Origin of the sequence: Burkholderia sp. JKS000303 (genome assembly GCF_002563755.1) — a bacterium.
Taxonomy (GTDB): Bacteria; Pseudomonadota; Gammaproteobacteria; order Burkholderiales; family Burkholderiaceae; genus Burkholderia; species Burkholderia anthina_B.
Genome location: NZ_PDBZ01000004.1, coordinates 229857 through 287527 on the forward strand (window position 1 = coordinate 229857; position 57671 = coordinate 287527).

A 57671-nucleotide genomic window follows, 5' to 3' on the forward strand; every position below is an offset into this window, starting at 1 on the left:
AATGCGAAGGGAACCTATGTTGAAACAGTATGGGGAAGCGCCGAGCGGACGCCTTTACAACCTGCGCGGCTGCCGCGTGTCGGAGCCGATCGTCAACCCGTGGGGCGGCGGATGCCGGATCGTCGAATGGATTGATGACGAAGGGCGCCTCGCGCGCCGCGTGGTCTCCGAGGACGTGACGGAAGCGGAAGTCGCCGCGGCGATTCGCCGGCCGACCGAAGGGCGGCGTTACCTGATGGGCGACGACGAGCAGATGCCGCGCGATACGTTACCGCGGCGTTGAGCGGGCGGCGCGATGAAACGCCGACCAGGCGGCCGGGCCAGGGTGCCCGGCTTTGTCGTTTACGGGCCCGGAGCAGGCGGGTTCGTGGTTCGCTGACACGCGGCGTGCGCCGCGCTGCCGATGACGGAACCGGCGGACGGCTGCCGGTCCGTGCTCAGCCTCAGCCGATCTGCTCGAGTTCTTCGTGCAACGCGAGCCAGTCCGCCTCGACGGTTTCGAGCCGCGTGTTGACCTCGCCGAGCTTGCGGATCGCTTCGGTCAGTTCGGTCTTGCGCGCGGCCTCGTAGCTCGCCGGATCGGCGGCGAACGCGTCGAGGCGCGCCTTCTCCGCGTGCAGCGTTTCCATTTCCTTCTCGAGCTTCGTGATGCGGTTCTGCAGCGGCTTCTTCAGCTGCGACAACCGCTGGCGCTCTTCGGCCGCCTGACGTTTCTGGTCCTTGCGGTTCACGCCCGAATCCGCGCCCGCCGCCGCCGCGCTGTCGGCCTTGGCGGCCGCGCGCTGTTCGGCCGCATGCTGCAGCAGCCAGTCGCGGTAGTCGTCGAGGTCGCCGTCGAACGGTTGCAGCCGGTGTTTCGCGACGAGCATGAACTGGTCGGTCGTCGCACGCAGCAGGTGGCGGTCGTGCGATACGAGGATCAGCGTGCCTTCGAATTGCGCGAGCGCCATCGTCAGCGCGTGACGCGTTTCGAGGTCGAGGTGGTTCGTCGGTTCGTCGAGCAGCAGCAGGTTCGGCTTCTGCCAGATGATCAGCGCCAGCGCGAGTCGTGCCTTCTCGCCGCCGGAGAACGGGCCGACGGGGCTCGTCGCCATGTCGCCCGAGAAATTGAAGCCGCCGAGGAAGTCGCGCAGTTCCTGCTCGCGCGTGTCGGGCGCAAGCCGCGCCAGGTGTGCGAGCGGCGAATCGTCCTCGCGCAGCGTTTCGAGCTGGTGCTGCGCGAAATAGCCGATCGTCAGCCCCTTGCCGTCGCGCACGTGGCCCGACAGCGGCGCGAGCGTGCCGGCCAGCGTCTTGATCAGCGTCGACTTGCCCTGGCCGTTCGCGCCGAGCAGCCCGATACGCTGGCCGTTCTGGATCGACAGCGCCACGCGCTCGACGATCGGGATGTCCGCGCCGTCGTCGGCGTGGTAGCCGCAGCGGACATCTTCCATCACCATCATCGGGTTCGGCGCGGCATCGGGCGTGCGGAATTCGAACGTGAACGGCGACGCGATGTGCGCGGGCGCGATCAGCTCCATTTTTTCGAGCGCCTTCATCCGGCTTTGCGCCTGCTTGGCCTTGGTCGCCTTGGCCTTGAAGCGGTCGACGAAGCTTTGCAGGTGCTCGATCGTCTTTTGCTGCTTTTCGTAGGCGTTTTGCTGCAGCGCCAGCTGTTGTGCGCGCAGCACTTCGAACTGCGAGTAGTTGCCGCCGTAGCGCTTCACCTGGCGATTCTCCAGGTGCAGCGTGACGTTGCAGATCGAATCGAGGAATTCGCGGTCGTGCGAGATCACGACGAGCGTGCCGGCGTAACGGTGCAGCCAGTCTTCGAGCCAGACGATTGCGTCGAGGTCGAGGTGGTTGGTCGGTTCGTCGAGCAGCAGCAGGTCGGAGCGGCACATCAGCGCCTGCGCGAGGTTCAGGCGCATGCGCCAGCCGCCGGAGAAGCTGGCGACCGATTCGCGCGTCTGCGCGAGCGTGAAGCCGAGGCCGAGCAGCAGGGCTTCCGCGCGCGCGGGCGCGGTGTAGCCGTCGGCATCGGCGAAAGCGGCATGCGCGTCGGCTTCGGCCGCGCCGTCATGCGCGGCCGAAGCGGCGGCGATGCGCGCTTCGATCTCGCGCAGCGCGGTGTCGCCGTCGAGCGTGTAGTCGAGCGCCGAGCGGTCGACGGCGGGCGTTTCCTGCGACACATGGGCGATCCGCCACGACGGCGGCATCGAGAAATCGCCGGCGTCGGAATGCAGCTCGCCGCGCAGGACCGAGAACAGCGTCGATTTGCCGGCGCCGTTCGCGCCGATCAGGCCGGCTTTCTCGCCGGGATTGAGGACGAACGAGGCCGACTCGAACAGCGGCTTGGTGCCGCGCGCAAGGCTGAACTGATTGAAACGGATCACGGCGTGAATGACTGGCCAAAACCGCTATTCTAGACTGCGCGCGACTCGCCCCGGGCATTGGCCGTTCGGCGGATGCCGCAAAGGCGCGATTTCGCCTAGACTCCACGTCGATCCGGTTTCGTAAAAGGAGTGCCCGATGTCCACCCTGTATTCGTTCAGCGCAGAGACGCTCGCCGGCCAGCCGGCCTCGCTCGATGCGTACCGCGGCAAGGTGCTGCTGATCGTCAACACCGCGAGCGAGTGCGGTTTCACGCCGCAGTACGCGGGGCTGCAGAAGCTCTACGACCAGTACGCGACCCGCGGCTTCTTCGTGCTCGGCTTTCCGTGCAACCAGTTCGGCAAGCAGGAACCGGGCGACGCCACGCAGATCGGCACGTTCTGCGAGCGCAACTACGGCGTCACGTTTCCGATGTTCGCGAAGATCGACGTGAAGGGCGATCACGCGCATCCGCTGTACCGCTACCTGACCGGCGAAGCGCCGGGCATCCTGGGCCTGAAGGCGATCAAGTGGAATTTCACGAAATTCCTGGTCGACCGCGACGGGCGCATCGTCAAACGCTATGCGCCGTCGACGAAGCCCGAGGAAATCGCCGCGGATATCGACAAGCTGCTGTAACCGCATGAGGCGACCGGTGGCTCGAACGGGCCGCGTGTCGCCGCGGGAGCGCGCAGGGCACGGAAAGCGCGGGAGTGCGCCGCCGTGCCGTCGTGCTTGCCGGTGGTACGGCGCGTGCGTTCGCTACAGGATCGGCGCGAACAGGCGCGCGACGTGCATCGCGATGCGCCGCCACGCCGGCGCGGTCCGATACTCGCTCGCATCGACCTCGTAGGCCTGCGCGAAGTCGGCGTCGAGCATTGTCTCGACCTCGTCGGCGAAGGTGCGATCGACAGTCAGCACCATGATCTCGAAATTGAGCCGGAACGAGCGGTTGTCGAGGTTCGCACTGCCGATTGCGGCCGCGATGCGGTCGATCAGCACCACTTTCTGGTGCAGGAAGCCAGGCCGGTAGCGGAACACCTTCACGCCGGCATCGACGAGATCGCGCGCGTAGAGCTTCGACGCCTCGAACACGACGTAGTGGTCGCGCCGGCTCGGGATCAGGATGCGGACGTCGACGCCGCGCATCACCGCGAGCTTCAGCGCGGCGATCACCGCTTCGTCGGGCACGAGGTAGGGCGTCGTGATCCAGACCCGTTCGCGCGCCGCATTGATCGCCTCGACGAAGAACAGCGACCCGGTTTCCTGCTTGTCGGCCGGCCCCATCGGCACCGCGAGGCAATGCATCGCGTCGCCGGGCAGCGCTGCCGGCGGTGCGGCGAGCGGCGGCAGCGTTTGCGTCGCCCAGTGCCAGTCTTCGGCGAACACGTACTGAATGCTGGCGACCACCGGGCCGCGTATCTCGATGTGAGTGTCGCGCCATGGCGACAGGCGCCGGTTCGCGCCGAGATATTCGACGCCGACGTTGTGCCCGCCGACGAACGCGCGATTGCCGTCGACGACGACGATCTTGCGATGGTTGCGGAAGTTGAGCTGGAAGCGGTTGACGAACTTGCGGTGGGTCGCGAACGGGTGGACCTCGACACCGCCGCGGCGCAGCGTGTCGACGTAGCTGTGCGGCAGGTCGAAGCTGCCGATGCTGTCGTACAGCAGGTAGCAGCGCACGCCGGCCGCGGCGCGGGCGAGCAGCGCGTCGCGCAGCATCTGGCCGAGCGCGTCGTCGCGCACGATGAAGAACTGGACGACCACGTAGTCGCGCGCCTCGTCGATCGCCGACAGGATCGCGGAGAACGTTGTGTCGCCATTGATGAGCGTGCGCACCGCATTGCCGCCGACGAACGGCATGCCGCCGAGCCGCGTGAGCGCGAGCACGGCGGCCCGGCCGATCGCATTGGCGGTCGGCCCGTCGGCCGCGTCGGCTTCGAGCCACGGCGCGCGCGGGCTGTGCGTGCGCAGCGCTTCCATCTCGAGGCGTCGTGCGTCGACGTAGCCGGAGAACTTGCTGCGGCCGAGGAACAGGTAGGGAATGAGCGTCAGGTACGGCATCGCGGCGAGCGACACGGCCCACGCGACCGCGCCTTGCGACGTGCGGGTGTTCATGATCGCGTGACACGCCGCGATGATCCCGAGCGCATGGATGGCCAGGATCAGGGTGCCGAGGTGTAGCCAGTCGAGGGTCATAGGCGCGTGACGGACTCCTGAAGTCGTGCGGCGCGGCGGCCGCCTACGCGCATCTTACCGAACCGTGCGATGCAGCGGTATGTCGTACCGCACGGTTCGGCCCCGGGGGCCGTCAGGCCTTGCGCGGCAGGTCCGACGCCTGGATCAGGAACACGCTGTCGTCGCCGGCGCTGGTGGGCAGCCACGTGAGGTCGAGACCGCCGAACGCGGCCTCGACGTTCTCGCGCTCGTTGCCGATCTCGACGACGAGCACGCCGTCGTCGTGCAGCCACTTGTGCGCTTCGGCGATGATCCGTCGCACGATGTCCATCCCGTCGTCGCCACCGGCAAGCGCCATCTCCGGCTCGTGCTGGTACTCGGGCGGCAGCGCCGCCATCGACGTTGCGTTCACGTACGGCGGGTTCGTCAGGATCACGTCGTAGCGCGTGTCGGGGTCGGCACGGAACGCGGGCAGCGGCGCGTACAGGTCGCCGTGATGCAGCGCGATGCGATCGTCGAGACCGTAGTCGCGCACGTTGATTTCGGCGACTTCGAGGGCCTTGTCGGACAGGTCGACCGCGTCGATCTCGGCGTTCGGGAACGCGCTGGCCGCGAGGATCGCGAGGCAGCCCGAGCCGGTGCACAGCTCGAGCACCGCGCCGACCTGCTCGGGATCGACGACGTACGGCTGCAGCCCGTCGTCGAGCAGCTCGCCGATGAACGAGCGCGGCACGATCACGCGCTCGTCGACGTAAAAGCGATGGCCGTGCATCCACGCTTCATGCGTGAGATAGGCGGCCGGCACGCGCTCCGTCGCGCGCCGCTCGATCACCGCGAGCACCGCGGCGATTTCGTCGGGCAGCAGGCGTGCATCGAGGAACGGTTCGAGCGTGTCGAGCGGCAGGTCGAGCGTACGCAGCACGAGGTAGGCGGCTTCGTCGTACGCGTTGTCCGAGCCGTGGCCGAACGAGAGCTTCGCTTTCGAGAATCGCGTGACTGCATAGCGCAGCAGGTCGCGAACGGTTGCAAAAGGTGTCGTCATGCGAGGCTCCATCAGGCGATCAGTTGTTCGAGCACACGGCGGTACACGTTCTTCAGCGGGTCGACGAAGCGCACGTCGATGTGTTCGTCGATCTTGTGGATGCTGCCGTTCGGCGGGCCGAACTCGATCACCTGCGGGCAGATGCGCGCGATGAAGCGTCCGTCGGACGTGCCGCCCGTCGTCGACAGTTCGGTCGTGAGGCCGGTCTCGGCGCGGATCGCGTTCTCCAGCGCGTTCGACAGGTCGCCGCGCGGCGTGAGGAACGGCAGGCCGCTCACCGACCACGTCAGCGTGTATTCGAGGCCGTGCTTGTCGAGGATCGCATGCACGCGTGCCTGCAGGCCCTCGACGGTGCTCGCCGTCGAAAAGCGGAAGTTGAACATCAGGTCCGCGTGGCCGGGGATCACGTTGGTCGCGCCGGTGCCTGCGTGCAGGTTCGACACCTGCCAGGTGGTCGGCGGGAAGTATTCGTTGCCTTCGTCCCACTGTTCGGCGGCAAGCTCGGCGAGCGCCGGCGCGAGCAGGTGGATCGGGTTTTTCGCGAGATGCGGGTACGCGATGTGGCCTTGCACGCCCTTGACGATCAGTTCGCCGGACATCGAGCCGCGGCGGCCGTTCTTGACGACGTCGCCGAGTTCGGTGGTCGACGTCGGCTCGCCGACGATGCAGTAGTCGAGGCGTTCGCCGCGCGTTTCCAGCAGCTCGATGACCTTCACGGTGCCGTCGGTGGCCGGGCCTTCCTCGTCGCTCGTGATCAGGAAGGCGATCGCGCCGCGGTGGCCGGGGTGGGCCGCGACGAATTCCTCCGACGCGACGACGAATGCGGCCAGCGACGTCTTCATGTCGGCCGCGCCGCGGCCGTACAGCTTGCCGTCGCGATGGGCCGGAATGAACGGCGGCGAGGTCCACTGTTCGAGCGGGCCGGTCGGCACGACGTCGGTGTGGCCCGCGAACGCGAGCAGCTTGCCGTCGCGACCGTCGGCGCCGCGCTTGACGGCCCACAGGTTGGTCACGCCGTGCGACGCGATGGTCTCGCATTCGAAGCCGAGCGCCGCGAGGCGCTCGGTCATGATCTGCTGGCAATGCTGGTCGTCGGGCGTGACGGACGCGCGGGCGATCAGCTGTTCGGTAAGGGCTAGGGTGGCGGACATGGTTCGGACCACTTTGGATAAAAAATGCCGGCGCAGTGGCCGGCAGCGACGAGACGTCGGGCTGCGCCCGCGGGCGCAGCGCGCGGCCCTAGGCGGCAAACAGCGCCGCGTACTGATCGGCGACGAAGCCGAGCGATTTCACGCGGCCGTTGACGACGAGCACCGGGCGCTTGATGACCGACGGCTTGTGGATCATCAGCGCCACCGCGCCGGACTTCGTTTCCGCGGCGGCCTTCATGGCGTCGTCCAGGCCGCGCCACGTAGTACCGCGCTTGTTCACCAGCGCGTCGAGCGACACGTCCTTCAGCCAGTCCTCGACGAGCGGTGCGCTGACGCCGAGCTTCTTGAAGTCGTGGAACTCGAATTCGACGCCGTGATCGTCGAGCCACACGCGGGCTTTCTTCACGGTGTCGCAGTTCGGAATGCCGTAGACGACCACGGTACGCGGCTTGGCCATCAGTCGCCTCGCAGCAGCTCGTTCAGGCCGACCTTCGCGCGGGTCTTCGCGTCGACCTTCTTCACGATCACCGCGCAGTACAGGCTGTGCGAGCCGTCCTTCGACGGCAGGTTGCCGGCGACCACGACCGAGCCGGCCGGGATGCGGCCGTAGCTGACTTCGCCCGTTTCGCGATCGTAGATCTTCGTGCTCTGGCCGAGGTACACGCCCATCGAGATCACCGAGTTCTCTTCGACGATCACGCCTTCGACGACTTCCGAGCGCGCGCCGATGAAGCAGTTGTCTTCGATGATGACGGGGTTCGCCTGCAGCGGCTCGAGCACGCCGCCGATGCCGACGCCGCCCGACAGGTGCACGTTCTTGCCGATCTGCGCGCACGAACCGACCGTGGCCCACGTATCGACCATCGTGCCTTCGTCGACGTAGGCGCCGATGTTCGTGTACGACGGCATCAGCACGACGTTCTTCGCGATGAACGAGCCGCGGCGAGCGATGGCCGGCGGGACGACGCGGAAGCCGCCTGCAGCGAAGTCTTCAGCCGTGTAGTTCGCAAACTTCGACGGCACCTTGTCGTAGAACTGCGAGTAGCCGCCGGCGGGCATCGGCGCGTTGTCCTCCAGGCGGAACGACAGCAGCACGGCCTTCTTCAGCCACTGGTGCACGGTCCAGTTGCCGTCGATTTTCTCGGCGACGCGCAGTGCGCCCTTGTCGAGCTGCTCGATCGCGTGAGCGACGGCTTCGCGGACGTCGGCGGGCGCGGCCTTCGGCGACAGCTCGGCGCGGTTTTCCCAGGCGGTATCGATGATTTGCTGAAGTTGTTGCGACATGTTCGTTTTCGCAGGAGATGAATGGAATTGATCGGTATGGACGTCTTACTGCGCGAGAGCCCGGCAGAAATCGACGATGCGTTGCGCGCCCTCGACGCATTCGGGGGTGCCCGCGACGAGCGCGATCCGGATGAAATCGCGGCCCGGATTCGTGCCGTGCGCGTCGCGCGCCAGGTACGAGCCGGGCAGAACCGTCACATTATAGTCGGCGTACAGGCGGCGGGCGAACTCGGTGTCCGACAGGCCGGTGCGCGCGACGTTGGCCCACAGGTAGAACGCGGCGTCGGGCAGCTTCACGTCGATCACGTCGGCCAGCATCGGCGTGACGGTGTTGAATTTCTGCGCGTACAGCGCGCGGTTCTCGCGCACGTGCGCCTCGTCGTTCCACGCGGCGATGCTCGCATGCTGCCAGACCGGCGACAGCGCGGCGCCGTGGTACGTGCGGTACAGCAGGAATTTCTTCAGCAGCGCGGCGTCGCCGGCGACGAAGCCCGAGCGCATGCCCGGCACGTTCGAGCGCTTCGACAGGCTCGACAGCATCACCAGGCGTTCGAAGCCGCGGCCAAGGCGGTGCGCGGCCTCGAGGCCGCCGAGCGGCGGCGCCGCTTCGTCGAAATAGATTTCCGAATAGCACTCGTCGGACGCGATCACGAAGCCGTGACGGTCGGACAGCGCGAACAGCTCGCGCCAGTCGTCGAGCGTCAGCACGGCGCCCGTCGGGTTGCCCGGCGAGCACACGTACAGCAGCTGCGTGCGCGCCCAGACTTCGTCGGGGACGGCCGCGTAGTCGCACGCGAAGTTGCGCGCCGGGTCGCTGTTCACGAAATAGGGTTCGGCACCGGCCAGCAGCGCCGCGCCTTCGTAAATTTGATAGAAAGGATTCGGACAGAGTACGATCGCCTTCTCGCCGTCCTCGGTCGGGCGTGCGTCGATGACCGTCTGCGCGAGCGAGAACAGCGCCTCGCGCGACCCGGACACCGGCAGCACCTGCGTGGCCGGATCGATCGCCGGCAGCCCGTAGCGGCGTTCGAGCCAGTGCGCGATCGACGTGCGCAGCGCGTCCGAGCCGGCGGTGGCCGGGTACGACGCGAGGCCGTCGAGGGCCGCGACCACGGCGTCGCGGATCAGCGCCGGGGTCGGGTGCTTGGGCTCGCCGATGCCGAAGCTGATCGGTTTCAGGCTGGCGGACGGCGTACCGGCACCGGATGTCACGTCCTTGAACAGGGCGCGCAGCTTTTCGAAGGGATAGGGCTGGAGCGAGTCGAGTCGAGGGTTCACGGGCGAAGCGGCCATCGCGGCCTGGTTGGAGCGAAAGGGGGCGGCTCAGGGGCCGCGCGGCTGCGAACGGGCGCCGACGGCGCGCGGTTCGCAACGGACGATTATAGCGTGACGCAATGCGGTCACGGCCCGCCGGAACGGCGGCCGGGCCGGTCGATTAAAGGGTATCGAACCAAATGAACAACCCGGTACGCGGCAGCCTGCCGACACTGGCCATCCTGATCGGCGCCTCGGTATGGGGCCTGATCTGGTATCCGTTGCGGATCCTCGCGTCGCTCGGTCTCACCGGCACGCTGGCGAGCGCGCTGACGAGCGCCGTCGCGTTCCTGTTCGTGGTCGTGGTGCGCCACAGCACGATTTCGACGCTGCGCTGGCACTGGGTGCTGCCGGGCATCGCGATCACGGCCGGCGTGACGAACCTCGGCTTCGTGTGGGGCACGATCCACGGCGAAGTGCTGCGCGTGATGCTGCTGTTCTACCTGACCCCGGCGTGGACCGCGATCTATGCGCACTTCCTGTTGCGCGAGCGGCTGACCTGGGCCGGCGCGGGGCTGGCGGCGCTGTCGATCGGCGGCGCGATGCTGATGCTGTGGTCGCCGAAGCTCGGCGTGCCGCTGCCGGCCAACCCGGCCGAGTGGGCGGGGCTCGCGGCCGGACTGAGTTTCGCGATGAGCAACGTGCTCGTGATCAAGGCGAGCCGCGAGCTGCCGGAGATGCGCGCGGAAATGCGCACCGCGACGCTGTTCGGCGGCGCGGCGGTGTTTGGCGCGATCGCGTCGCTGTTCGAAGGGCTGCCGGCCGCGCCGGCGGGCGACCAGTTCGGCATCGCGGCGCTGATCATCGTGGCGATCGGCGTGACGATCGCAGTGAACAACCTGCTCGTGCAATACGGGCTCGCGCGCGTTCCGGCGAACCGTGCGTCGATCATCATGCTGTTCGAGATCGTGATCACCGCGCTGTCGGCGTGGGTGTTCGCGAACGAACTGCCGACCGCGCGCGAGTGGGCGGGCGGCGCGTGCATCGTGCTCGCGACGCTGCTGTCGAGCCGGGTCCATCGTGCCACGCCCGCGCCGGGCAAACCCGGCGACGGGCGGGACGGCGCACGCGCGATGGTATGATGGAAGCCGTTTGCGGGGCCAACGCAGGATGCGCGCGGCCCCGCTTTTGAATTCCGGGGCGCGTCGCGCACACGGGCCGTTCGGCCCCGCGCATCGCGGCCCCGTCCGTTTCACACCTTCTTCACATCCGATACCGCCGTGCGTCTGAGCTCGATCAAACTCGCTGGCTTCAAATCCTTTGTCGATCCCACGCATTTCCAGGTTCCGGGCCAGCTTGTTGGCGTGGTAGGCCCGAACGGGTGCGGCAAGTCCAACATCATCGATGCCGTGCGCTGGGTGCTCGGCGAGTCGCGCGCGTCCGAGCTGCGCGGCGAGTCGATGCAGGACGTGATCTTCAACGGCTCGACCGCCCGCAAGCCCGGCAGCCGGGCAAGCGTCGAACTGATCTTCGACAACTCCGACGGCCGTGCGGCCGGACAGTGGGGCCAGTACGGCGAGATCGCCGTGAAGCGCGTGCTGACGCGCGACGGCACGTCGAGCTACTACATCAACAACCTGCCGGCGCGCCGCCGCGACATCCAGGACATCTTCCTCGGCACCGGTCTCGGCCCGCGCGCGTACGCGATCATCGGGCAGGGGATGATCGCGCGGATCATCGAGGCGAAGCCGGAAGAGCTGCGCGTGTTCCTCGAGGAGGCCGCGGGCGTGTCGAAGTACAAGGAGCGCCGCCGCGAGACCGAGAACCGCCTGCACGATACGCGCGAGAACCTGACGCGTGTCGAGGACATCGTCCGCGAGCTCGGCGCGAACCTCGAGAAGCTCGAGGGGCAGGCCGTCGTCGCGACCAGGTACAAGGAACTCGTCGCCGACGGCGAAGAGAAGCAGCGCCTGTTGTGGCTGCTGCGCAAGAACGAAGCCGCGGGCGAGCAGCAGAAGCAGCAGCGTGCGATCGAGCAGGCGCAGATCGACCTCGAGGCGCAGACCGCCAAGCTGCGCGAGGTCGAGTCGCAGCTCGAGACGCTGCGGGTCGCGCATTACTCGGCGAGCGATGCGATGCAGGGTGCGCAGGGCGCGCTCTACGAGGCGAACGCCGAAGTGAGCCGCCTCGAGGCCGAGATCAAGTTCATCGTCGAATCACGCAACCGCGTGCAGGCGCAGATCGCTGCACTGAACGCGCAGCGCGAGCAATGGCGCGCGCAGGCCGAGAAGGCGCAGGACGAACTCGAGGAAGCCGAAGAGGCGCGCGCGATGGCCGACGAGAAGGCCGCGCTCGCTGAAGACAATGCAGCGGCGAAGCACGACGCGCTGCCGGCCCTCGAAGCGAAGTGGCGCGACGCGCAGACGCAGCTCAACGAAGAGCGCGCACGGATCGCGCAGACCGAACAGTCGCTGAAGCTCGAAGCCGCGCACCAGCGCAACGCCGACCAGCAGCTCCAGCAGCTTCAGCAGCGCCACGAGCGTCTGAAGTCCGAGGCGGGCGGGCTCGACGCGCCGGACGAGGCGCAGCTCGAAGAGTTGCGCATGCAGCTCGCCGAACAGGAAGAGATCCTCGCCGAAGCGCAGGCGCGTCTTGCCGATGCACAGGAAACGGTGCCGCGCCTCGACGGCGAACGCCGCGCCGCGCAAGAGCGCGTGCAGGCCGAAAGCACGCAGATCCACCAGCTTGAGGCACGGCTCGCCGCGCTGAAGCAGCTGCAGGAGAACGTGCAGACCGAAGGCAAGATCCAGCCGTGGCTCGACAAGCACGAGCTCGGCGCGCTGCCGCGCCTGTGGAAGAAGCTGCACGTCGAACCGGGCTGGGAAGCGGCGCTCGAGGCCGTATTGCGCGAGCGTCTCGCCGCGCTCGAAGTGTCGAATCTCGACTGGGTGAAGGCGTTCGCGACCGACGCGCCGCCCGCGAAGCTCGCGTTCTATGCGCCGCCCGCGGCCGGTGAACCGCCTGCCGCCGCAGCCGGGCTGCGCCCGGTGCTGTCGCTGCTGCGCATCGACGATGCGGGCATCCGCGCGGTGCTGAACGACTGGCTCGGCAATGTGTACGTCGCCGACGACGTCGCCCAGGCGCTCGCGACGCGTGCGCAACTGCCGGCGGGCGGCGCCTTCGTCGTCAAGGCCGGCCACATCGTCACGCGGGTCGGCGTACAGCTGTACGCAGCCGATTCGGAGCAGGCCGGGATGCTGGCCCGCCAGCAGGAAATCGAAAACCTGACGCGCCAGGTGCGCGCACAGGCATTGCTCGCCGACGAGGCCCGCACCGCTGCCGTGCGGGCGGAAGCCGCGCACACGCAGGCCACGCAGGCGCTGGGCGACGTGCGTGCGCAGGCCGAACGCGCGACGCAGCGCGTGCACGCGCTGCAGATGGACGTGCTGAAGCTCGCGCAGGCACACGAACGCTACACGCAGCGCAGCACGCAGATCCGCGAGGAACTCGAGGAAATCGGCGCGCAGATCGACGAGCAGCGCGCACTGCGCGCGGAGTCGGAAGCGAACTTCGAACGCTTCGACGGCGAGCTCGCCGAGTTGCAGGCGCGTTTCGAAGACAACCAGCTCGCGTTCGAAGCACTCGACGAATCGCTGACGCAGGCGCGCCAGGAAGCCCGCGACCTCGAGCGCGGCGCGAACGACGCGCGCTTCGCCGCGCGCAACGCCGTCACGCGGATCGACGAACTCAAGCGCAGCATCCAGGTCGCGCACGAGCAGAGCGAACGCGTCGCCGCCTCGCTGGAAGACGCGCGCGCCGAACTCGAAACGATCAACGAGCAGACCGCGCATACGGGCCTGCAGGACGCGCTCGAAATTCGTGCGGTCAAGGAAGAAGCGCTGCAGGCCGCCCGGATCGAACTCGACGACCTGACCGCGAAGCTGCGCGCATCGGACGAGCAGCGTCTCGTCGCCGAACGTTCGCTGCAGCCGCTGCGCGATCGCATCACCGAGCTGCAGTTGAAGGAGCAGGCCGCGCGCCTGTCCGTCGAGCAGTTCGCCGAGCAGCTCACGGCGGCCGAGGTCGACGAGGAAGCGCTGCGCGACAAGCTGACGCCGGATCTCAAGCCGTCGTATTTGCAGGGCGAAGTCACGCGCCTGAACAACGCGATCAACGCGCTCGGTCCGGTGAACATGGCCGCGCTCGACGAGCTGAAGGCCGCCAGCGAGCGCAAGGTGTTCCTCGACGCGCAGTCGGCTGACCTGACCGACGCGATCACGACGCTCGAGGACGCGATCCACAAGATCGACCAGGAAACCCGCACGTTGCTGCAGGGCACCTTCGACGAGGTCAACCGTCACTTCAGCGACCTGTTCCCGCGCCTGTTCGGCGGCGGCCAGGCGAAGCTGATCATGACGGGCGACGAAATCCTCGATGCCGGCGTGCAGGTGATGGCGCAGCCGCCGGGCAAGAAGAACGCGACCATTCACCTGCTGTCGGGCGGCGAGAAGGCGCTGACCGCTACCGCACTGGTGTTCGCGATGTTCCAGCTGAATCCGGCGCCGTTCTGTCTGCTCGACGAGGTCGACGCGCCGCTCGACGACGCGAACACCGAGCGTTTCGCGAATCTCGTGCGCGCAATGTCCGACAAGACGCAGTTCCTTTTCATTTCGCACAACAAGATTGCGATGGAGATGGCGCAGCAGTTGATCGGCGTGACGATGCAGGAGCAGGGCGTGTCGCGGATCGTGGCGGTGGACATGGAAACTGCCGCGGGTTTTGCGCAGAATTGACGTTTGACGAACCCGGATCGCGTTCGCGCGGCGCATGGGCGCCCGTTCGCGGTTCCGACGAAAAAGAATTGCTGATGGAGCGTGCATGGACGAGTTGACACTCGGTTTGATCGGCGCGGGCGCCGTCGTGGTGGGCGGCGTCGTGGTCTACAACGCGTGGCAGGGCGCGAAGGTGCGGCGCAAGATGCCGCGCCCGATGCCGGAAGAAGCGGCCGAGGCGATGAATCGCCCCGAGCGCGACGATGAGCGGCCGTTCATCGAGCCGGTGCGTCAGCCCACACGGCGTGAACCCGCGGCACCGGCGCCGGCGGCCGCCACGAGTGCGCCGACCGAAGCCGCGCGCGTCGAGCCGACGTTCGGCGGTGTCGCGCCGGCGGACACGCCGGCCGATCTGCAGGCCGAGGCCACCGGCCTCGACCCGTCGCTGGAGTCGACCGAATCGACTGCCTCGACCGAACAGGCCGTCCACGAAGATTCGGTCGCCGCCACGTCCGACGCAGCGGCGCCCGCGGCATCGGATGAGCCGGCCGAACCCGTGCTGCCGGCCGCGACGACGATCTCGTCGGCGCCTCCCGCGATCGTCGACCGCCGGATCGACTGCATCGTGCCGATCCGCCTCGGCGGATCGCTGCCGGGCGACAAGATCCTGCCGGCCGCCCAGCGGCTGCGCCGTGCGGGCAGCAAGCCCGTGCATATCGAAGGCAAGCCGGAAGGCGGCCAGTGGGAGTTGCTGCAGAACGGCGTGCGGTATGAAGAGCTGCGCGCGGCCGCCCAGCTCGCGAACCGCAGTGGCGCGCTCAACGAGCTTGAATTCTCCGAATTCGTGACGGGCGTCCAGCAGTTCGCCGATGCAATCGACGGCGCGCCGGAATTCCCGGACATGATGGAGACGGTCGCGATGGCGCGCGAGCTCGACGGCTTTGCCGCGCAGTGCGACGCGCAGCTGTCGATCAACGTGATGTCGGACGGCGCGCCGTGGTCGGCGAACTACGTGCAGGCTGTTGCATCGCAAGACGGGCTGCTGCTGTCGCGCGACGGCACGCGTTTCGTGAAACTCGACGCGAAGCAGAATCCCGTGTTCATGCTGCAGTTCGGCGACACGAACTTCCTGCGCGACGACCTCACGTACAAGGGCGGCAACATGATCACGCTGGTGCTCGACGTGCCGGTCGCCGAAGAGGACATCCTGCCGTTCCGGCTGATGTGCGATTACGCGAAGTCGCTGTCCGAGCGCATCGGTGCGCGCGTCGTCGACGATTCGCGCCGGCCGCTGCCGGAATCGACGCTGGTCGCGATCGACCAGCAGTTGATGAAGCTGTACGCGAAGCTCGAGGAAGCCGGCATCCCGGCCGGTTCGCCGGTCACGCGTCGCCTCTTCAGCCAGTAACGCGTTTGCGGGCGGCGGCATCCGGTGCCGCCGCCCGTCGCTGCAGCGCCGCACACACGCCGCCGGTGTGCGCTGCGAGGGGCCGTTGGCACGCATTGCGTGTCGCCGTCGCGGCATCAAACTGAGATAATCGGACATCCGATTTTTCAGAACGAATCTGCCGCCAGCATGGCCCGAACCCAAGCCGAACCGCCAGCCAGCCAGCCCGACGCGCGTGCCGCGTGGCTGCGCGACCAACTCGAGCGGGCGAACCACGCCTACTACGTGCTCGACCAGCCGGATCTGCCCGACGCCGAATACGACCGGCTGTTTGGCGAGCTGCAGCAACTCGAAACCGATCACCCCGAACTCGTGACGCCCGATTCGCCGACGCAACGCGTCGGCGGCGAAGTGGCAAACGGCTTTACGCCGGTCGTCCATGACGCACCGATGCTGTCGCTGAACAACGGCTTCGCCGACGAGGACATCGCCGCGTTCGACAAGCGCGTCGCCGATGCGCTCGACAAGACGACCGACCTTGCCGGTTCGGTGACCGACCCCGTCGAATACGCATGCGAGCTGAAGTTCGACGGGCTCGCGATCTCGTTGCGCTACGAGCGCGGCGTCTTCGTGCAGGCGTCCACGCGCGGCGACGGCACGACGGGCGAGGACGTGACGGAGAACGTCCGCACGATCCGCTCGATCCCGCTGAAGCTGAAGGGCGCGCACGTGCCGGCCGTGCTCGACGTGCGCGGCGAGGTGCTGATGTTCAAACGCGATTTCGCACGCCTGAACGAACGCCAGCGCGCGGCCGAGCAGCGTGAATTCGCGAACCCGCGCAATGCGGCCGCAGGCAGCCTGCGCCAGCTCGACCCGAAGATCACCGCGCAGCGTCCGCTGTCGTTCTTCGCGTACGGGATCGGCGTGCTCGACGGCATGCCGATGCCCGACACGCACAGCGCGCTGCTCGACTGGTACGAGTCGCTCGGCCTGCCGGTGAACCGCGAGCGCGAAGTCGTGCACGGCGCCGACGGCTTGCTCGGCTTCTTCCGCAAGGTCGGCGAGAAGCGCGAGTCGCTGCCGTACGACATCGACGGCGTCGTCTACAAGGTGAACCGGCGCGACGAACAGGATCGTCTCGGCTTCGTGTCGCGCGCGCCGCGCTTCGCGCTCGCGCACAAATTCCCCGCACAGGAAGCGCTGACGAAGCTCGTCGCGATCGATGTACAGGTTGGCCGCACCGGCGCGATCACGCCTGTCGCGCGGCTCGAACCCGTGTTCGTCGGCGGCGCGACGGTGACCAACGCGACGCTGCACAACGAGGATGAAGTACGCCGTAAGGACATCCGGATCGGCGATACCGTGATCGTGCGACGTGCGGGCGACGTGATTCCGGAAGTGGTCGGCGCGCTGCTCGATCGCCGGCCGGCCGACGCGGCCGAATTCGTGATGCCGACCGAATGCCCGGTGTGTGGCTCGAAGATCGAGCGGCTGCCGGACGAGGCGATCGCGCGCTGTACCGGCGGCCTGTTCTGCCCGGCGCAGCGCAAGCAGGCGCTGTGGCATTTCGCGCAGCGCCGCGCGCTCGACATCGACGGGCTCGGCGAGAAGATCATCGACCAGCTCGTCGAGCTGAATCTCGTGCGCACGCCGGCCGACCTGTTCAATCTGGGTTTCGCGACGCTCGCGGAGCTCGACCGGTTCGCCGACAAGTCCGCGCAGAACCTGCTCGACTCGCTCGAGAAGGCGAAGTACACGACGCTCGCGCGCTTCATTTACGGGCTCGGCATCCGGCATGTCGGCGAGTCGACCGCGAAGGATCTCGCGAAGCATTTCGGTTCGCTGACCCCGATCATGGACGCGTCGATCGAGGAACTGCTCGAAGTCAACGACGTCGGACCGATCGTCGCCGAGTCGCTGCACCAGTTCTTCGCGGAAGAGCACAACCGGACCGTGATCGAGCAACTGCGCGCGCCCGGCAAGGTCACATGGCCGGAGGGCCCGCCCGCGCCGAAGGCGCCGCAGGGTGTGCTGGCCGGCAAGACGGTCGTGCTGACGGGCACGCTGCCTACGCTCACGCGCGACGCCGCGAAAGAGATGCTCGAAGCGGCGGGCGCGAAAGTCGCGGGCTCGGTATCGAAGAAGACGGATTACGTGGTCGCGGGTGCCGAGGCGGGCAGCAAGCTCGTGAAGGCCGAGGAACTCGGCATCCCCGTACTGGACGAAGACGGACTGCACCAACTCCTGGAGGGCAACACGCCATGATTCGCGAGATCCTGAAGATGGGCGACCCGCGCCTGCTCGAAATCGCCAAACCGGTCGAGCGGTTCGATACACCCGAGCTGCACGAGATCGTCGCGGACATGTTCGAGACGATGCATCATGCGAACGGTGCGGGGCTTGCCGCACCGCAGGTCGGCATCGGGCTGCAGATCATCATCTTCGGCTTCGGCAGCAACAACCGTTACCCGGACGCACCGCCCGTGCCCGAGACCGTGCTGATCAACCCGAAGGTCGAATACATGCCGCCGGACATGGAAGAGGGCTGGGAAGGCTGCCTGTCGGTGCCGGGCATGCGCGGCGTGGTCAGCCGTTACGCGAAGGTGCGCTACAGCGGTTACGACCAGTTCGGCGCGAAGATCGATCGCGTCGCCGACGGTTTCCATGCGCGCGTGGTCCAGCACGAATACGATCACCTGATCGGCAAGCTGTACCCGATGCGGATCACCGACTTCACGCGCTTCGGCTTCACCGAGGTGCTGTTCCCGGGGCTCGATCCGGCCGACGACTGACCGGCACGCGGCCGCCCGTGCCGCGTTACGTTGCGTCGCTGCACCGGAAACGAAAAAGCCCGCTTGCGCGGGCTTTTTCTTTGCGTGGCACGCGCAGCGTGCTCGCCGTCGGAACGTCAGAACGATTCGTCGGCCGACAGATAGCGCCATTGCCCTTGCGGCAGCGCGCCCAGCATCACGCGGCCCATGCGCACGCGCTTCAGGCCGATCACTTCGAGGCCGACCAGTTCGCACATGCGGCGGATCTGGCGCTTCTTGCCTTCGCGCAGCACGAAGCGCAGCTGCTCGCCGTTCTGCCAGCTCACCAACGCCGGCTTCAGCGCGACGCCGTCGAGCTCGAGGCCGTGGCGCAGCTTCGCGAGCGACTCCGCCGGGAAGTGCCGGTCGATGTCGATGAGCTGCTCGCCGAAGCGCACGCGCACCAGGTATTCCTTGTCGATGTCCGACTGTTCGCCGATCAGCTGCTTGGCGATCACGCCGTTCTGCGTCAGCACGAGCATGCCGGTGGAGTCGATGTCGAGCCGGCCGGCCGGTGCGAGCGCGTGCAGGTGTTGCGGCGAGAAGCGTACCTGCGAGCGGTCGCCGCTCCACTGGTTCGCGCGCGTGATCAGCACGGATGCGGGCTCGTAGCCGTCTTCCGCCTGACCGGACACATAGCCGACCGGCTTGTGCAGCAGGATCGTCACTTGCGCGGCCTGCGCGGCGCTGGCGCGCTCGTCGATCTCGATCTTCTGGTCGGGGCTGACCTTGGTGCCGAGCGTGTCGATGCGTTCGCCGTCGACGAGCACCCAGCCTTTCTCGATCCATTCGTCGGCTTCGCGGCGCGAGCACAGGCCGAGCTCGGACATACGCTTCGACAGGCGCATCATGCCCGTTTCGTCGCCGTGATCGATGTCGGCCGCTTGGCGCTTGACGGGTTGCGCGGTTTTCAGCGGCGCGTCGCTCGAGCGGCGTTCGGTGCTGCTGCGCTCGCCGAAGCTGCGCTTCGGGCCTTCACCGGCCGCCTTGTCGCGATAGGGCGCGCGTGCACCGCCTTCGGCGCCTGCGCGGCGTGGCCGTGCATCGTCGCCACTGCGACGTGCGGGGCGGTCGGACGACGCGCTGCGATCGCCGAAGCTGCGCTTTTCGCCATAGCCGGTTGCCTTGTCGCGGTAGGGTGCGCGTGCGCCGCCTTCGGTGCCTGCACGGCGCGGCCGTGCATCGTCGTCGCTGCGACGTGCGGGGCGGTCGGACGACGCGCTGCGCTCGCCGAAGCTGCGCTTTTCGCCATAGCCGGTTGCCTTGTCGCGGTAGGGTGCGCGTGCGCCGCCTTCCGAATCCGAGCGGCGCGGTCGCGCATCGTCGCTGCGACGTGCGGGGCGGTCGGACGACGCGCTGCGGTCGCCGAAGCTGCGCTTCTCACCGTAGCCGGCTGCCTTGTCGCGGTAGGGCGCGCGTGCGCCACTTTCGGCATCCGAGCGGCGCGGTCGCGCGTCGTCGCTGCGACGTGCGGGGCGCTCGGACGACGAGCCGCGATCGCCGAAGCTGCGCTTCTCACCGTAGCCGGCTGCCTTGTCGCGGTAGGGTGCGCGTGCGCCGCCTTCGGCATCCGAGCGGCGCGGCCGCGCATCGTCGCTGCGACGTGCGGGGCGGTCGGACGACGAGCCGCGATCGCCGAAGCTGCGCTTCGCGCCTTCACCGGTTGCCTTGTCGCGGTAGGGCGCGCGTGCGCCACCTTCGGCATCCGAGCGGCGCGGCCGCGCATCGTCGCTGCGACGTGCCGGACGATCGGACGACGAACCGCGTTCACCGAAACTGCGCTTCGGGCCTTCACCGGCTGCCTTGTCGCGATAGGGCGCGCGTGCACCGCCTTCGGCGCTGCGATACGGGCGGGCATCGCCGCGTTCGCCGCGGCCGCCCGGCTTCGCATCGCTGCGATAGCCGCGTTCCGCACCGCCGTCACGCGGTGCCCGTTTCGCCGGAGCGCGCTCCGCATCCGGGCGTTCCGCGCCGCGCGGCTTGAATGCGCGTTCGGCGGCGCCCGCCGGCGCGGACGCCTTCTTCGGGCGCGGCGGCTTGTCGGCCGCGGACGGTGCGGCGGGGCGTACCGCCTTGCGGGCGACGAGGCTGCCGGAGCGGACAGGGGCGCGGGTCGGCGACGCCGGCTTCGGGTTCTTGACGGTTAATTTGGTGCGCATAAACGCTGGGATTCATTCAGACTGCGATCGCGCGCAGCAATTCGGTTTCGAGCTGGATCTGCAGGCGGTTGTCGGACAGGCCGGCACCTGCGAGCAGGAAGATGTCCTCGACGCGTTCGCCGAGCGTATTGATCCGCGCCGCGTGGACGCCGATCTGATGCTCGGCCAGGACGCGCGCGATCGAATAAAGGAGGCCCGGCCGGTCGTTGGCGGACACGGACAGGATGTAGTACTGGCCGCGCTCGTCGGCCCGGAGGTCGACGCGCGGCGTGATCGGAAACGTCCGGGACAGCCGCGACAGGCGGCCCTTGGACGGCTCCGGCAGCGACGCGGTTTCAGCGAGCCGCGTCGCGAGTTGCTGTTCGACGAGATTCGCGATGTCGCGGTAACGCACGTCGCGTTCGGTCTGCGTGACGATGAAGTTGTCGAGTGCATAACCGTGCCGCGTCGTGCTCACGCGCGCATCGAGCACTGACAGCCCGTTGCGGTCGAAGTACGCGCAGATGCCCGCGAACAGGTCGGGGCGGTCCTTCACGTACACGAGCACTTGCAGCGCGTCGCCGATCGGCGACGGCCGCGCGCGGACGATCGCGGTTTCGGCATTCACGTGCCGGTACAGCACGCGCGTCTGCCACGCGATGTCGGCCGCGTCATGGCGCAGGAAGAAGCCGATGTCGAGCTGATCCCACAGCGCGCGGTGCGCGTCGTTGGGCACGGTCTCGAGGCGCAGCAGCGCGAGTGCTTCCTCCTGGCGCGACTTCAGTTCCGAATGCGCGTCGGGGTTCGCGCCGCCGAGCACCGCGAGCGTGATCCGGTAGAGATCCTCGAGCAGCTTGCCCTTCCACGTGTTCCACACCTTCGGGCTCGTGCCGCGGATATCGGCGACGGTCAGCAGGTAGAGCGCGGTGAGGTACCGTTCGTTGCCGACGGTTTCGGCGAAGCGCTTGATCACGTCCGGATCGCTCGTGTCCTGCTTCTGCGCGACCTGGCTCATCGTCAGGTGATGCTGGACGAGCCACACGATCAGCGCCGCATCGTCGCCGGTGATTCCGTGCTCGCGGCAGAAGCGCCGCGCGTCGGCCATCCCGAGCGTCGAGTGGTCGCCGCCGCGGCCCTTCGCGATGTCGTGGAACAGCGCAGCCACATACAGCACCCACGGGCGCTCGAAATTGCCGATCAGCTGGCTGCAGAACGGGTATTCGTGCGCGTGCTCCGCCACCGCGAAGCGGCGGATGTTACGCAGCACCATGAGGATGTGCTGGTCGACCGTGTACACGTGATACAGGTCGTGCTGCATCTGGCCGACGATGCGGCGGAAATTCAGCAGGTAGCGGCCCAGCACGCTCGTCTGGTTCATCAACCGGAACGCATGCGTGATGCCTTCGGGCTGCTGCAGGATCTGCATGAACGTGCGGCGGTTCTGCGGTTGGCGTCGCCACACGTTGTTCATGATTTCGCGCGAGTTGTACAGCGCGCGCAGCGTGCGGGCGGACAGGCCTTTCACGCCGCGGGTCGTTTCATACAGCAGGAACGCTTCGAGGATTGCGTCGGGATGGCGCTCGAACACGCTGTCGTCGACGATCTCGAGCATGCCCTGCTTTTCGACGAAACGGTCGGGCGACAGCACGCGCGTGATGCCGCTCGTCGCGGGGAACAGCTGCGCCTCGATGTTCTGGATCAGGATCGTCGCGAGTTGCGTGACGGCCTTTGCGGCCCAGTAGTAGCGGCGCATCAGCTGCTCGCTCGTGCGCTTGGCCGGCGTCGGCCGGTAGCCGAAGCTCTCGGCCGCCTGCGTCTGCAGGTCGAACACGAGCATGTCCTGGCGGCGGCCGGCGATCACGTGCAGCCGCGCGCGCAGCGTCTTCAGGAATCCTTCGTTGCGGCGCAGTTCGCGGGCTTCGCGCTCGGTGATGAGGCCGCGCGTGTCGAGTTCGCGCCAGCTGCTGCCGAAGCCGGCCGCGCGCGCGATCCACAGGATCGTCTGCAGGTCGCGCAGCCCGCCGGGGCTTTCCTTCACGTTCGGCTCGAGGCTGTACGGCGTGTCCTGGAACTTCGCGTGGCGCTGGCGCATCTCGAGCACCTTCGCGGTGAAGAACGCGCGCGCGTCGAGCGCCTCGTGATAGCGCACGGTGAAGCGTTCGAACAGCGCGGTGCTGCCGACGATGCGGCGCGCCTCCAGCAGCGAAGTCTGCACGGTGACGTCCTGCGACGCCTCCTCGATGCACTGGGCAACGGTCCGCACGCTGCTGCCGATCTCGAGGCCGAGATCCCACGCCATGCCGATGAAGCGCTCGATCCGCGCGTCGAGCGCGGGGTCGTGCGCATCGGGCAGCAGCACGAGGATGTCGACGTCGGAATGCGGCGCGAGCTCGGCGCGCCCGTAGCCACCGACGGCGACGAGCGCGAGCGTCGCGGGCAGCCCGCAGTCGTCCCACACGCACCGGAGCGCGTCGTCGGTGAGTTTCGACAGCGCGTGCATCAGCGACGCGACGTTGGTCGCGCTGCGAAAGCGCTCGAGCATGTCGGTCTTGGCGGCCTTGAATTCGGCGCGCCGCGACAGCGCATCGGGCGAGGGGGCGGCGTGAGCGCTCATGGGCGGCCGTTCGGGTCAGGTGCGGGCAGGGCGGGCTGGCGCGACGGCGCTCAGACTGCGGCGGCCGGTTGCGCGAACACCGGCCGCGCGGGCGTGCCGGCCGACACGGTCAGCACGTCGTAACCCGTCTCGGTGACGAGTACCGTGTGTTCCCACTGCGCGGACAGGCTGCGATCGCGCGTCTTGACCGTCCACTGGTCGGGCATCGTGCGGATGTCGCGCTTGCCGGCGTTGATCATCGGCTCGATCGTGAAGATCATCCCGGCCTTCAGCTCGATACCGGTGCCCGGACGGCCGTAGTGGACGACCTGCGGATCTTCGTGGAACACCGTGCCGATGCCGTGGCCGCAGTATTCGCGCACGACGCTGTAGCCTTGCGCTTCCGCGTGCTTCTGGATCGCATAGCCGATGTCGCCGAGGTGTGCGCCCGGCTTGACCTGGTCGATGCCGAGCCACATGCACTCGTAGGTGGTCTGCACGAGGCGCTTCGCGAGGATCGAGCCTTCGCCGACGATGAACATCCGGCTGGTGTCGCCGAAGTAGCCGTTCTTGATCACGGTGATGTCGATGTTCAGCGCATCGCCGTTCTTGACGACCTTCTCGCCCGGGATGCCGTGGCAGATCACGTCGTTGACCGAAATGCAGGTTGCCTTCGGGTACGGCGGATAGCCGGGCGGCTGATAGTTCAGCGGCGCGGGGATCGTGCCCTGCTCGTTGAGCATGAATTCGTGACAGAGCCGGTCGAGCTCGGCGGTCGTGACGCCCGCGACGACGTGCGGGGTGATGAAGTCGAGCACTTCGCTCGCGAGACGGCAGGCGACGCGCATCTCGGCGATGTCGTGTTCGTTTTTGAGCGTAATAGCCATCGAGGTATGCCTGGAATGCGGTGAATTGACGGATTATCGCACCTTATGGCGGCCCTCGCAGCCCCTGCCGGCGGTGCGGATGCGGGTTTTCGCGGATTGTCCGGCCCGCTGCCGCGCGGCAAGCAAAAGTGGCGGGCGACTTGAGAGCCGACAAATCGGCGTGCTATACTCTTTGGCTAAGTCGACATCCAAATGCCGAACCTGCCTCGGGCGGGGCGGCCGTGGCGATGAAAGGCTTGCGGCACGGGCATTTTCGCACGTGTCGAATCGCAAGCCGGCGCAACCAGGGTGCCGGCCGCGCGGAACGAAGGTCCTTCGGGGCGCGTTCGCGCGGCGGTACGGCAGCCGGCTTAAGACCCAACCCTCGTGGAGAATTTACATGGCAGTTACGATGCGCCAAATGCTGGAAGCGGGTGTCCACTTCGGTCACCAGACGCGCTTCTGGAACCCGAAGATGGCTCCGTTCATTTTCGGTCACCGCAACAAGATTCACATCATCAACCTCGAAAAGACGCTGCCGATGTTCACGGACGCACAGAAGTACGTGCGTCAGCTGGCAGCTAACCGCGGCACGATCCTGTTCGTCGGTACGAAGCGCCAGTCGCGCGACACGATCGCTCAGGAAGCGCAACGCGCGGGCATGCCGTACGTCAACGCACGCTGGCTCGGCGGCATGATGACCAACTTCAAGACGCTGAAGGTATCGATCAAGCGCCTGAAGGACATGGAAGCGGCTGTCGAATCGGGCGAAACCGAGAAGATGAGCAAGAAGGAAGCGCTGCTGTTCGAACGTGAAATCGCCAAGCTGCAGAAGTCGATCGGCGGCGTGAAGGACATGGGCGGCATTCCGGACGCGATCTTCGTCGTCGACGTCGGCTACCACAAGATTGCCGTCACGGAAGCGAACAAGCTGGGCGTGCCGGTCATCGCCGTGGTCGATACGAACCACTCGCCGGAAGGTGTGGATTACGTGATCCCGGGTAACGACGACTCGAGCAAGGCAGTCGCGCTGTACGCTGAAGGCGTGGCCGACGCGATCCTCGAAGGCCGTGCGAACGCGGTCAACGAAGTGGTCCAGGCCGCACGCGGCGACGACGAATACGTCGAGGAAAACGCGTAACTGGCCCCGAGCCGGCGCAAAAAGGGGGCTCTCAACAGGCCCCCTTTTTTTAAGCTTGTGCGCCGGACCTGATCGCGCCGAATCGGCGCGGGTCCGGAAACGATTTTCGGCCGTTCGCGTCCAAGCGGACGGCGTTGTGAATACAGACTCAAGGAGCGAATGATGGCGGCAATTACCGCAAGCATGGTGGCAGAACTGCGCGCAAAGACCGACGCACCGATGATGGAGTGCAAGAAGGCGCTGACGGAAGCTGATGGCGATCTGGCCAAGGCTGAAGAGCTGCTGCGCGTCAAGCTCGGCAACAAGGCGAGCAAGGCGGCATCGCGCGTGACGGCTGAAGGCGTCGTCGCATCGTTCGTCGGCGGCAACGCGGGCTCGCTGGTCGAGCTCAATTGCGAAACCGACTTCGTCGCGAAGAACGACGACTTCCTCGCATTCTCGAAGACGGTTGCAGAACTCGTCGCGACGCAAAACCCGGCCGACGTGGCTGCGCTGTCGGCGCTGCCGCTGGAAGGTTCGACGGTCGACGCAGTGCGTCTGGCGCTGGTCGGCAAGATTGGCGAAAACGTCTCGATCCGCCGTTTCGTGCGTTTCGAAACCGCGAACAAGATCGCAACGTACCTGCACGGCGCGCGTATCGGCGTGATCGTTGAGTACACGGGTGCGGAGGAGCAGGTCGGCAAGGACGTCGCGATGCACATCGCCGCGATGAAGCCGGTCGCACTGTCGGCAGCTGACGTGCCGGCCGAACTGATCGACACGGAACGTCGCGTCGCCGAGCAGAAGGCTGCCGAATCGGGCAAGCCGGCTGAAATCGTCGCGAAGATGGTCGAAGGCAGCGTCCAGAAGTACCTGAAGGAAGTGTCGCTGCTGAACCAGACGTTCGTTAAGAACGACAAGCAGACGATCGAGCAGATGCTGAAGGCGGCGAACTCGGCAGTGCAGAAGTTCGCGCTGTTCGTCGTCGGCGAAGGCATCGAGAAGCGCCAGGACGACTTCGCCGCCGAAGTGGCCGCGCAAGTCGCAGCAGCAAAGCAGCAGTAAGCAGTCAGGTAGTATCCGCGGCGGGCGTCCGCTCCGCCGCGGCCGGCGGCGCCGCCGGCCGGCCGGGAACCCCGGTCCGACCGTCGGCGCTTGCCCGAATCAGTATTTCGCCCCTACAGTTCGTGGTTGTCATCCTCTCGTCGCTCGGAAGCCCCTATGTCCAATGCCTATAAACGCGTCCTCCTCAAACTCTCCGGCGAAGCGCTGATGGGCGACGATGCCTTCGGCATCAATCGCGCGACGATCGAGCGGATGGTGGCGGATATCGCCGAAGTCGTGGGTCTCGGCACGCAGCTCGCTGTCGTGATCGGCGGCGGTAACATTTTCCGCGGTGTCGCGGGCGGTGCGGCGGGCATGGACCGCGCAACGGCCGACTACATGGGGATGCTGGCGACGATGATGAACGCGCTGGCGCTGCAGGACGCGATGCGCCACGCCGGTATCGTCGCGCGCGTGCAGTCCGCGCTGCGCATGGATCAGGTCGTCGAGCCGTATATCCGGCCCCGCGCGATCCGCCAGCTCGAGGAAGGCAAGGTCGTGATCTTCGCGGCCGGCACGGGCAACCCGTTCTTCACGACGGACACGGCCGCCGCACTGCGCGGTTCGGAAGTGGGCGCCGAGGTCGTATTGAAGGCGACCAAGGTCGATGGCGTATATTCTGCCGATCCGAAGAAGGATCCGTCGGCCACGCGCTACACGACGATCAGCTTCGACGAGGCGATCAGCCGCAATCTGCAGGTGATGGACGCGACGGCCTTCGCGCTGTGCCGCGATCAGAAGCTGCCGATTCGTGTGTTTTCGATCAACAAGCCGGGCGCGCTCAAGCGCATCGTGCTGGGCGAGGACGAAGGTACGCTCGTCCACGTGTAAACTCCCGCGGATGCGGGCAAGCGGCGTGGGCCGTCGGCCGTGGCGCGAAGCGCGCCGGGCGGGGCCCGCGTTCTTTGAAGGTTTGAAGGTTCGGAGGTTGAAATGAGTGTCGCTGATGTCAAGAAGGGCGTAGAGCAGAAGATGCAGCGCTCGATCGAAGCGTTCAAGAACGATCTGGCGAAGATCCGCACGGGCCGTGCACATGCCGGTCTGCTCGATCACGTGCAGGTCGACTACTACGGGTCGATGGTGCCGATCTCGCAGGTCGCGAACCTGACGCTCGTCGATGCGCGCACGATCGGCGTGCAGCCGTGGGAAAAGAACATGGTCGCGAAGGTCGAGAAGGCCATCCGCGAAGCCGATCTCGGCCTGAACCCGGCCACGTCCGGCGACCAGATCCGCGTGCCGATGCCCGCGCTGACGGAAGAGCGCCGCCGCGAGCTGACCAAGGTGGTCAAGAGCGAAGGCGAAACGGCCAAGGTCGCGATCCGCAACCTGCGCCGCGACGCGAACGAAGCGCTCAAGAAGCTCGTGAAGGACAAGGAAATCTCGGAAGACGACGAGCGCCGTGCGAGCGACGACGTGCAGAAGCTGACGGACAAGCACGTCACCGAAATCGACAAGCTCGTGCAGAGCAAGGAAGCCGAGATCATGACGGTCTGACGACCGTCCTCGCGCGCCGCCTTCTTCCCGCATTACTGTCTCAACGGCCATGACTTATACCAGCTCTACCGTTCGCGTGCCTGACGTCGGCGCCGTGCCGCGTCACATCGCGATCATCATGGACGGCAACGGCCGTTGGGCGACCGAACGCCGCTTGCCGCGCGTCGCGGGGCACACCCGCGGCGTGGATGCCGTGCGGGCGGTGGTCGAAGGCTGCGCGCGCGCCGGCGTCGAATACCTGACGCTGTTCGCGTTCAGCTCGGAAAACTGGCGGCGTCCGAACGAAGAAGTATCGTTCCTGATGCGGCTGTTCATCACCGCGCTGGAGCGCGAAGTCGGCAAGCTGCACGCAAACGGGATCCGTCTGCGTGTCGTGGGCGACCTCGACCGCTTCGAGCCGCGCATCCGCGACCTGATCCGTCGCGCCGAAACCAAGACGGCGCGCAACACCCGCCTGACCCTGACGATCGCCGCGAACTACGGCGGCCGCTGGGACATCCTGCAGGCGACGAAGAAGCTCATCGAGCAATCGGTGCGCGAGGGGCGCGAGGTCGACGTGACCGAAGACGCGTTCGCGCCGCACCTGGCGATGGCCTACGCGCCGGAGCCCGATCTCTTCATCCGTACCGGCGGCGAGCAGCGCGTCAGCAATTTCCTGCTGTGGCAGCTCGCGTACGCCGAATTCTATTTCACCGACAAATACTGGCCCGACTTCGACGGCGCGGCGCTGGCCGACGCGATCGCGTCGTATACCGAGCGCGAGCGCCGTTTCGGGCGCACCAGCGCGCAACTCGAACCGCAATCGCAGGACGCCGACTCCCTTTCATGCTGAAAACCCGTGTGATCACGGCGATCGTGATGCTGGCAGTGCTGCTGCCGGTGACGCTGTTCGCGCCGCTCACGGCGTTCGGCGCGCTGATCGGCGTCGTGCTCGTGTTCGCCGCGTGGGAATGGGCGCGCCTGCTGAAGCTGGGCGGCGCCGGTTCCGTCGTCTATGCCGTCGTCGCGGCGCTGGCGCTCGCGGCGACCGTGCCGCTCGGCCACGACGCGGCTTCATCCCGTCCCCTTTTCATGGCGGCCGGCGTGTTCTGGCTGCTGGTCGGTCCGTTCGCGCTGCGGCGCAAGCCGACGCTCGCGGCCGGCATCTGGCGGCCGTTCCTGCTCGCAGCCGGACTGCTGGTCTTCGCGGCCTGCTGGCATGCGCTCGTCGCGGCGCGTGCGCAGGGCGTGCCGTTCGTGTTGTCGCTGCTTCTGGTCGTCTGGCTGGCCGATATCGGCGCATACTTCGCGGGCAAGGCCTTCGGAAAGCGTAAACTGGCGATCACGATCAGTCCCGGCAAGAGCTGGGAAGGCGCGATCGGCGGCTGGCTTGCCGTGATGGTCGTGGCCGGTGTCGCGATGGCCGCGCACTGGTTCGAGCCGACCCTGTTTTCTGCATTTGCTGCACGCTACGGGATGTCCGGCGCGTGGGCCGCGCTGACGCTGCTGGTCGTCTACAGCGTGATCGGCGACCTGTTCGAGTCGCTGCTCAAGCGTCAGGCGGGCGTGAAGGATTCGAGCGGACTGCTGCCCGGTCACGGCGGCGTGCTCGACCGCGTCGATGCGCTGCTGCCGGTGCTGCCGCTCGCGATGCTGCTGCTTGGTTAAACCACTATTTCTGTTATGCAAAAACGTCTGACACTGCTCGGTTCCACGGGCTCGATCGGAGACAGCACGCTCGACGTGGTCGCCCGCCATCCCGAGCGTTTCTCGGTCTACGCGCTGACCGCGCACCGCAATGGCGACAAGCTCGTCGAGCAGTGCCTGCGCTTTGCACCGGAAGTCGCGGTGGTCGGCGATGCGGCAACGGCCGCGCACGTCGAAGCGAAACTGCGCGCGGCCGGCAGCAAGACCACGGTGCTGTACGGGCCGCAGGCGCTCGTCGACGTGTCGGAGAGCGACGGGTGCGACACGGTCGTCGCGGCGATCGTCGGCGCGGCCGGCCTCGCGCCGAGCCTCGCGGCCGCGCGCGCCGGCAAGCGCATCCTGCTCGCGAACAAGGAATCGCTCGTGATGTCGGGCGGGATCTTCATGGACGCAGTGCGCGACCATGGCGCGATCTTGCTGCCGGTCGACAGCGAACACAACGCGATCTTCCAGTGCATGCCGCGCGACGTGAACGAGCACGGCGGGATCTCGAAGATCATCCTGACCGCGTCGGGCGGCCCGTTCCGCACGCGCGAGCCGGCCACGCTCGTCGACGTGACGCCGGACGAAGCCTGCAAGCATCCGAACTGGGTGATGGGCCGCAAGATCTCGGTCGATTCCGCGACGATGATGAACAAGGGCCTCGAGGTGATCGAGGCGCACTGGATCTTCGGCTTGGCCGGCGACCGGATCGAGGTGCTGATCCATCCGCAAAGCGTGATCCATTCGCTGGTGTCGTACCGCGACGGTTCGGTGCTCGCGCAACTCGGCAACCCCGACATGCGTACGCCGATCGCGCACGCGCTCGCGTTCCCGGAACGTGTCGACGCGGGCGTCGAGCAGCTCGACCTCGCGCAGATCGCGCAACTGTCGTTCGAAAAGCCCGACTACACGCGTTTCCCGTGCCTCGCGCTCGCGCTGAAGGCGCTTGAAGAGGGCGGCATCGCGAGCGCCGCACTGAACGCGGCGAACGAAATCGCGGTCGAAGCGTTTCTCGAGCGCCGGATCGGCTTCATGGCGATTGCGGCGACGGTCGACGCCGTGCTCAACGCACTGCCGAACCGGAACCCGAACGGGCTCGACGACGTCCTGGCGGCGGATGCCGAGGCACGCCGCCTCGCCGCTGACATCATTGCCAAAGCGCCTGCGCCCCGCGTGGAGCGTACTGTCTGAATGAGGTGCTCATGAACGTGCTGGTCGAACTGATCGCGTTTGCGGTGGCGATCGGGGTGCTGGTCGTCGTGCATGAGTACGGACATTATCGCGTCGCGCGCTGGTGCGGCGTGAAGGTGCTGCGTTTCTCGATTGGTTTCGGCCAGCCCGTCGCCCGTTGGGTCAGCCGCAAGACCGGCACCGAATGGACGCTCTCCGCATTGCCGCTCGGCGGTTACGTGAAGATGCTGGACGAACGCGAGCCGGGACCGGACATCAAGCCCGAAGAGCTCGACCAGGCGTTCAACCGGCAATCGGTGTTCAAGCGCATCGCGATTGTCGCCGCTGGCCCGATCGCGAACTTCCTGTTGGCAATTGTCCTGTTTTCCGTCGTATTCGCAACCGGCGTGACCGAACCGGTCGCGGTGCTCGCACCGCCGGCCACCGGCACGGTCGCGGCGCGCGCGGGCTTCGACGGCGGCGAGACGATCGTATCGATCCGCGACGAGCACGGCAGCGAGTCCGAGCCCGTGCGGTCGTGGTCGGACCTGCGCTGGAAGCTGCTGTCCGCTGCATTCGATCATCGCGAGATCGTGCTCGGCGCACGCGACGACGGCTCGACGTTCGACTTCCGAGTCGATCTGCGCAACGTCCCCGAAAGCGAGCTCGACGACGATTTCATGACGCACCTGGGCTTCGAGACCGGCGGCGGCACGTTGTCGGTGGCGTCGGTGCAGCCCGGCAGCGCGGCCGAGCAGGCGGGCCTGAAGGCCGGCGACAAGCTGCTCGCGCTCGACGGTGCGCCCATCGGCGGCGCATCGCGCTTCATCGACACGGTGAAGCACCATGCGGGCAAGGCGGTCGAGCTGCAGATCGAGCGTGGCGGCGCCACGCAGACCATGTCGGTCGTGCCGCAGACGCAGCGCGACGACGACACGGGGCAGGAGGTTGGCCGCATCGGCGCAGCGCTGTCGATGCACACGCCGTCGGTCGACGTGCGCTACGGGCCGATCGAGAGCCTGCAGCTCGGCGCGCACCGCACGTGGGACATCTCCGTCTATTCGCTGAAGATGTTCGGGCGGATGATTACGGGCAACGCATCGCTGAAGAACCTGTCCGGCCCGGTGACGATTGCCGACTACGCGGGCAAGAGCGCGCGGCTCGGTCCGTCGGCCTTCCTGTCGTTTCTCGCCCTTGTCAGCATTAGCCTTGGGGTACTGAACTTGCTGCCGATTCCCGTTTTGGACGGGGGGCATCTGTTATATTATCTGGTTGAAGCCGCGACCGGGAAAGCCATCTCGGAGCGTTGGCAGCTGATTCTGCAAAGAGCCGGGTTGATCTGCATCGTCGCGTTGTCGGCGATCGCGCTGTTCAACGACCTGGCTCGGTTAATCCATTTCTGAAGCGTCAGGCGGCCGCCGCTGGGCAGCCGCCTGATTTGATGCAGCTAAATATTGGGGATGCACGTTGTTCAAACCTCATCGCTTTGTACCTAAGACAGTTGCAGCGGCCGCGCTCGCCGCTCACGGCCTCGCGGCGCATGCAGCGGCACCGTTCGTGGTGCAAGACATCAAGATCGAGGGGTTGCAGCGCGTCGAAGCGGGCTCGGTGTTCGCCTACCTGCCGATCAAGCAGGGCGATACCTTCACCGACGACAAGGCATCCGAAGCAATTCGCGCGCTGTACGCGACGGGCTTTTTCAACGACGTGCGCATCGCGACGCAAGGCAACGTCGTGATCGTGCAGGTGCAGGAGCGTCCGGCCATCGCGTCGATCGACTTCACCGGCACGAAGGAATTCGACAAGGACAACCTGACGAAGGCGCTGCGCGCGGTCGGCCTGGCCGACGGTCGTTATTACGACAAGGCGCTGGTCGACAAGGCGGAACAGGAGCTCAAGCGTCAGTACCTGACGCGCGGCTTCTACGCGGCCGAGGTCAAGACGACGATCACGCCGGTCGACGCGAACCGCGTGTCGATCCTGTTCGCGGTCGCCGAAGGTCCGAGCGCGAAGATCCGCCAGATCAACTTCATCGGCAACAAGGCGTTCAGCACCGGCACGCTGCGCGACGAAATGCAGCTGTCGACGCCGAACTGGTTCTCCTGGTACACGAAGAACGACCTGTACTCGAAGGAAAAGCTGACGGGCGACCTCGAGGCCGTGCGCTCGTACTACCTGAACCGCGGCTATCTCGAGTTCAACATCGAGTCGACCCAGGTGTCGATCTCGCCCGACAAGAAGGACATGTACCTGACGGTCACGCTGCACGAAGGCGAGCCGTACACGGTGTCGGGCATCAAGCTGTCGGGCAACTTGCTCGATCGCCAGGCCGAACTGACCAAGCTGATCAAGATCAAGCCGGGCGATCGCTTCTCGGCCGAAAAGCTGCAGCAAACCACCAAGTCGATCGTCGACAAGCTGGGCGAATACGGTTACGCATTCGCGACCGTCAACGCACAGCCGGAGATCGACCAGGCGAACCACAAGGTGAACCTGAACCTCGTCGTCGATCCGAGCCGCCGCGTGTACGTGCGCCGCATCAACGTCGTCGGCAACACGCGTACACGTGACGAAGTCGTGCGCCGCGAAATGCGCCAGCTCGAAAGCTCGTGGTTCGATTCGAACCGCCTCGCGCTGTCGAAGGACCGCGTGAACCGTCTCGGCTACTTCACCAACGTCGACGTGACGACGGTGCCGGTCGAAGGCACGAACGACCAGGTCGACGTGAACGTGAAGGTCGACGAAAAGCCGACCGGCGCGATCACGCTGGGCGCGGGCTTCTCGTCGACGGACAAGGTCGTGCTGTCGGCCGGCGTGTCGCAGGACAACGTGTTCGGTTCGGGCACGAGCCTGTCGGTGAACGTCAACACCGCACGCAGCTACCGCACGCTGACCGTCACGCAGGTCGATCCGTACTTCACGGTCGACGGCATCAAGCGGATCACGGACGTCTACTACCGCACGTACCAGCCGCTCTACTATTCGACGAGCTCGAGCTTCCGGATCATCAGCGCGGGTGGCGACCTGAAGTTCGGTATTCCGTTCTCGGAAGTCGATACCGTGTACTTCGGCGTCGGTCTCGAGCAGAACCGTCTCGACGTCGACTCGGCGACGCCGCAGAGCTACAAGGATTACGTGAACGAGTTCGGCCGCGTGTCGAACACCGCGCCGCTGACGGTGGCCTGGTCGCGCGACGCGCGTGACAGCGCGCTGATTCCGAGCCGCGGCTACTTCACGCAGGCGAACGTCGAGTACGGTGCGCCGATCGGCAAGATCCAGTACTACAAGGCCGACCTGCAGGCGCAGTACTACTATTCGTTCTCGCGCGGCTTCATCCTGGGCATGAACCTGCAAGGCGGTTACGGTAACGGTATCGGCAACTCGTACCCGATCTTCAAGAACTACTACGCGGGCGGTATCGGCTCCGTGCGCGGCTACGAGCCGAGCTCGCTGGGCCCGCGCGACACGACGACCAACGACCCGATCGGCGGTTCGAAGATGGTCGTGGGTAACGTCGAACTGACGTTCCCGCTGCCGGGTACCGGCTACGACCGCACGCTGCGCGTGTTCACGTTCTTCGACGGCGGTAACGTGTGGGGCAACGCGCCGGGCGGCACGAGTACCGGTGCGAACGGCCTGCGTTACGGCTACGGTGTCGGTCTGGCGTGGATTTCGCCGATCGGCCCGCTCAAGCTGAGCCTTGGTTTCCCGCTGCAGAAGCACGAAGGCGACCAGTACCAGAAATTCCAGTTCCAGATCGGGACGGCGTTCTGATCGAACGCATGACAACAGCAACGAGAGGGTAATTTTGCTAACCGGTAAGTTTTCGAAACGAGTGATGTGTGCGCTGACCGTTGCGCTGGCCTTGGGCGCGGCGACGGCACACGCTCAGGACGTCGCCCGCATCGCGGCGGTCAATTCGGATCGGATCCTGCGCGAGTCCGCGCCCGCCAAGGCGGCGCAGACGAAGCTCGAAGCCGAGTTCGCGAAGCGTGACAAGGATCTGCAGGACATGGCGGCCCGCCTGAAGTCGATGTCCGATTCGCTGGACAAGAACGGCGCGTCGCTGTCGGCGGCCGATCGCGCGCAGAAGCAACGCGATCTCGCGCAGCTCGATACCGACTTCCAGCGCAAGCAGCGCGAGTTTCGCGAAGACCTGAACCAGCGCCGCAACGAGGAACTCGCTGCCGTGCTGGAGCGTGCGAACCGGGTCATCAAGCAGATCGCCGAGCAGCAGAATTACGACCTGATCGTGCAGGAAGCCGTGTACGTCAGCCCGCGCATCGACATCACCGACAAGGTGCTCAAGGCGCTCGCGTCCGGCTCGACGAACTGAACGGAGCAGACGACGAATGGCATTGACGCTTGAGGAACTCGTAAAGCGGTTCGGCGGCGAGATCGCCGGCGACGCCCAGTGCAAGGTGAGCAGCCTCGCGCCGCTCGACCAGGCAGGCCCTCAGCAACTCGCGTTTCTCGCGAATCCGAAGTACCTGTCGCAGGTCGAAATGACCCGCGCCGGCGCGGTGCTGATCGCGCCGAAGGATCTCGAAAAGCTGCGCGCGGCCGCTGACGGCCCCCGGCAGGCCGGCCCCCGCAATTTCATCGTGACGCCGAATCCGTACGCGTACTTCGCACGCGTCGCGCAGATGTTCATCGATCTCGCCACGCCGCAGCGCGCGGCCGGCGTGCATCCGAGCGCAACGATCGATCCGGCCGCGAAGGTCGCCGCGAGCGCGGTGGTCGGCCCGCACGTGACGGTCGAAGCCGGTGCGGTGATCGAGGACGGCGTGCAACTCGACGCGAACGTATTCGTCGGCCGCGGCACGACGATCGGCGCGAATTCGCACCTGTATCCGAACGCGTCGGTGTACCACGGCTGCAAGATCGGCCCGCGCGCGATCATCCACTCGGGCGCCGTGATCGGCTCCGACGGCTTCGGCTTCGCGCCGGATTTCGTCGGCGACGGCGACGCGCGCACCGGCAGCTGGGTCAAGATCCCGCAGGTCGGCGGCGTGTCGATCGGCCCGGATGTCGAGATCGGCGCGAACACGACGATCGATCGCGGCGCGATGGCGGACACCGTCATCGAGGAATGCGTGAAGATCGACAACCTGGTCCAGATCGGCCACAACTGCCGGATCGGCGCGTATACGGTGATCGCCGGCAACGCGGGCATCGCGGGCAGTACGACGATCGGCCGCCACTGCATGATCGGTGGCGCGGCGGGCATCGCCGGCCACGTGACGCTCGGCGACTATGTCATCATCACCGCGAAGTCGGGCGTGTCGAAGTCGCTGCCGAAGGCCGGCATCTACACGAGCGCGTTCCCGGCCGTCGACCACGGCGACTGGAACCGGAGCGCCGCGCTCGTGCGCAATCTCGACAAGCTGCGCGACCGCATCAAGGCACTTGAAACCGCGCTCGCCGCCCAGGGCGGCACGGACGCCTGACCCCATCATGCGAGACCACGAACCGGGCACGGCCAGCGCATCCGGCCCGGTTTGCCAGAATGGGCCGCGTGGCGGCCCGCTTCAGCCTTTGCATCACCACCGCGCAGCACCTGCGTGAGACGAACCATCATGAGCACTGAAAAAATCAATCTCGACATCCACAAGATCCTCACGCTGCTGCCGCACCGCTATCCGATTCTGCTCGTCGATCGCGTGCTCGAACTCGAACCGCACAAAGGGATCAAAGCGCTGAAGAACGTGTCGATCAACGAGCCGTTCTTCCAGGGGCATTTCCCGAAGCGGCCCGTGATGCCGGGCGTGCTGATCCTCGAGGCGCTTGCTCAGGCCGCCGCGCTGCTGACGTTCTCGGAAGAGCAGCCGAAGGATCCGGAAAATACGCTGTACTACTTCGTCGGGATCGACGGCGCGCGTTTCAAGCGCGTGGTCGAACCGGGCGACCAACTGATTCTGAACGTGACGTTCGAGCGCTACATCCGCGGCATCTGGAAGTTCAAGGCGGTGGCGGAAGTGGACGGCAAGGTGGCGGCGGAAGCCGAACTGATGTGCACGGTCAAGACGGCCGACGCGGCGCCTTGAGCGACGCGGCACGCATGGGCAACGCAACGCGACACATCATATCGAGAGGCAACGGCGCATGACCAGGATTCATCCCACCGCGATCGTCGAACCGGGCGCGCAGATCGACGAGTCCGTCGAGATCGGGCCGTACGCGATCGTCGGGCCGCACGTCAGGATCGGCGCGCGTACGACGATCGGCTCGCACAGCGTGATCGAAGGTCACACGACGCTCGGCGAGGACAACCGCATCGGCCACTACGCGTCGGTCGGCGGCCGTCCGCAGGACATGAAGTACAAGGACGAGCCGACCCGGCTCGAGATCGGTAACCGCAACACGATCCGCGAATTCACGACGATCCACACGGGCACCGTGCAGGATGTCGGTGTGACGACGCTCGGCGACGACAACTGGATCATGGCCTATGTGCACATCGGTCATGATTGCAGCGTCGGTAACAACGTGATCCTGTCGAGCAACGCGCAGATGGCCGGTCACGTCGAGATCGGCGACTTCGCGATCATCGGCGGGATGTCGGGCGTTCACCAGTTCGTGCGTATCGGCGCGCACTCGATGCTGGGCGGCGCATCGGCGCTCGTGCAGGACGTGCCGCCGTTCGTGATCGCAGCCGGCAACAAGGCCGAGCCGCACGGCATCAACGTCGAAGGTTTGCGCCGGCGTGGTTTCTCGCCCGACGCGATCTCGGCGCTGCGCAGCGCCTACCGCGTGCTGTACAAGAGCGGCCTGTCGCTCGAGGAAGCGAAGGTGCAGTTGCGCGAACTGGCGACGGCAGGCGGCGAAGGCGACGCGGCCGTCACCGCGCTCGTCGAGTTCGTCGACGCGTCGCAGCGCGGCATCATCCGCTAAGCGATGTCGCTCCCGACCAATCAGATCCGGCTCGCGATGGTGGCCGGCGAGCCGTCGGGCGACCTGCTCGCGGCCTCGCTGCTCGGCGGACTTCACGAGCGTCTGCCCGCGTCGACCCAGTATTACGGGATCGGCGGGCAGCGGATGCTCGCGCATGGCTTCGACTCGCACTGGCAGATGGACAAGCTGACGGTGCGCGGTTACGTCGAGGCACTGGGCCAGATCCCCGAGATCCTGCGGATTCGCGGCGAACTGAAGCGCCAGTTGCTCGCGGAGCGGCCGGACGCGTTCATCGGCGTGGATGCCCCCGACTTCAACTTCAACGTCGAACAGGCGGTGCGCGACGCGGGCATTCCGTCGATCCATTTCGTGTGCCCGTCGATCTGGGCATGGCGCGGCGGCCGGATCAAGAAGATCGCGAAGTCCGTCGATCACATGCTGTGCCTGTTCCCGTTCGAACCGGCGCTGCTCGACAAGGCGGGCGTCGCGTCGACGTACGTCGGCCATCCGCTTGCCGACGAGATCCCGCTCGAGCCCGACACGCACGGCGCGCGCATCGCGCTCGGGCTGCCGCCCGACGGCCCCGTGATTGCGGTGCTGCCGGGCAGCCGGCGCTCGGAGATCGGGCTGATCGGCCCGACGTTCTTCGCGGCGATGGCGCTGATGCAGCAGCGCGAGCCCGGTGTGCGGTTCGTGATGCCGGCGGCGACGCCCGCGCTGCGCGAGCTGCTGCAACCGCTCGTCGACGCACATCCGCAACTTGCACTGACGATCACCGACGGCCGCTCGCAGGTCGCGATGACGGCTGCCGACGCGATCCTCGTGAAGAGCGGCACCGTCACGCTGGAAGCCGCGTTGCTGAAGAAGCCGATGGTGATCTCGTACAAGGTGCCCTGGCTGACCGGGCAGATCATGCGCCGGCAGGGCTATCTGCCGTATGTCGGCTTGCCGAACATCCTGGCGGGGCGCTTCGTCGTGCCCGAGTTGCTGCAGCATTTCGCGACGCCCGAGGCGCTCGCCGATGCGACGCTCACGCAGCTGCGCGACGACGCGAACCGCCGCACGCTGACCGAAGTCTTTACCGAAATGCATGTGTCGCTGCGGCAGAACACGGCCGCGAAGGCCGCCGAAGCGGTCGTACGCGTGCTCGAGCAACGCAAGGGGCGCGCATGACGACGGTCCGTGTATCACGCCGCCGCGCGTCGATCGACGCGCAGGGCGGGTTCGACTTCAGTCGCCCCGACGAGATCGTCTGCGGCGTCGACGAAGCCGGCCGCGGCCCGCTCGCGGGGCCGGTGGTCGCCGCCGCGGTGATTCTCGATCCCGCGCAGCCGATCGACGGGCTCGACGATTCGAAGGCGCTGTCCGCCAAGAAGCGCGACGCACTGTACGAACTGATCGTCTCGCGTTCTCGCGCGTATTGCGTCGCGTCGGCGAGTGTCGACGAAATCGACACGCTCAACATCCTGCACGCGACGATGCTCGCGATGAAGCGGGCCGTCGAGGGCCTGTCGGTGCTGCCGACGCTCGCGCAGATCGACGGCAATCGCTGTCCGACGCTGATGGTGCGTGCCGAGGCGATCGTCAGCGGCGACGCGCTCGTGCCGAGCATCTCGGCCGCGTCGATCCTTGCCAAGGTCACGCGCGACCGGATGCTCGTCGACCTGCATGACCGCTTCCCGGTGTACGGCTTCAACGTGCACGCCGGGTACGGCACCGCGAAACACCTTGCTGCGCTGCGCGAACACGGCCCGTGCGAAGCGCATCGGCGCTCGTTCGCACCCGTGCGCGCGGCGCTCGATCTGAGGGCCTGCCCCCGCTAATAACGGGCCAGCCCCTGGAAAGGGATTTTTTAGTTTAGGGAACGTGCCTTGCCGGCCGCATTGCGGCGTCGCGCGTCGCTTGTTTGGCTCGGCCAAACGGCGCTCCTTGCTTCTTGCACTGCGACCGGCAAGGCACGTTCGCAAGCCCGTTATTAGCGGGAACAGGCCCTCTGATGAAAAGCATTACTTCCCGCGACAACCCGCTGTACAAGCGTCTGAAGGCGCTCGCGGGTTCGACGTCCCAGCAGCGCCGCGGCGGCCAGGCGCTGCTCGAAGGGTTCCATCTCGCGAGCGCGTATCTCGACACGGGCGCCACGCCCGAGCTGTGCGTCGCGACCGAAGGCGCGCTCGAGCACGTCGAGGCGCAGGCGATCATCGCGCGCATCGACGCGCAGCGCGTGGTCACGCTGCCCGATACACTGTTCGGGCAACTGTCGAACGTGGTCAGCGGTGTCGGTTTCCTGCTGCTCGTCGACCGGCCCGCGCAGCCGTTGCCCGAGCGCGTGACGCACACGTCGGTCGTGCTCGACGGCGTGCAGGACGCCGGCAACGTCGGGTCGATCCTGCGCAGTGCGGCGGCGGCCGGCGTGCGGCACGTGTTCTGCGCGCCGGGCACCGCGTATGCCTGGTCGTCGAAGGTGCTGCGCTCGGGGATGGGCGCGCATTTCCTGCTGTCGATCCACGAGGACGTCGAGCCGGACGCGCTCGCCGGGCGGCTCGACGTGCCGGTCGCGCTGACCGATTCGCACGGCGCGCAGGCGATCTACGACTGCGACCTCGCGGGGCCGGTGGCATGGGTGTTCGGCAACGAGGGCGCGGGCGTGTCGGCGTTCTGGCGCGACGCGGCCACGCATCGCGTGACGATTCCGCAGCCGGGCGGAATGGAGTCGCTGAACGTTGCGGCGGCAGCGGCGGTGTGCCTGTTCGAGCAGGTGCGGCAGCAGCGGCACGGATGACGACGTGACGCGCGGCGTGCCCGTGCACATGCCGCAACAAGCAAAAAGGCCGCGTCGGACGCGGCCTTTTTGCTTGTTGCGGCGGCCTGGCGGCCGCCGGCGGGCAGGCGATCAGTACGACTGTCGGTCGAGACGGATTTCCTGCAGGATCGTCGTCGCGATCTCCTCGATCGACTTGTGCGTCGACGACAGCCACTTGATCCCTTCGCGGCGCATCATCGCCTCGGCCTCGTTGATCTCGTAGCGGCAGTTCTCGGGCGCCGCGTACTTGCTGCCCGGGCGGCGCTCGTTGCGGATCTCCGACAGGCGCTGCGGATCGATCGACAGCCCGAACAGCTTCTCGCTGTACGGCGACAGCGCCGACGGCAGCTTGCCGCGCTCGAAGTCTTCCGGAATCAGCGGGTAGTTGGCCGCCTTCACGCCGTACTGCATCGCGAGATACAGGCTCGTCGGCGTCTTGCCGCTGCGCGACACGCCGACCAGGATCACGTCGGCTTCCGACAGGTTGCGGTTCGACTGGCCGTCGTCGTGCGCGAGCGAAAAGTTGATCGCCTCGATCCGCGTCTTGTATTCCTCGGTATCGGCGTTCTGGTGGCCGCGGCCCATCGCATGGCTCGACTTGAGCTCCAGCTCCTGTTCGAGCGGCTCGACGAAGCGCTGGAACATGTCCAGCACGAGCGCGTTCGAGCGCTTGACGATGTCGTTCGACTCACTGTCGACGAGCGTCGTGAACACGATCGCGCGACGGCCGTCGTGCACGGCGGCGTCGTTGATCTTTTCGACGGTCGCATAGGCTTTCTCGAGCGAGTCGACGAACGGCACGCGCACGAGGCGGAATTTCTGATCGAACTGGGAGAGGATCGAGTGCGCGAAGGTTTCGGCAGTGATCCCGGTGCCGTCGGAGACGATGAAAACGGTAGGCAGCATGAATCTGGGCGTCGAGCGTGAAGGGCAGTTGCGCGGAGGGCCTGGAGGTTCGCCTCCAGACGCAGTGACAAGGTCGCGCCACATCCGGCAGCCGGCACGGTAGAATAGCGGCAACCTGTTGGATAAGCAATTGCGGGGGCAGGGTGCCAACGGCACCCCGGGCTTGCCGCGTGTGATCCATAACTCCCGGCAAGTTCGGCGATTGGTATGAATATATCGCCTTTCTGCCGGGATTTTTGCAAATCGGGTCGGAAGCGATTCCGTTCCGCGATTGTTTCTCCAACAGGTTGCGCAAGACGCGCCGCGCCTTTTTGCAAGCGCCCGCGTCCGAGCCCACTTGCGCAATCGAGCATTTTTTTCACACTTAGGGGCTTGTATGACTAACGCAGCAAACGTCGCAAAGGACCAGGCGTATGTAATCCCGTTCGAGCAGTTGCGGATGACCGATGTGGAGATCGTGGGCGGCAAGAATGCATCGCTCGGCGAGATGATCAGCCAGCTTTCCGAGGCAGGCGTTCGCGTACCCACCGGTTTCGCCACGACCGCGCTCGCGTTCCGTGATTTCCTCACGCACAACGATCTGACCGATCGTATTGCCAAGCGTCTCGAGTCGCTCGACATCGACGACGTGAAGGCGCTCGCCGAAGCCGGTGCCGAAATCCGCAAGTGGATCGTCGACGCACCGATGCAGGCGCGTCTCGAGCAGGAAATCCGCGCACAGTTCGAAATCCTGAAGAGCGGCTCGCCGAGCGAACTGTCGTTCGCCGTGCGCTCGTCCGCAACCGCGGAAGACCTGCCCGACGCCTCGTTCGCCGGTCAGCAGGAGTCCTATCTGAACGTCGTCGGCATCGACGACGTGCTCGACCGCATGAAGCACGTGTTCGCGTCGTTGTACAACGACCGCGCGATCTCGTATCGCGTGCACAAGGGCTTCACGCACGCGGAAGTCGCGTTGTCGGCCGGTGTGCAGCGCATGGTCCGCTCGGACGTCGGCGCCGCCGGCGTGATGTTCACGATCGATACCGAATCGGGCTTCAAGGACGCCGTGTTCATCACGTCGAGCTACGGCCTGGGCGAAACCGTCGTGCAGGGTGCGGTGAACCCGGACGAGTTCTACGTGTTCAAGACGACGCTCGCACAGGACAAGTACCCGATCATCCGCCGCTCGATCGGCTCGAAGCTGATCAAGATGGAATTCACGCAGCCGGGCGAGCCGGGCCGCGTGAAGACGGTCGACGTGCCGCACGAGCAGCGCAACCGCTACTCGATCACCGACGAAGACGTGATCGAGCTCGCGAAGTACGCGGTCATCATCGAGAAGCACTACCAGCGTCCGATGGACATCGAGTGGGGCCGCGACGGTCGCGACGGCAAGATCTTCATCCTGCAGGCACGTCCGGAAACGGTGAAGAGCCAGGCAAGCGGCAAGGCCGAGCAGCGCTTCAAGCTGAAGGGCCAGTCGCAGGTGCTGGCGACGGGTCGCGCGATCGGTCAGAAGATCGGCGCGGGCCCCGTGCGCGTGATCCAGGATCCGTCGGAAATGGAACGCGTGCAGCCGGGCGACGTGCTGGTGGCCGACATGACCGACCCGAACTGGGAGCCGGTGATGAAGCGTGCGTCGGCGATCGTCACGAACCGTGGCGGCCGGACCTGCCACGCGGCGATCATCGCGCGTGAGCTCGGCGTGCCGGCAGTCGTCGGCTGCGGTGACGCGACCGACATCCTGAAGGATGGCGCGCTCGTCACCGTGTCGTGCGCGGAAGGCGACGAAGGCAAGATCTACGACGGGCTGCTCGAGACGGAAGTCACGGAAGTGCAGCGCGGCGAACTGCCGGAAATCCCGGTCAAGATCATGATGAACGTCGGCAACCCGCAGCTCGCGTTCGACTTCTCGCAACTGCCGAACGGTGGTGTTGGCCTCGCGCGTCTCGAGTTCATCATCAACAACAACATCGGCGTGCACCCGAAGGCGATCCTCGAATACCCGAACATCGACCAGGATCTGAAGAAGGCGGTCGAGAGCGTTGCGCGCGGTCACGCGTCGCCGCGTCAGTTCTATGTCGACAAGCTGACGGAAGGCGTTGCGACGATCGCTGCGGCGTTCTATCCGAAGCCCGTGATCGTGCGTCTGTCCGACTTCAAGTCGAACGAGTACAAGAAGCTGATCGGCGGTTCGCGTTACGAGCCGGACGAAGAAAACCCGATGCTGGGCTTCCGCGGCGCGTCGCGCTACATCGCCGAAGACTTCGCGCAGGCATTCGAGATGGAATGCCGTGCACTGAAGCGCGTGCGTGACGAGATGGGCCTGACCAACGTCGAGATCATGGTGCCGTTCGTGCGGACCGTGAAGCAGGCGGAGCGTGTCGTCGGCCTGCTCGAGAAGTTCGGCCTGAAGCGCGGCGAGAACGGCCTGCGCCTCGTGATGATGTGCGAAGTCCCGACCAACGCGATCCTGGCCGAAGAGTTCCTGGAACACTTCGACGGTTTCTCGATCGGTTCGAACGACCTCACGCAGCTCACGCTCGGCCTCGACCGCGACTCGGGCATGGAGCTGCTGGCTGCCGACTTCGACGAACGCGACCCGGCCGTCAAGTTCCTGCTCAAGCGTGCGATCGACACCTGCCGCAAGATGGGCAAGTATGTCGGGATCTGCGGTCAGGGCCCGTCCGATCACCCGGACTTCGCGGAATGGCTGACGGACGAAGGCATCGTGTCGATCTCGCTGAACCCCGACACGATCATCGATACGTGGCAGGCGCTGGCCAAGCGGAAGTAACGGTCGGTCATGCCGATTCGACGAAAGGGCGGTGCGTCCGCGCTTTCGTTGAAGGCAAAATGCAAGGTTCATGCTATAAACACCCCGGTAAGCACCGGGGTGTTTTTGTTTGCCGGTACGCGTCGAGGGTGTTTTTCTGGAGACCGCAATGATGTCGGGGCATCTGTTCTGGTGGGTCGGGGGCGGCGTGCTGGTCGTGGCCGAATTGCTGACCGGCACGTTCTATCTGTTGATGATCGCGCTCGGCTTTCTCGCGGGCGCGTTGCTGCAGCTCGCGGGCTTCGCGCCGCACGCGCAGTTCGGCGCAGCCGCGGCGGTCGCGATCATCGCGATGGTCGTGCTGCGCCGCTCGGGGCTCGGGCGCAAGCAGAAGCGCGACACGTCGACGAATCCGGACGTCAATCTCGATATCGGCGCGACCGTCACGGTCGACGCGTGGCATGACGGCCGCGCGCGCGTGCAGTATCGCGGCGCCGACTGGGATGTCGAACTCGCGAGCGGCGAGCGTGACGATGCGCACGTGTATCAGGTGAGTGCCGTGCGCGGCAATTGTCTCGTCGTCGTAGCGAAACCCGCGGGCTGATCGTCCATTGATACAACAAGGAGGGAATGCTTCATGGATTCGCTGATCATCTGGGTTGTCCTGCTCGTCATCGCCATCGTGATCGTGTCGAAGACGGTGAAGATCGTGCCGCAGCAGCATGCGTGGGTGCTCGAACGTTTCGGGCGCTATCACGCGACGCTGTCGCCCGGTCTCAATATCGTGCTGCCGTTCGTCGACCGGATCGCATACCGGCACATGCTGAAGGAAATTCCGCTCGACGTGCCGAGCCAGGTCTGCATCACGCGCGACAACACGCAGCTGCAGGTCGACGGCGTGCTGTATTTCCAGGTCACCGATCCGATGAAGGCATCGTACGGGTCGAGCAACTTCGTGCTGGCGATCACGCAGCTCGCGCAGACAACGTTGCGCTCGGTGGTCGGCAAGCTCGAGCTCGACAAGACCTTCGAGGAGCGCGACTTCATCAACCACAATATCGTGTCGGCGCTCGACCAGGCCGCGGCGAACTGGGGCGTGAAGGTGCTGCGTTACGAGATCAAGGACCTGACGCCGCCGAAAGAGATCCTGCACGCGATGCAGGCGCAGATCACCGCCGAGCGCGAAAAGCGCGCGCTGATCGCCGCGTCGGAAGGCCGCAAGCAGGAACAGATCAACCTCGCATCAGGTGCGCGCGAGGCGGCGATCCAGAAGTCGGAAGGCGAGCGGCAGGCCGCGATCAACCAGGCGCAGGGCGAGGCGGCCGCGATTCTCGCGGTTGCCGAGGCGAACGCGCAGGCGATCCAGAAAATCGCGCTGGCGATCCAGTCGCAGGGCGGGATGGACGCCGTCAACCTGAAGGTCGCCGAACAGTATGTCGGCGCGTTCTCGAACCTCGCGAAGCAGGGCAATACGCTGATCGTGCCGTCGAACCTGTCGGATCTGGGCACGGCGATCGCGTCGGCGCTGTCGATCGTGAAGCGCGCGACACCGGCCGCGGGCGGCAAGGGTTGAGCGGGCGCTGAACGCACGGCGATCGGCTCCGACGCCGGATACCGCAGAAAGCAACACGGCCCGCTTCGAGCGGGCCGTGTCGTTTGGGATGCAGGCTGGGCGAATCAGGTGCCGGAGCGCATGATGCGCGCCTTTTCGCGTTCCCAGTCGCGTTTCTTCTCGGTTTCGCGCTTGTCGTGCAGCTTCTTGCCCTTCGCGAGCGCGATGTCGCATTTCACGCGACCGCCCTTGTAGTGGAAGTTCAGCGGCACGAGTGTGTAGCCGCGCTGCTCGACCTTGCCGATCAGTTTCTTGATTTCCTCACGGTGCAGCAGCAGCTTGCGCGTGCGGACCGGATCGGGGGTGATGTGCGTCGAGGCTTCGGGCAGCGGGCTGATATGGGTACCGATCAAGAAGATCTCGGCGTTCTTGACGACGACGTAGCCTTCCCTGATCTGGCCACGGCCGGCGCGCAGCGCCTTGACTTCCCAGCCCTCCAGCACGAGCCCCGCCTCGTAGCGCTCCTCGATGTGATAATCGAAGTGCGCTTTCCTATTGTCGATGATGCTCATGAAAGGATCGGGCCAACTCGTTTAAAATCACGATTTTAGCAAAGCGGGGCGGGAATCGCCCGGCTTGCGTTCTCACTTAAGGCGATGCCGCGCGATTTATGGCAGATGTCCAGAAAACCGTATTGATCCGCCACTCGGCGGAACAGATGTTCGACCTCGTCACCGACGTGGCCGATTACCCCAATTTCCTGCCGTGGTGCGGCGGCGTCGAAGTCCGTCGTCAGGACGACAGCGGGATGGAAGCGCGCATCGACATCAACTTCAAGGGCATCAAGCAGCATTTCGCGACGCGCAACACGCAGCAGCGTCCGACGCGGATCGACATGGAGTTTACCGACGGCCCGTTCAAGAAGTTCACGGGCTCGTGGCGCTTCATCCCGCTGCGCGCCGATGCGTGCAAGATCGAATTCGCGCTGCACTACGAGTTCTCCAGCGTCCTGCTCGAGAAGATCATCGGGCCCGTGTTCAGCCATATCGCGAACACGTTCGTCGATTCGTTCGTCAAGCGTGCCGACCAGCGCTACGGGAAGGGGTGACGCGATGCTGTCGATCGAAGTCTGCTACGCGCTGCCGGATCGCCAGACGCTGATTCCGGTATCGCTGCCCGACGGCGCGACCGTGCGCGAGGCGATCGACGCGAGCGGCGTGCTCGCGCAGCACCCGGAGATCGATCTCGCACATGCGAAGACCGGCGTGTTCGGCAAGCTCGCGGCGCTCGACGCGCCGCTCGCCGACCACGACCGCGTCGAGATCTACCGCCCGTTGATCGTCGATCCGAAGCTCGCGCGCCAGCGGCGCGTCGACAAGACCCGTCGCGACGGCTCCATCGAGGGCCGCAAGTGGATGCACAAGGACGCGCGCTGACGCGCGTCGTTCCACCCGCCTTCTTCGCCCCGATTCATCAGACCAGACGCGCCGCCGCGCTCAGTGGGCCGCGCTGTTCGCGCTCACGGTAGCGCCGCCGGTCGTGTTGCCACCGGCGGGCGTGTCGCTGTGCCGGCGCACCGACCCGTAGACGCCTGCCAGCAGCAGCGCGAGCGCCGCGATCTCGAGCGTGCGCGGCATCCGGTGGTCGTAGACAAACGCGTAGAGCATTGCGAACACGGTTTCGAACACGATCAGCTGGCCCGACAGCGTGAGCGGCAGCCGCTTCGACGCCGCGTTCCACAGCCCGTTGCCGAGCCACGATGCGCCGATCGCGAGCGTGAGGTTCAGCACCCAGAACAGCTGCCAGCGCGACGCCGGGACGGCCGCCTGCACCGTGCCGGACGGCAGTGCGAGGATCGCGACCCAGCAGAGGCCGCCGATCACGCCGGTCACGACACCCCACAGCACCGACCACTCGTTGCCGCTGAAATGATGGTGGCGCTGCAGGTAGCGCGCGTTCGCGACCGCGTACCAGGTCCAGCTCGCGAGCGCGCCGCTGGCGCACGCGATGCCGGCGAGCTTCTGGCCGAGCGTCGTTGCCTGTGCGGCTTCCGACGTGAAGAGGTCGACGTTGATGCAGACGATGCCGGCGATCACCAGCGCGAGCGGGGCGGCGAGGCGCCGCAGCGGGACCGCGCCGTGGTCGCCGAGGCCCACGAGCGTGACGGTCACGGGCAGCACGCCGATGATCAGCGACGCGGGTGCGATGCCGATCAGGTGCACGGCGGTGGACAGCAGCATGTAGTACGCGAGGTTGCCGATCAACGCGAGCTTCGTGAGTGCGACGAGGTCCTCGCGGGTCAGTCGCGCGAGCAGCGAACGGGCCGCGGGCAGCGCGGCCGCCAGCGACACGAGACCGTACATGGCATAGCGGCCGGCACTCAGCAGCAGCGGCGAGAAGTCGGTCATCAGGCGCGGAACGAGAAATACCATGCCCCACAACGCGCCCGCGAGGACGCCATACACTACACCGCGCTGCATCGACTGCTCCGAACAAATGACTGACGAGCGCGCATCTTAACGATGCCGGCGCGACTGCGTCTTGTTCATTCCTGCACTCGGGATGGGGTGCGAGGCGGCCGCGATCCGGTCCTGTTTGCCCGGGGGGATCGCGGCGGGTCGGGTCGGCAGCCCACAGATCAGCGCTCGACCGGCTCGGCCGCCGTCGCACCGTCACCGGCCGCGTGTGCCCGAGCGGGGCGTCGCACGGTGCGCAGCTTGCCGCTGTTGCCGCCGCCGCAGTAGAACGTGTCGCGGCCGTCGGATTCCAGCCCCGACACGCCGATGCCGGGCGGCATGTCGACCTGTTCGAGTACCTGTCCCGTGCGCGGATCGATCCGCCGCAGCGCGCTCTCGTCGGCTTCCCACGTGCCGTGCCACAGTTCGCCGTCGACCCACGTCACGCCGGTGACGAAGCGGTTCGATTCGATCGTGCGCAGCACGGCGCCCGATTGCGGATCCACCTGATGAATCTTGCGCTCGCGGTACTGGCCGACCCACAGCGTGCCTTCGGCCCATGCGAGCCCGGAATCGGCGCCGCCGCCGGGCGCGGGAATCGTCGCGAGTATGCGGCCCGAGTCCGGGTCGATCTTCTCGATGCGGTCTTCTACGATCTGGAACAGGTGGCGGCCGTCGAACGCCGTGCCGGCATGCCCGGCGACGTCGAGCGCGCGCACGGTCGTGCCGCGTTCCGGATCGAGTGCGTTCAGCTTGTCGCCGGATGCAAACCACACGTGCTGCCCGTCGAACGTGACGCCGTGCACGCCGTCGCCGCCGGGGAACGGGCCGTATTCGTGAATGATGTCTGCCTTGGAGCGTTTCATGTCTGTCACCTCGTCGTTCGGTGCACCCATCCTAGTCTCCCGGCAGCGGCGCAGGGAGTAACAAGGTCGTCGCGAATCCGGGCAGCGGCGGTGTCATCCAGCGGCGTGCGCGACCGCGGCCGAGTGCCTGTACCTTGCCCACGTCGGCGAGTGCATCGAGCGCGCGCTGCACGGTGCGCTGGCTCGCGCCGAGTGCGAGCGCCAGTGCCGAGCTCGACCATGCCTCGCCGTCCGCGAGCAGCGCGAGCACGGCCGCGTGGCGGTCGTCGAGCGGGCGCGCGAGCACGACGGTCTCGCGTACGCCGAGCGGCTCGAGCGCGAAGCCATCGGGTGTCGCGGTGATGTTCGCGAGCGGTCGCAGCATGGCGCGCAGCCGGCCGATCTCGACGCGCAGCCGCGCGCGATGCGATTCGTCCGCGTGCTTCGCGCGAAACGCCGCGGCGACGAGCGCGTGTCGCGATACGTCGGCGGGCCACGCTTCACCCAGCGCGCGGGCGAGCACGAACAGCACCGGGCGGCGCGCGAGCGACACGGTCGTGCGCGCGTCGCGCACGGTGTAACGGCATGCATCGACGATCAGCGTGTTCGATTCCAGCAGCGCCTCGACCTCGTCGAGCAGCACGAGCCGCGATGCGCCGCGCGCGATGAGTCGCGCGGCCGGCGTATCGAGCACGCGCGCGGCGGTGTCGACTTCGGCCGTCAGCGCGGCGATGTCGGCGTCCTGCGCGGCCGCGCGGGCCCGATGGAGCGCCGCGCGAGCCGCGTGCGGGCGGATGCGGCGCATCGCGATGCCTGCCGCGATCAGTTCGTGGGCCGCGCGCGACGCGGCCGGCAGCGATGCGGGATCGAGGCTCGCGAGCCGCCGCTCGGCATCGTCGATGTGCCCGATCAGCAGCAGCCGGCGCACGCCGAGATAGCGCGCGTGTGCGGCGTTCGTGCGGTCGCCGTGCGCGTCGAGCGTCGCACAGGCGGCGTCGAGTGCGCGCGACGGCCAGCCGAGGTCGCGCGACGCCAGCGCGATCTCGGCTTCCGCGACGATGCAGCGTGCCCGCGCGACGGCTTCCTTCGTGCCGAATGCGCGTGCCGCGCCACGCACGAGCATGCGCGCGCGTTCGAGATCGCCGAGCTGCGCCATCGCGATGCCCCGCAATGCGAGCGCCGGCGCATCGTCGCGCAGCGCGACACGGTTCAGCGCGCCGAGCGGGTCGCCCGCCGCGAGCGCGCGCGCGGCGGCCGTAATCAGCGAATCCATCCGAATCCCGACACAGTTGTCACTCCCTGCGATCCGAAGCCCGGCCCTAATCTAACACCACGCACACGGCCCGATGTGCCGTGCCCGGATACCTGTCGGATTTCGAAAGGAGAACCCACGATGACGAACCATCTCACCGGAACGCGTGCCGAATGGCTGGCGGCGCGCAGGGCGCTGCTCGATGCTGAAAAGGCGCTGACGCGGCAAAGCGACGAACTCGCGCGGCAGCGCCAGGCGCTGCCGTGGGTGCGTGTCGACAAGACCTACCGGTTCGACACCGAGGACGGGCAGGCGACGCTCGCCGACCTGTTCGGCGGCCGCTCGCAACTGCTTGTCTATCATTTCATGTACGGCCCCGACTACAAGGCGGGTTGCCCGTCGTGCTCGGCGCTCGCCGACGGCTTCGACGGCTTTGCGATCCATCTCGCGAACCATGACGTGACGCTTGCGGCGGTGTCGCGCGCGCCGCTCGCGAAGCTGCTCGCGTACCGGCGGCGGATGGGATGGACGTTCCCGTGGGCGTCGTCGGTCGGCAACGATTTCAACTTCGACTTCAACGTGTCGTTCACCGAAACGCAGCAGCGCACGGGCGACGTCGAATACAACTATGCGCGTGCCGGGCATGCGATGGACATGGCGCCGCCGCCGGCCGCCGTCGTGCAGTTCGCGGCGACCTGCGGCACCGATGCGGCCACGTACTCGCTCGACCGGCCGGGGATGAGCGCGTTCGTGCGCGAAGACGGCGTTGTTTACCACACGTATTCGACCTATGCGCGCGGACTCGACGGGCTGTGGAGGATGTGCCAGTGGCTCGATCGCGCGCCGCTCGGGCGCAACGAGACGGGCCCGTGGTGGCGCCGTCACGACGAGTACGCGCGCGGTTGAGCGTGAGGCGGCTACCACCGGAGGCGGCGATGATGCGAGCGACGAAGCCAGCTGCGACGGATGCGGCAGACGCTGGCTGGCGGGTGTTCGGCGCTGTGCTTGCCGCAGTGTTCGCCGCCGCCGTGTGGGCGATGCTCGCGCAGCATGCGTCGATGGACGCGATGGGCGGCATGCCGGTGTCGGGTGGCCGGGCCTTGTCGGCGGGATGGGCGAGGCCGTGCGGATGGCGTGCAGGGCGCGCCTTCGCGGCGTTTGCCAGCATGTGGGGCGCGATGACCGTGGCGATGATGCTGCCGGTGCTGGCGCCGGTACTCTGGCGGTATCGGCAGGGCATTCGTGTGATGACATCGGCCCGCGGCGCATGGCTCGTCGCGATCTCGGGCGCCGGGTATTTTTCGGTGTGGATGGCGGTTGGCGGGGTGGTGTTTCCTGCTGGCGATACGTTGGCGGCTGCCGCGCGGCGACTGCCCGCGCTCGCAGTTGCGATGCCGTTCGTCACCGGCCTGGTCGTGTTCGGCGCGGGTGTGCTGCAGTGTTCGGCATGGAAAGCGCGGCGGCTCGCCTGCTGCCGGCACGCGCCGGTTGCCGGAGATGCCGGGCGGCCGGGGGCCGCCGCCGCGTGGCGGCATGGCGTGCGGGCCGCGCTGCGCTGCGGCGCCTGCTGCGGGAACCTGATGGCCGCGGCACTGGCGACGGGTGTGATGGATCTGCGCGTGATGACCGTCGTGACGGTGGCGATCGCCGCCGAGCGACTGGTACCGGCCGGTGGTGAACGCATTGTGCGGATGATCGTCGGCGGTATCGCGATCGGCGCCGGGCTGACGATGACCCTGTGTGCGGCCGGGATGGTTCAAGGTTAGGGTGAGGGCGGCTTCGTCGCGCCGAAAGGACGGCGGATGCGTTGCCGCCAACGCCGCGTGGGCCGCCCGCGGCATGAAATCGGCCCGGTTGCGGCCCGGTGGCGACCGGTTGCGCGAATGGGCCGATGCCGGGGTGAAACGAAAGGCGATCGAAAACGAACCGAACGGCGATCCGAACGATTCGGCCCCCGAACGCCGGAAGACGGCTAACCCGTTGTTCGTGTTGTGAAAATTCGCAGCGCTTCGCGTATAATTCGCTTTTGCGCCCATAGGATTTGCCATGCGTCTGATCCAAAAAGCACTCACTTTCGATGACGTGCTCCTCGTTCCCGCCTTTTCCGACGTTCTCCCGCGCGATACCAGCCTGAAAACCAAGCTGACCCGCAACATCTCCCTGAACATGCCGCTCGTGTCCGCCGCGATGGACACGGTCACCGAAGGTCGCCTCGCGATCGCGATGGCGCAGCAGGGTGGTGTGGGTATCGTCCACAAGAACCTCACGCCGGCCGAGCAGGCCCGCGAGGTCGCGAAGGTCAAGCGTTTCGAATCGGGCGTCGTCCGCGACCCGATCACGGTCCCGCCGCAGATGAAGGTGCGCGACGTGATCGCGCTGTCGCGCCAGCATGGCATCTCGGGCTTCCCGGTCGTCGAAGGCCCGCAGCTCGTCGGTATCGTCACGAACCGCGACCTGCGTTTTGAAACGCGCCTCGACGAACCCGTCAAGTCGATCATGACGCCGCGCGATCGTCTCGTCACGGTCAAGGAAGGCACGCCGCTCGCCGAAGCGAAGGCGCTGATGCACAGCCACCGCCTCGAGCGCGTGCTGGTCGTCAACGAGGCGTTCGAACTGCGCGGCCTGATGACCGTCAAGGACATCACCAAGCAGACCGAACACCCGGATGCGTGCAAGGACGAACACGGCAAGCTGCGCGCAGGCGCGGCAGTCGGCGTCGGCCCCGACAACGAAGAGCGCGTCGAGCTGCTCGTGCAGGCAGGCGTCGACGTGATCGTCGTCGACACCGCGCACGGCCACAGCAAGGGCGTGCTCGAGCGCGTGCGCTGGGTCAAGCAGAACTTCCCGCACGTCGAAGTGATCGGCGGCAACATCGCGACGGCAGCCGCCGCGAAGGCGCTCGTCGAATACGGCGCGGACGCGGTCAAGGTCGGTATCGGCCCGGGCTCGATCTGCACGACGCGGATTGTCGCAGGCGTCGGCGTGCCGCAGATCAGCGCGATCGCGAACGTATCGGAAGCGCTGAAGGGTACCGGCGTGCCGTGCATTGCCGACGGCGGCGTGCGTTTCTCGGGCGACGTGTCGAAGGCCCTCGCGGCCGGCGCGAACGCCGTGATGATGGGCAGCATGTTCGCGGGCACCGAAGAGGCGCCGGGCGACGTGTTCCTGTATCAAGGCCGTCAGTACAAGTCGTACCGCGGCATGGGTTCGGTCGGTGCGATGAAGGACGGCGCGGCAGACCGCTACTTCCAGGACAACTCGGCGAACATCGACAAGCTCGTGCCGGAAGGCATCGAAGGCCGCGTCGCCTACAAGGGCTCGGTCAACGCGATCCTGTTCCAGCTGGTTGGTGGCGTGCGCGCGAGCATGGGCTACTGCGGCTGCAAGACGATCGACGAGCTGCATGACAAGGCCGAATTCGTCCAGATCACCGCGGCCGGCATGCGCGAGTCGCACGTGCACGACGTGCAGATCACGAAGGAAGCACCGAACTACCACGTGGACTGATCGCCGATGAAACCGCTGCTGCGAGCCGTGCTGATCATTGATGCCGTGCTGCTGCTGGCGTTCGGCGTGCTGTTCGTGCTGACGCCCTGGCAGGCGCTTTTCAACGCGTTGCAGCTGGCGAACATCCAGCCGGCGATGCTCGGCCAGGCGTTCGGCATCGCGCTGCTCGGGCTCGCGTGGCTCGCGTTGCACGCAGCGGTCAACGGCGAACTCACGGCGCCGGTCGCACGTGCGGTCGGCCATGTGAACTGGCTGATCGGCGTGCTGACGGTCGTGTGGTCGATCGGCACCGGTAACGGTCCCGCGCTCGCTGCTGCCGGCAGGGTGCTGTCGGCGGTGGCCGGCGTCGCACTGATCGTGCTCGGCCTCGGCGGCGTGCGGCTCGCATCGGCCGTGCGCCGGCGCGAGAAAGCGCAGGCGCTCGAGGCACGGGCCGCGAAGGGTCCGGTCGAGCCGGCGCCCGTGCCGCAGCGTGTCGAGCCGGTCGTCAGCCGTCCGGTGGCGCCTTCGGCGCCGGCCGCGGCAGGCACGTCGGCCGCAACCGACCACGCGTCAGGCAGCGTCGCATTCGACGCGCGCCCGCCGTCGCAGGATTGACCGGCGATGCGTCGCGTGAGCCGCCTGCCGCCCGACGCCGCTGTCCATGCTTTTGACGCAGCGCTTCATGCGCTGCTTTTCTTATTCTCTTCATCCCGTCCGCAGCCATGCACGACAAAATCCTGATTCTCGACTTCGGTTCGCAAGTCACCCAACTGATCGCACGCCGCGTGCGCGAAGCGCACGTCTACTGCGAAATCCACCCGAACGACGTGTCCGACGACTTCGTCCGCGAGTTCGCGCCGAAGGCGGTGATCCTGTCGGGCAGCCACGCCAGCACCTATGAAGACCACCAACTGCGCGCGCCGCAGGCCGTGTGGGATCTCGGCGTGCCGGTGCTCGGTATTTGCTACGGCATGCAGACGATGGCTGTCCAGCTCGGCGGCAAGGTCGAGTGGAGCGATCATCGCGAATTCGGCTACGCGGAAATGCGTGCGCACAGCCATACGCGCCTGCTCGACGGCATCGAGGATTTCACGACGGCCGAAGGCCACGGCATGCTGAAGGTGTGGATGAGCCACGGCGACAAGGTTGCCGAGCTGCCGCCGGGCTTCGCGCTGATGGCGTCGACGCCGAGCTGCCCGATCGCCGGCATGGCCGACGAAGCGCGCGGCTACTACGCGGTGCAGTTCCACCCGGAAGTCACGCACACGGTGAAGGGTCGCCAGATCATTGAACGCTTCGTGCTGAAGATCGCCGGCGCGAAGCCCGACTGGATCATGAAGAACCACATCGAGGAAGCCGTCGCGAAGATTCGCGAGCAGGTCGGTGACGAGGAAGTGATTCTCGGCCTGTCCGGCGGTGTCGACTCGAGCGTGGCCGCTGCGCTGATCCACCGCGCGATCGGCGACCAGCTGACCTGCGTGTTCGTCGATCATGGCCTGCTGCGCCTGAACGAAGGCAAGATGGTGCTCGACATGTTCGAGGGCCGCCTGCATGCGAAGGTCGTGCACGTCGATGCAGCCGAGCAGTTCCTCGGCCATCTGGCCGGCGTGACCGATCCGGAAGCGAAGCGCAAGATCATCGGCCGCGAGTTTGTCGAGGTGTTCCAGGCCGAAGCGCAGAAGCTGTCGAAGGCGAAGTGGCTCGCACAGGGCACGATCTATCCGGACGTCGTCGAATCGGGCGGCACGAAGACGAAGAAGGCGACGACGATCAAGAGTCACCACAACGTCGGCGGCCTGCCGGAAACGCTCGGCCTGAAGCTGCTCGAGCCGCTGCGCGACCTGTTCAAGGACGAAGTGCGCGAACTCGGTGTCGCGCTCGGCCTGCCGCCGGAAATGGTGTACCGCCATCCGTTCCCGGGCCCGGGCCTCGGCGTGCGGATTCTCGGCGAAGTGAAGCGCGAATACGCGGAGCTGCTGCGCCGCGCTGACGCGATCTTCATCGAGGAACTGCGCGGCACGACCGCTACCGCACAGGATGCGGCAGCGGGCCTGTGCGGCGAGGCCGACGTCGGCAAGACCTGGTACGACCTGACGAGCCAGGCGTTCGCGGTGTTCCTGCCGGTGAAGTCGGTCGGCGTGATGGGCGATGGCCGTACGTACGACTACGTGACGTCGCTGCGCGCGGTGCAGACCACCGACTTCATGACCGCGCACTGGGCGCATCTGCCGTATGCGCTGCTCGGTCGCGCGTCGAACCGGATCATCAACGAGGTGCGCGGGATCAACCGTGTGGTGTACGACATCTCGGGCAAGCCGCCGGCGACGATCGAGTGGGAGTGAATTTAGGTCCTTCGAGGACTATCGTCAGTTATCGAAAAACAGTTGTAACGTATTGATTTTTAAATAAATACGTCACGGCAGCTATCGGTGACTATCGCCGGCCAGCAAAACAGATTGACGGTAAAGCTGACGGTAAGAATCGAGGCCGAATTAAGACCCTCCCGTTCACTATTCAGACTTTTACCGTCTTTGACGGTAAAAGTCTTCTCGGGAAAGCTTGTTTTATGCGGCTTTCCGGGCATCAACAGGTCTCCTGATCCCTGACGGTAAAACCTGACGGTAAAGCCGTCAAAAAGCCGGAGGAAACCTCGATGCTTACCGACGCTGCACTGCGTAACTTGAAGCCTAAGTCCAAGACTTATAAGGCTTCTGACCGTGATGGGATGTACGTGACGGTATCACCCAGCGGTACCGTCACCTTCCGCTACGATTACCGTTTCAACGGACGCCGGGAAACGCTGACCCTCGGGCGCTATGGCCCTGACGGTATTTCTCTAGCGATGGCGCGCGAACTGCTCCTGGACGCGCGGAAAACCGTCCTCAAGGGCATATCACCTGCGCTCGAAAAGCAACGCGAGAAACGCCGGGTGGTCGCCATCAAGACCTTCGGCACGGCGATGGAGACATGGCTGGCCAATGCAAGATTGGCCGACAGCACCCGCGCGATGCGCAAGCACATCATCGACCGGGACATCCTGCCGGTTTTCCAGAATCGCCTGCTGACCGAAATCCAGCCCGAAGACCTGCGGGCCTTGTGCAACAAGGTCAAGGAGCGCGGGGCACCTGCTACGGCGGTGCAGATTCGGGACATCGTGAAGCAGGTCTACGTATATGCCATCACCCACGGTGAAAAGGTTGATAACCCGGCGAACAGCGTAGGAGCAGCCTCGATCGCCACCTTCGTGCCGAAGGATCGCGCCTTGTCGCCACTGGAAATCCGGCTGATGGTGCAGCAGATGGAGTCGGTGGCGACCTATCCGACCATCAAGCTGGCGCTGCGCCTGATTCTGCTGACGCTGGTGCGCAAGAGCGAACTGATTCAGGCCACCTGGGATGAGGTCGATTTCGAGCGCGCAACCTGGACGATTCCGAAGCAGCGGATGAAGGGCCGCAATCCGCATGTGGTCTATCTGTCGCGCCAGGCGCTCGACATCTTCATCACGTTGCACGCCTGTGCGGCCGGCTCAAGGTTCGTTTTTCCTTCTCGTTACGATGCCGAGCGGTTCATGTCGAATGCGACTTTGAATCGGGTCACGCAACTTGTGGCGGAAGCTGCAAAAACCAAAGGGCTGCCGCTACAACCGTTCACCGTCCATGACCTGCGCCGCACCGGCTCGACGCTGTTGAACGAAATCGGTTTCAACCGCGACTGGATCGAGAAGTGCCTGGCGCACGAGGATGGACGTTCCTCGCGCTCGGTCTACAACAAGGCCGAGTACGCCGAGCAGCGGCGCCACATGCTGCAAGAGTGGGCCAACATGGTCGATGCCTGGGGCGAGGGACAGCCCTACGCGCCGAAGCTGATGCCGGAGAACGTGGTGGTGCCGGCGTTGAGCGCGACGGTTTGAGCTGGCTGACTCGCCTCAATGGCGGAAGTTGACAAAAAGTCAACTTCCGCCTATCCTTTTACATGTGAGCATGGAACGATATGCACGTCATATCCAGAAAGCCGTTCAGCGACGCAGCAAAGGCTTATCCGAATGACGCTGAAGCGATCGACCGCACCTACCGGGTGTTGCGGTCCGGCGATTTCGATACGCCGCAGGCACTGCGGCAGGTTTTTCCGTCACTGGACAACTTCAAGTACAAGGACAAGTGGTGGGTGCTGGACATCGGCGGCAACAATCTTCGACTGATTGCCTTCATCGAGTTTCGCGACAACCGCATGTACGTCAAACACATCGCAACCCATGCCGGGTACGACAAGCTTTGCAAACGCTATCGGAAGGAGGGTGACTGAGATGGGATTTGCTGCCATCAAGGAACGAGCCCAT

51 protein-coding genes (1 of these 51 only partly in view) are annotated in these 57671 nt (G+C 66.3%); 36 read left to right on the plus strand and 15 right to left on the minus strand.

The annotated features are described in order from the left end of the window. The first annotated feature begins 16 nt into the window (after positions 1-16). On the plus strand, positions 17-283 hold the full coding sequence (locus BX604_RS34290) for a DUF2866 domain-containing protein (RefSeq protein WP_098555742.1): 267 nt from the start codon (positions 17-19) through the stop codon (positions 281-283). Positions 284-443: 160 nt separating this feature from the next. Here the strand turns inward: BX604_RS34290 and BX604_RS34295 are convergent, their stop codons facing one another. After that, entirely contained in the window at positions 444-2375 is a 1932-nt protein-coding gene (locus BX604_RS34295) for an ATP-binding cassette domain-containing protein (RefSeq protein WP_098555745.1), read from the minus strand. A 136-nt stretch (positions 2376-2511) separates the two neighbouring features. On the opposite strand from BX604_RS34295, the gene BX604_RS34300 reads away from it, so the two are divergent. Further along, positions 2512-2991: a glutathione peroxidase gene (locus BX604_RS34300; RefSeq protein WP_098555747.1), complete on the plus strand. Its 480-nt coding sequence runs from the start codon at positions 2512-2514 to the stop codon at positions 2989-2991. A gap of 123 nt (positions 2992-3114) precedes the next feature. On the opposite strand, the gene cls is transcribed toward BX604_RS34300, so the two are convergent. The 6 genes from cls to dapC form a co-directional block, all read right to left on the minus strand. Continuing rightward, the gene (gene cls, locus BX604_RS34305) at positions 3115-4554 is read right to left on the minus strand and encodes a cardiolipin synthase (RefSeq protein WP_098555749.1); all 1440 of its coding nucleotides are present in this window, start codon (positions 4552-4554) and stop codon (positions 3115-3117) included. A gap of 112 nt (positions 4555-4666) precedes the next feature. Then, the gene (gene prmB / locus BX604_RS34310) at positions 4667-5575 is read right to left on the minus strand and encodes a 50S ribosomal protein L3 N(5)-glutamine methyltransferase (RefSeq protein ID WP_098555752.1); all 909 of its coding nucleotides are present in this window, start codon (positions 5573-5575) and stop codon (positions 4667-4669) included. A gap of 11 nt (positions 5576-5586) precedes the next feature. Beyond that, positions 5587-6726, minus strand: a complete 1140-nt coding sequence (gene dapE, locus BX604_RS34315) for a succinyl-diaminopimelate desuccinylase (protein WP_098555754.1) — start codon at positions 6724-6726, stop codon at positions 5587-5589. A gap of 88 nt (positions 6727-6814) precedes the next feature. Then, a complete protein-coding gene (locus BX604_RS34320; protein ID WP_044847939.1) occupies positions 6815-7183 on the minus strand; it encodes an ArsC family reductase in 369 nt (122 codons plus the stop codon). After that, entirely contained in the window at positions 7183-8010 is an 828-nt protein-coding gene (gene dapD / locus BX604_RS34325; RefSeq protein ID WP_006478479.1) for a 2,3,4,5-tetrahydropyridine-2,6-dicarboxylate N-succinyltransferase, read from the minus strand. Before dapD ends, BX604_RS34320 begins: the two co-directional genes overlap by 1 nt. 45 nt (positions 8011-8055) lie before the next feature. Then, entirely contained in the window at positions 8056-9303 is a 1248-nt protein-coding gene (gene dapC, locus BX604_RS34330; protein WP_098555756.1) for a succinyldiaminopimelate transaminase, read from the minus strand. 161 nt (positions 9304-9464) lie between these two features. Here dapC and BX604_RS34335 point away from each other — a divergent pair, with 161 nt between their 5' ends. The 5 genes from BX604_RS34335 to def all read left to right on the plus strand — a co-directional run bounded on the left by BX604_RS34335 (position 9465) and on the right by def (position 18215). Beyond that, the gene (locus tag BX604_RS34335) at positions 9465-10406 is read left to right on the plus strand and encodes a DMT family transporter (RefSeq protein ID WP_098555759.1); all 942 of its coding nucleotides are present in this window, start codon (positions 9465-9467) and stop codon (positions 10404-10406) included. A gap of 138 nt (positions 10407-10544) precedes the next feature. Then, positions 10545-14057 (plus strand): chromosome segregation protein SMC, encoded by a 3513-nt coding sequence (gene smc, locus BX604_RS34340; RefSeq protein ID WP_098555761.1) that lies wholly within the window; start codon positions 10545-10547, stop codon positions 14055-14057. Positions 14058-14142: 85 nt separating this feature from the next. Then, positions 14143-15444, plus strand: a complete 1302-nt coding sequence (locus BX604_RS34345; protein ID WP_098555763.1) for a cell division protein ZipA C-terminal FtsZ-binding domain-containing protein — start codon at positions 14143-14145, stop codon at positions 15442-15444. Between the two features lie 168 nt (positions 15445-15612). Beyond that, positions 15613-17688, plus strand: a complete 2076-nt coding sequence (ligA, locus tag BX604_RS34350) for an NAD-dependent DNA ligase LigA (protein WP_098555766.1) — start codon at positions 15613-15615, stop codon at positions 17686-17688. Further along, positions 17685-18215, plus strand: a complete 531-nt coding sequence (gene def / locus BX604_RS34355; protein ID WP_098555769.1) for a peptide deformylase — start codon at positions 17685-17687, stop codon at positions 18213-18215. Before ligA ends, def begins: the two co-directional genes overlap by 4 nt. Positions 18216-18331: 116 nt before the next feature. On the opposite strand, the gene BX604_RS34360 is transcribed toward def, so the two are convergent. From BX604_RS34360 to map, 3 genes are read right to left on the minus strand one after another with little or no spacing between them, the layout of a single operon-like run. Next, a complete protein-coding gene (locus tag BX604_RS34360) occupies positions 18332-20392 on the minus strand; it encodes a pseudouridine synthase (RefSeq protein WP_098555772.1) in 2061 nt (686 codons plus the stop codon). Positions 20393-20408: 16 nt separating this feature from the next. Next, positions 20409-22985: a [protein-PII] uridylyltransferase gene (locus BX604_RS34365; protein ID WP_098555774.1), complete on the minus strand. Its 2577-nt coding sequence runs from the start codon at positions 22983-22985 to the stop codon at positions 20409-20411. A gap of 50 nt (positions 22986-23035) precedes the next feature. After that, a complete protein-coding gene (gene map / locus BX604_RS34370; RefSeq protein ID WP_098555777.1) occupies positions 23036-23851 on the minus strand; it encodes a type I methionyl aminopeptidase in 816 nt (271 codons plus the stop codon). A 379-nt stretch (positions 23852-24230) separates the two neighbouring features. On the opposite strand from map, the gene rpsB reads away from it, so the two are divergent. The 16 genes from rpsB to BX604_RS34455 all read left to right on the plus strand — a co-directional run bounded on the left by rpsB (position 24231) and on the right by BX604_RS34455 (position 40059). Further along, complete coding sequence (gene rpsB / locus BX604_RS34380) at positions 24231-24971, plus strand: 30S ribosomal protein S2 (RefSeq protein WP_011352461.1); 741 nt, start codon at positions 24231-24233, stop codon at positions 24969-24971. 162 nt (positions 24972-25133) lie between these two features. Beyond that, entirely contained in the window at positions 25134-26015 is an 882-nt protein-coding gene (tsf, locus tag BX604_RS34385; protein ID WP_098556556.1) for a translation elongation factor Ts, read from the plus strand. 156 nt (positions 26016-26171) lie between these two features. Next, positions 26172-26885 carry a UMP kinase gene (gene pyrH, locus BX604_RS34390; RefSeq protein ID WP_011885142.1) on the plus strand — a complete coding sequence of 238 codons (714 nt, stop codon included), beginning with the start codon at positions 26172-26174 and terminating at the stop codon, positions 26883-26885. Between the two features lie 102 nt (positions 26886-26987). Continuing rightward, entirely contained in the window at positions 26988-27548 is a 561-nt protein-coding gene (gene frr, locus BX604_RS34395) for a ribosome recycling factor (protein ID WP_098555779.1), read from the plus strand. 49 nt (positions 27549-27597) lie between these two features. Then, positions 27598-28380 (plus strand): polyprenyl diphosphate synthase, encoded by a 783-nt coding sequence (gene uppS / locus BX604_RS34400; RefSeq protein ID WP_098555781.1) that lies wholly within the window; start codon positions 27598-27600, stop codon positions 28378-28380. After that, positions 28374-29195, plus strand: a complete 822-nt coding sequence (locus tag BX604_RS34405; protein ID WP_098555783.1) for a phosphatidate cytidylyltransferase — start codon at positions 28374-28376, stop codon at positions 29193-29195. Before uppS ends, BX604_RS34405 begins: the two co-directional genes overlap by 7 nt. A 15-nt stretch (positions 29196-29210) precedes the next feature. Continuing rightward, on the plus strand, positions 29211-30407 hold the full coding sequence (locus BX604_RS34410) for a 1-deoxy-D-xylulose-5-phosphate reductoisomerase (RefSeq protein WP_098555784.1): 1197 nt from the start codon (positions 29211-29213) through the stop codon (positions 30405-30407). Positions 30408-30418: 11 nt separating this feature from the next. Further along, a complete protein-coding gene (gene rseP / locus BX604_RS34415) occupies positions 30419-31789 on the plus strand; it encodes an RIP metalloprotease RseP (protein WP_098555785.1) in 1371 nt (456 codons plus the stop codon). A gap of 64 nt (positions 31790-31853) precedes the next feature. Next, positions 31854-34160: an outer membrane protein assembly factor BamA gene (bamA, locus tag BX604_RS34420; protein WP_098555786.1), complete on the plus strand. Its 2307-nt coding sequence runs from the start codon at positions 31854-31856 to the stop codon at positions 34158-34160. Positions 34161-34224: 64 nt separating this feature from the next. Next, positions 34225-34722: an OmpH family outer membrane protein gene (locus BX604_RS34425; protein ID WP_175684732.1), complete on the plus strand. Its 498-nt coding sequence runs from the start codon at positions 34225-34227 to the stop codon at positions 34720-34722. 16 nt (positions 34723-34738) lie between these two features. Next, positions 34739-35836 carry a UDP-3-O-(3-hydroxymyristoyl)glucosamine N-acyltransferase gene (lpxD, locus tag BX604_RS34430; protein WP_098555788.1) on the plus strand — a complete coding sequence of 366 codons (1098 nt, stop codon included), beginning with the start codon at positions 34739-34741 and terminating at the stop codon, positions 35834-35836. Positions 35837-35965: 129 nt separating this feature from the next. Then, positions 35966-36433, plus strand: coding sequence for a 3-hydroxyacyl-ACP dehydratase FabZ (gene fabZ / locus BX604_RS34435; RefSeq protein WP_006402657.1), 468 nt, complete (start codon positions 35966-35968; stop codon positions 36431-36433). A 58-nt stretch (positions 36434-36491) separates the two neighbouring features. Then, a complete protein-coding gene (gene lpxA, locus BX604_RS34440) occupies positions 36492-37280 on the plus strand; it encodes an acyl-ACP--UDP-N-acetylglucosamine O-acyltransferase (protein ID WP_098555790.1) in 789 nt (262 codons plus the stop codon). Between the two features lie 3 nt (positions 37281-37283). Beyond that, positions 37284-38453 (plus strand): lipid-A-disaccharide synthase, encoded by a 1170-nt coding sequence (gene lpxB / locus BX604_RS34445; RefSeq protein ID WP_096503343.1) that lies wholly within the window; start codon positions 37284-37286, stop codon positions 38451-38453. After that, positions 38450-39103 (plus strand): ribonuclease HII, encoded by a 654-nt coding sequence (rnhB, locus tag BX604_RS34450; protein ID WP_098555791.1) that lies wholly within the window; start codon positions 38450-38452, stop codon positions 39101-39103. Before lpxB ends, rnhB begins: the two co-directional genes overlap by 4 nt. 173 nt (positions 39104-39276) lie before the next feature. After that, positions 39277-40059, plus strand: a complete 783-nt coding sequence (locus tag BX604_RS34455) for a TrmH family RNA methyltransferase (RefSeq protein WP_098555792.1) — start codon at positions 39277-39279, stop codon at positions 40057-40059. Positions 40060-40170: 111 nt separating this feature from the next. Here BX604_RS34455 and ppsR read toward each other — a convergent pair whose 3' ends face one another. Beyond that, the gene (ppsR, locus tag BX604_RS34460) at positions 40171-40986 is read right to left on the minus strand and encodes a posphoenolpyruvate synthetase regulatory kinase/phosphorylase PpsR (RefSeq protein ID WP_098555793.1); all 816 of its coding nucleotides are present in this window, start codon (positions 40984-40986) and stop codon (positions 40171-40173) included. Between the two features lie 376 nt (positions 40987-41362). Here ppsR and ppsA point away from each other — a divergent pair, with 376 nt between their 5' ends. The 3 genes from ppsA to BX604_RS34480 all read left to right on the plus strand — a co-directional run bounded on the left by ppsA (position 41363) and on the right by BX604_RS34480 (position 45314). Then, positions 41363-43762: a phosphoenolpyruvate synthase gene (gene ppsA, locus BX604_RS34470; RefSeq protein WP_098555794.1), complete on the plus strand. Its 2400-nt coding sequence runs from the start codon at positions 41363-41365 to the stop codon at positions 43760-43762. A 148-nt stretch (positions 43763-43910) separates the two neighbouring features. Continuing rightward, positions 43911-44345 (plus strand): NfeD family protein, encoded by a 435-nt coding sequence (locus BX604_RS34475; protein WP_098555795.1) that lies wholly within the window; start codon positions 43911-43913, stop codon positions 44343-44345. A gap of 33 nt (positions 44346-44378) precedes the next feature. Continuing rightward, on the plus strand, positions 44379-45314 hold the full coding sequence (locus BX604_RS34480) for an SPFH domain-containing protein (protein WP_098555798.1): 936 nt from the start codon (positions 44379-44381) through the stop codon (positions 45312-45314). Positions 45315-45418: 104 nt separating this feature from the next. Here the strand turns inward: BX604_RS34480 and smpB are convergent, their stop codons facing one another. Beyond that, complete coding sequence (gene smpB, locus BX604_RS34485; RefSeq protein WP_098555800.1) at positions 45419-45865, minus strand: SsrA-binding protein SmpB; 447 nt, start codon at positions 45863-45865, stop codon at positions 45419-45421. A gap of 98 nt (positions 45866-45963) precedes the next feature. Here smpB and BX604_RS34490 point away from each other — a divergent pair, with 98 nt between their 5' ends. Together BX604_RS34490 and BX604_RS34495 are read left to right on the plus strand one after the other, a co-directional pair. Then, positions 45964-46401: a type II toxin-antitoxin system RatA family toxin gene (locus tag BX604_RS34490; protein ID WP_098555803.1), complete on the plus strand. Its 438-nt coding sequence runs from the start codon at positions 45964-45966 to the stop codon at positions 46399-46401. Positions 46402-46405: 4 nt separating this feature from the next. Next, positions 46406-46729 carry an RnfH family protein gene (locus tag BX604_RS34495; RefSeq protein WP_098555805.1) on the plus strand — a complete coding sequence of 108 codons (324 nt, stop codon included), beginning with the start codon at positions 46406-46408 and terminating at the stop codon, positions 46727-46729. A 60-nt stretch (positions 46730-46789) separates the two neighbouring features. On the opposite strand, the gene BX604_RS34500 is transcribed toward BX604_RS34495, so the two are convergent. From BX604_RS34500 to BX604_RS34510, 3 genes are all read right to left on the minus strand, one after another. Beyond that, a complete protein-coding gene (locus BX604_RS34500) occupies positions 46790-47773 on the minus strand; it encodes a DMT family transporter (RefSeq protein ID WP_098555808.1) in 984 nt (327 codons plus the stop codon). Positions 47774-47931: 158 nt separating this feature from the next. Beyond that, positions 47932-48615, minus strand: coding sequence for a Vgb family protein (locus BX604_RS34505; protein WP_098556559.1), 684 nt, complete (start codon positions 48613-48615; stop codon positions 47932-47934). A 31-nt stretch (positions 48616-48646) separates the two neighbouring features. Then, a complete protein-coding gene (locus BX604_RS34510; RefSeq protein ID WP_098555810.1) occupies positions 48647-49867 on the minus strand; it encodes a helix-turn-helix domain-containing protein in 1221 nt (406 codons plus the stop codon). Positions 49868-49987: 120 nt separating this feature from the next. Between BX604_RS34510 and BX604_RS34515 the strand changes: the two genes are divergently transcribed. The 8 genes from BX604_RS34515 to BX604_RS34550 all read left to right on the plus strand — a co-directional run. After that, positions 49988-50752: a DUF899 domain-containing protein gene (locus BX604_RS34515; protein WP_098555812.1), complete on the plus strand. Its 765-nt coding sequence runs from the start codon at positions 49988-49990 to the stop codon at positions 50750-50752. Between the two features lie 29 nt (positions 50753-50781). Further along, on the plus strand, positions 50782-51612 hold the full coding sequence (locus BX604_RS34520) for a DUF2182 domain-containing protein (protein ID WP_098555813.1): 831 nt from the start codon (positions 50782-50784) through the stop codon (positions 51610-51612). Between the two features lie 280 nt (positions 51613-51892). After that, entirely contained in the window at positions 51893-53353 is a 1461-nt protein-coding gene (guaB, locus tag BX604_RS34525) for an IMP dehydrogenase (protein WP_098555818.1), read from the plus strand. Between the two features lie 6 nt (positions 53354-53359). Beyond that, positions 53360-53950, plus strand: coding sequence for a hypothetical protein (locus tag BX604_RS34530; RefSeq protein ID WP_098555821.1), 591 nt, complete (start codon positions 53360-53362; stop codon positions 53948-53950). A 107-nt stretch (positions 53951-54057) separates the two neighbouring features. Continuing rightward, positions 54058-55677, plus strand: coding sequence for a glutamine-hydrolyzing GMP synthase (gene guaA, locus BX604_RS34535; RefSeq protein WP_098555824.1), 1620 nt, complete (start codon positions 54058-54060; stop codon positions 55675-55677). Between the two features lie 311 nt (positions 55678-55988). After that, positions 55989-57245: a tyrosine-type recombinase/integrase gene (locus BX604_RS34540; protein WP_098555827.1), complete on the plus strand. Its 1257-nt coding sequence runs from the start codon at positions 55989-55991 to the stop codon at positions 57243-57245. A gap of 80 nt (positions 57246-57325) precedes the next feature. Continuing rightward, positions 57326-57637, plus strand: a complete 312-nt coding sequence (locus BX604_RS34545) for a type II toxin-antitoxin system HigB family toxin (protein ID WP_098555830.1) — start codon at positions 57326-57328, stop codon at positions 57635-57637. A gap of 1 nt (position 57638) precedes the next feature. Next, positions 57639-57671, plus strand: partial view of a helix-turn-helix domain-containing protein gene (locus BX604_RS34550; RefSeq protein WP_079499827.1) — the beginning only. Its footprint extends 384 nt past the window's final position; only the first 33 of its 417 coding nucleotides appear in the window; its start codon is at positions 57639-57641; its stop codon lies off the right edge, out of view.

Bases quoted from the DNA above. Each gene is read 5' to 3' on its own strand.
- frr (WP_098555779.1), top strand. From the start codon at position 26,988: ATGAGTGTCGCTGATGTCAAGAAGGGCGTAGAGCAGAAGATGCAGCGC.
- BX604_RS34405 (WP_098555783.1), top strand. From the start codon at position 28,374: ATGCTGAAAACCCGTGTGATCACGGCGATCGTGATGCTGGCAGTGCTG.
- BX604_RS34320 (WP_044847939.1), bottom strand. From the start codon at position 7,183: ATGGCCAAGCCGCGTACCGTGGTCGTCTACGGCATTCCGAACTGCGAC.
- BX604_RS34515 (WP_098555812.1), top strand. From the start codon at position 49,988: ATGACGAACCATCTCACCGGAACGCGTGCCGAATGGCTGGCGGCGCGC.
- BX604_RS34335 (WP_098555759.1), top strand. From the start codon at position 9,465: ATGAACAACCCGGTACGCGGCAGCCTGCCGACACTGGCCATCCTGATC.
- ligA (WP_098555766.1), top strand. From the start codon at position 15,613: ATGGCCCGAACCCAAGCCGAACCGCCAGCCAGCCAGCCCGACGCGCGT.
- lpxD (WP_098555788.1), top strand. From the start codon at position 34,739: ATGGCATTGACGCTTGAGGAACTCGTAAAGCGGTTCGGCGGCGAGATC.
- BX604_RS34425 (WP_175684732.1), top strand. From the start codon at position 34,225: ATGTGTGCGCTGACCGTTGCGCTGGCCTTGGGCGCGGCGACGGCACAC.
- BX604_RS34345 (WP_098555763.1), top strand. From the start codon at position 14,143: ATGGACGAGTTGACACTCGGTTTGATCGGCGCGGGCGCCGTCGTGGTG.
- guaB (WP_098555818.1), top strand. From the start codon at position 51,893: ATGCGTCTGATCCAAAAAGCACTCACTTTCGATGACGTGCTCCTCGTT.
- BX604_RS34475 (WP_098555795.1), top strand. From the start codon at position 43,911: ATGATGTCGGGGCATCTGTTCTGGTGGGTCGGGGGCGGCGTGCTGGTC.
- BX604_RS34480 (WP_098555798.1), top strand. From the start codon at position 44,379: ATGGATTCGCTGATCATCTGGGTTGTCCTGCTCGTCATCGCCATCGTG.
- dapD (WP_006478479.1), bottom strand. From the start codon at position 8,010: ATGTCGCAACAACTTCAGCAAATCATCGATACCGCCTGGGAAAACCGC.
- lpxB (WP_096503343.1), top strand. From the start codon at position 37,284: ATGTCGCTCCCGACCAATCAGATCCGGCTCGCGATGGTGGCCGGCGAG.
- dapC (WP_098555756.1), bottom strand. From the start codon at position 9,303: ATGGCCGCTTCGCCCGTGAACCCTCGACTCGACTCGCTCCAGCCCTAT.
- rnhB (WP_098555791.1), top strand. From the start codon at position 38,450: ATGACGACGGTCCGTGTATCACGCCGCCGCGCGTCGATCGACGCGCAG.
- BX604_RS34410 (WP_098555784.1), top strand. From the start codon at position 29,211: ATGCAAAAACGTCTGACACTGCTCGGTTCCACGGGCTCGATCGGAGAC.
- def (WP_098555769.1), top strand. From the start codon at position 17,685: ATGATTCGCGAGATCCTGAAGATGGGCGACCCGCGCCTGCTCGAAATC.
- tsf (WP_098556556.1), top strand. From the start codon at position 25,134: ATGGCGGCAATTACCGCAAGCATGGTGGCAGAACTGCGCGCAAAGACC.
- BX604_RS34455 (WP_098555792.1), top strand. From the start codon at position 39,277: ATGAAAAGCATTACTTCCCGCGACAACCCGCTGTACAAGCGTCTGAAG.
- prmB (WP_098555752.1), bottom strand. From the start codon at position 5,575: ATGACGACACCTTTTGCAACCGTTCGCGACCTGCTGCGCTATGCAGTC.
- pyrH (WP_011885142.1), top strand. From the start codon at position 26,172: ATGTCCAATGCCTATAAACGCGTCCTCCTCAAACTCTCCGGCGAAGCG.
- lpxA (WP_098555790.1), top strand. From the start codon at position 36,492: ATGACCAGGATTCATCCCACCGCGATCGTCGAACCGGGCGCGCAGATC.
- BX604_RS34495 (WP_098555805.1), top strand. From the start codon at position 46,406: ATGCTGTCGATCGAAGTCTGCTACGCGCTGCCGGATCGCCAGACGCTG.
- BX604_RS34540 (WP_098555827.1), top strand. From the start codon at position 55,989: ATGCTTACCGACGCTGCACTGCGTAACTTGAAGCCTAAGTCCAAGACT.
- fabZ (WP_006402657.1), top strand. From the start codon at position 35,966: ATGAGCACTGAAAAAATCAATCTCGACATCCACAAGATCCTCACGCTG.
- BX604_RS34520 (WP_098555813.1), top strand. From the start codon at position 50,782: ATGATGCGAGCGACGAAGCCAGCTGCGACGGATGCGGCAGACGCTGGC.
- map (WP_098555777.1), bottom strand. From the start codon at position 23,851: ATGGCTATTACGCTCAAAAACGAACACGACATCGCCGAGATGCGCGTC.
- BX604_RS34500 (WP_098555808.1), bottom strand. From the start codon at position 47,773: ATGCAGCGCGGTGTAGTGTATGGCGTCCTCGCGGGCGCGTTGTGGGGC.
- guaA (WP_098555824.1), top strand. From the start codon at position 54,058: ATGCACGACAAAATCCTGATTCTCGACTTCGGTTCGCAAGTCACCCAA.
- BX604_RS34300 (WP_098555747.1), top strand. From the start codon at position 2,512: ATGTCCACCCTGTATTCGTTCAGCGCAGAGACGCTCGCCGGCCAGCCG.
- BX604_RS34360 (WP_098555772.1), bottom strand. From the start codon at position 20,392: ATGCGCACCAAATTAACCGTCAAGAACCCGAAGCCGGCGTCGCCGACC.
- smpB (WP_098555800.1), bottom strand. From the start codon at position 45,865: ATGAGCATCATCGACAATAGGAAAGCGCACTTCGATTATCACATCGAG.
- rpsB (WP_011352461.1), top strand. From the start codon at position 24,231: ATGGCAGTTACGATGCGCCAAATGCTGGAAGCGGGTGTCCACTTCGGT.
- BX604_RS34510 (WP_098555810.1), bottom strand. From the start codon at position 49,867: ATGGATTCGCTGATTACGGCCGCCGCGCGCGCGCTCGCGGCGGGCGAC.
- BX604_RS34365 (WP_098555774.1), bottom strand. From the start codon at position 22,985: ATGAGCGCTCACGCCGCCCCCTCGCCCGATGCGCTGTCGCGGCGCGCC.
- BX604_RS34530 (WP_098555821.1), top strand. From the start codon at position 53,360: ATGAAACCGCTGCTGCGAGCCGTGCTGATCATTGATGCCGTGCTGCTG.
- BX604_RS34505 (WP_098556559.1), bottom strand. From the start codon at position 48,615: ATGAAACGCTCCAAGGCAGACATCATTCACGAATACGGCCCGTTCCCC.
- uppS (WP_098555781.1), top strand. From the start codon at position 27,598: ATGACTTATACCAGCTCTACCGTTCGCGTGCCTGACGTCGGCGCCGTG.
- BX604_RS34290 (WP_098555742.1), top strand. From the start codon at position 17: ATGTTGAAACAGTATGGGGAAGCGCCGAGCGGACGCCTTTACAACCTG.
- BX604_RS34545 (WP_098555830.1), top strand. From the start codon at position 57,326: ATGCACGTCATATCCAGAAAGCCGTTCAGCGACGCAGCAAAGGCTTAT.
- rseP (WP_098555785.1), top strand. From the start codon at position 30,419: ATGAACGTGCTGGTCGAACTGATCGCGTTTGCGGTGGCGATCGGGGTG.
- ppsR (WP_098555793.1), bottom strand. From the start codon at position 40,986: ATGCTGCCTACCGTTTTCATCGTCTCCGACGGCACCGGGATCACTGCC.
- BX604_RS34490 (WP_098555803.1), top strand. From the start codon at position 45,964: ATGGCAGATGTCCAGAAAACCGTATTGATCCGCCACTCGGCGGAACAG.
- cls (WP_098555749.1), bottom strand. From the start codon at position 4,554: ATGACCCTCGACTGGCTACACCTCGGCACCCTGATCCTGGCCATCCAT.
- ppsA (WP_098555794.1), top strand. From the start codon at position 41,363: ATGACTAACGCAGCAAACGTCGCAAAGGACCAGGCGTATGTAATCCCG.
- dapE (WP_098555754.1), bottom strand. From the start codon at position 6,726: ATGTCCGCCACCCTAGCCCTTACCGAACAGCTGATCGCCCGCGCGTCC.